Here is a 57671-nt window from a genome sequence, read left to right as displayed (position 1 = left end):
AATGGTGAGTTGTGATTAATTGTCAAATTTGCCATTCTTCACTCATTAACTCACTAATTCACAATTCATAACTATTTAAATATTAACATGAGTTTAGAAATAAAAGTTCCGCCGGTAGGCGAATCAATTACCGAAGTTACTTTGTCGCGCTGGATTAAAAAAAGCGGCGATACAGTGGAGATGGATGAAGTGATTGCCGAGTTAGAATCAGATAAAGCAACATTTGAGCTGACTGCCGAAAAAGCAGGGACTTTAAATACTATAGCCAACGAAGGCGATACTTTAGCTATCGGTGCTGTAGTTGCAAATATTGAAGAAGGTGGTGCCTCAGCTAATGCTGCACCTGCCGCACAGGAAGATAAAGCGCCTGCTGCTGCAACCCCTGCTCCGGCTGCTGCACCTGCAGAAGCAAAAAGCACTGTAGAAATAAAAGTTCCGGCTGTAGGTGAATCTATCACAGAAGTAACCCTTTCACGCTGGATTAAAAAAGATGGCGACGAAGTAGCAATGGACGAAGCCATTGCAGAACTGGAATCAGATAAAGCAACATTCGAGCTGACAGCCGAAAAGCCAGGTGTTTTAAAAACTATCGCTAAAGAAGGCGACGTTTTAGAAATTGGTGCTGTGGTTTGCCAGATCGAAGTTGGTGGTGCATCTGCTCCGGCAACTCCGGGCAGTGTCAGTACCCCGGCATTAGAAAATGCTGTTCCGCCATCACCTGAAACCATGAAACAAGGTGGCTATGCAGCTGGTACACCATCACCTGCTGCCGGTAAAATATTGGCAGAAAAAGGTGTTGATCCGCAATCTGTATCTGGTACAGGTGTGGGGGGGCGTATCACTAAAGAGGATGCACAAAATGCACAGGCTGGCGCGCCTAAAGCTGCTGCCCTTGCTGCAAAACCTGCCTCTGCACCAACTGCTCAGGCGGCTCCGTCGCAGCCATCGGGTGCCCGCGACGAACGCCGCGAGAAGATGACGCCGTTGCGTAAAACTATTGCTAAACGTTTAGTGGCAGTTAAAAATGAAACAGCGATGTTGACCACCTTTAACGAGGTTGATATGTCGCCGATTATGGAACTGCGTGCTAAATACAAAGATAAATTTAAAGAGAAACATGGCGTAGGCTTAGGCTTCATGTCGTTCTTTACCAAAGCAGTTTGCGAAGCATTAAGAGAGTGGCCTGCTGTAGGCGCACGTATCGAAGGCGAAGAAGTGGTATACAGCAACTTTGCTGATATCTCTATTGCTGTATCTGCACCGAAAGGATTGGTTGTTCCGGTTATCCGTAATGCTGAGCAATTAAGCCTTGCCGGTATCGAGAAAGCAGTTGCCGGACTTGCTGCCAAAGCACGCGAAAATAAACTGACCATCGAAGAAATGACCGGCGGTAACTTTACCATCACAAACGGTGGTGTATTTGGCTCAATGATGTCAACCCCGATCATTAATTCTCCGCAGTCTGCTATTTTAGGTATGCACAATATTGTAGAGCGCCCTGTGGCAGTAAACGGCCAGGTGGTTATCCGCCCGATGATGTACCTGGCGTTATCATATGATCACCGTATCATTGACGGCCGCGAATCGGTAAGCTTCCTGGTACGCGTTAAACAACTGCTGGAAGACCCTGCAAGATTGCTGTTAGGCGTGTAATCAGAATTACAAAATTCAAAAAATATAGAATGATGCCCTTCGAGAAATCGAAGGGCTTTTTTATTGGGTCTGAATTTGTTGGAAAGCCGAATTTTACACACCCCTTATTTAAGTTTTTGCTTGTTTCTCTATTCAGCGTTTTCCCTCTTGAGAGGGGAAGGCACAGCCACTGCTTGTTTTGGAAATGTTGATAAGGGGGTGTTTCATACATCAGAAAGCTATTGCCCAAATCTGAAACTTAGATTAAGGGTGCTTATATAAGGCAGATAACGCATTATAATTCCCTAACTTAGCAGTCTATGAAAAAGAATAAACCTACTATACTGGTAGTTAACGATGATGGGATCACTGCGCCGGGCATTAAAGCACTGATGGAAACCATGGCAGAGATTGGCCATGTAGTGGTTGTAGCGCCTGATAGTCCGCAGTCGGGTATGGGGCATGCCATAACCATTGGCAAACCGCTTCGTTTGGATAAGGTAGAAATTTACGATGGTTTTGAGACTTACCGTTGTTCGGGCACACCTGTAGATTGTGTGAAACTGGCGGTTAATATCGTTTTCAAAGGTAAAAAGCCTGATCTGTGTGTGTCAGGTATCAATCACGGTCTTAACAATTCTATCAACGTATTATATTCTGGAACTATGTCGGCAGCGGTTGAGGGGGCGATAGAAAGTATTCCGTCAATCGGTTATTCATTAGATGATTTTACCCTGCAGGCAAATTTTAAGCCCACGCTTAAATACGTGAAGCAAATTGCTTTGCAGGTATTAGAAAATGGATTGCCCCCTGCGACCTTACTCAATGTAAACTTCCCGAATGCAGGCGATATTAAAGGTATTAAAGTATGCCGCCAGGCCAGGGCTAAATGGGCAGAAGAATTTGACGAGCGCATGGACCCGCATAAGCGCCCTTATTATTGGCTTACTGGTGTGTTTCAGTTGAACGATCAGGGCGAAGACACCGACGTTTGGGCATTAGATCATCATTATGTATCTGTTGTTCCTGTGCAATTCGATATGACTGCACACCATGCCATCCCTGTATTAAACAGCTGGAAATTTAACGCCTGATCATGAAAAAAGTCCTAAGTGTCTTATTCGTTCTGTCTATAACAATTAGTGCATTTGCACAAACTGTTGTGAAAACTTCGGCTGGTTATATAAAGGGTATTACCGAAGATCAGGCTGTAGTTTTTAAAGGCATACCTTATGCAAAACCGCCCATTGACGCTTTAAGGTTTAAAGCCCCGCAGCCTGTAGATAAATGGAAAGACACTTTGTTATGTGATAGATTCGGCAGTTCCGCAGCGCAGTATTCAGGCAATACAAAAGGCTTACAGGGCGATGAAAATTCACTGTTCCTGAATGTATACACACCTTTGCAGAAACCAGCGCATAAAATGCCTGTGGTAGTATGGGTACATGGTGGCGGAATGACAGGCGGCAATGGTGCAACCATGAACGGCCATGCCTTTGCCGACAGGGATAGCATTATTACCGTGACGATCAATTACCGTTTAGGTGTTTTCGGATTTTTATACCTGGGCGATATCGATAAAGCCTATCAAACTTCGGGCAATAATGGGATGCTGGATATGCTGATGGCGCTGAAATGGGTAAAGCAAAATATTAAGTCTTTCGGTGGCGATGCGGATAATGTAACTGTAATGGGCGAATCGGCAGGGGCAAAGCTGGTGAGTACTTTGCTTACCTCAGATAAATCTAAAGGGTTATACAAGCAGCTGGTTTTAGAAAGTGGCGGTGTACAATGCATTCGTGATACTACCACTGCGAAAGCAATAAGGCAGCGTTTACTCAAAGAACTAAACCTGCAAAAACCGACAGACGTTTTGAATTTATCAACTGCTCAGTTAATTGAAGCGCAAAATAAAGTACTTAACGGTGCTGCCGGTACAAACTATTTTGGGCCGGTGCAGGATGGTGCAATTATTAAGGATGACCCTTACCACTATATGGAAACGCACAACTTTAAGGATAAACGATTCCTGATCGGTAGTAATAAACGCGAAAGTGTGTTGTTCATGAATGGGGATAAACGGCTTTATCATCCGGATAGTACGGTACTTAAAGATTGGTACGGCAATAATTATACGTTTGTACTTAATGCTTACAACAAGTATGCAAATGCTATAGAGCCAGATTCTGCCGCGGTTTTTATCCTTACTCAGTACATGTATCAAATGCATCAGTACCGCATGGCTAATGTCTTAACAAAAGGAAATAACAACGTATGGATGTACCGCTTTGATTATAGTAAGGATGGAAAGGGAGCAGTACATGCCGATGAGCTGGCTTACGTTTGGTATGTGCCGGGTAAACATAACAATGGTTTTAATGAACAGTTGGCAGAGCAAGTACATGCCTATTGGGTAAGTTATATAAAAGGAAGACAGCCTGCACCAAATTGGGAGCAGTATCAACCAGGCAATAAGGTAATGATCTTTAATAATGTATCGGGACAGGAAAGCCTGAAAGATATTTATAATGATCCGCAATATCCTGCAGCGGGTTTTGTGTTAAATTAGCGGTAAATGAATAGGAATAACTTTTATCTGGGGCTTGGTATTGGTGCGGTGTTGCCCTCAATAACCTGGATTGTGTTTAACTACGTGGCTAAAGATATGGTGATCATGAATAAGCCGGCCGTTCCTTATTTAATTGCTATCGCTATAAATTTAATTCTTGTACGCGTTTTTCACCGCAAACAGGCTGATCAAACCAGTCGCGGCATTATCGTAATCACCTTTGCTTTTATGATATTGGTCTTTCTTACAAGAATCAGGCTTTAAGCTTCGGTTGTAGGTACGGCTTCCAGTTTAGCAATGGCCCTAAGTGCTTCTTCCCAGTTATTGACGCGTTGGTGATGGGTAATACCCACATTGTGTGCCGCATGGAACAGTAATGTTTTGCCCTTAAATACATCTAAGTTTTTGCAATGGTCATCTATCAGGTAGTCGGCATCAATAATGCTTTTGCTTCCGCAGAATACAATGTTTTTCCATGAGATAAACGGAAAGTGTTCTTCAAGCCATTCTTTCTTTTCTATCAGTGAATTCGGGAACTCCATTGCGGCCGATACCACGTACACCTCATAATTATTCATCAATTGCTTTACAGCCGCTATGGCACCGGGCATTACAGGTATGGTCCTGAAAAACGCCGGTGTAAAAACCATTTTTCTGATCGCATCTTTTTCAGGGAAAAAATCCTCTTCTTTCTTACCAAATAAACTTTCATACGGAATGCGAACACCGTAATCACGCTCATACCAAATTACAAACTGCCTTTCTGTGTCGGCAAGTACGCTATCCATGTCGATAGCTATTATTTTCTTTTGTTTCATATTGCAAAATTATGCAATAAATGTAAATAATTGCAATATATTGCAATTTAAGTTTGCGTTATTTTGCAATTAAATTTTTGTTTACTTTTGAATATGCTTAAAGCAGAACGCCAGAATATCATTCTTGAACAGGTAGAAAAAAATAACAGGGTAGTGCTTGATGAACTGAGTACTTTGCTAAAAGTATCTACTGACACTGTTAGGCGCGATATTAAGGAACTTTCTGACCGTGGTATGCTGAAAGCAGTTAGAGGGGGAGCAATACATCAATCGCCTTTACCGCCTACTTTTAAGCAGCGTCAGCATATTGAAATCAAAGAAAAGCAGGTTATTGCAAATAAGCTGCTGGATATTATCAAGCCCGATCAGGTAATCTTAATTGATTCGGGTACTACAACAGTGATTGCTGCGCAAAGCTTGCCCAAAGATATCCCGCTTACGGTAGTTACCAACAGTATACCGGTAGCTTCTGTGCTGCAAGATTTTCAAAATATTAAAGTGATCTTTATCGGGGGCAGGGTCAGTCAGCGTACAGCATCAACTTACGGTTATGAAGCCATTGAAGCCATCAGGAAGATACGTGCCGATATTTGCCTGTTAGGTATTTGCAACATTGACCTGAAAGCCGGAATCACTGGCTTGGACTATGAAGATTGTGAAGTAAAAAAAGCCATGATCGAAACGTCAAGGTATATTGTTGCACTGTCTACTGCTGATAAGCTTGGTGTACTTAACCCGTTTTATATTGCAGCGGCTAACAGTATAGACCTGCTGATTACCGAAAAAGACCCAAGTTCATTTGATCTGGCTGCTTACAAAGAAGCCGGTATCTTAATCAAATAATATGAAGTATTACCTGGTAGCTGGCGAAGCGTCCGGCGATTTGCACGGCGCCAACTTAATGAAAGCCCTTAAAGGCCTTGATGAACAGGCTCAGTTCCGGTATTTCGGTGGCGACCTGATGCAGGCTGAAGGCGGTGAATTGGTGAAGCATTATGCCGATATGGCTTTTATGGGCTTTGTAGAAGTTGTAGCTAACCTGCGTACCATCTTTAAAAATCTCGCAGCCTGCAAAAAAGATATCTCTACCTGGCAGCCTGATGTTTTGATACTAATTGATTTTCCGGGCTTTAACCTTAAAATAGCCGAGTTTGCTAAAGAACAGGGCTTGCTGGTTTGCTACTATATATCACCAAAGGTATGGGCATGGAATCAAAAGCGGGTGCTGAAAATAAAGCGAATTGTTGATCACCTGTTTTGCATTTTACCTTTTGAGGTTGATTTTTATAAAGGCTGGGGAATGGATGTTGATTATGTGGGTAACCCATTGTTAGATGCGGTATCTGCCTTTAAACCCAATCCTGATTTTCTACAACAGCACCATTTAACAACCCAAAAGATAATTGCCCTTTTGCCCGGTAGCCGTAAACAGGAAATAAGCCGCTTGCTTCCTGATATGTTACAGGTGGCTAAACACTTAACTGATTATCAATTTGTAATAGCGGGTGCGCCATCGTTTAGTAAAGAATATTATAATCAATTTAACGTCGGCGACATACCGGTCATTTTTAATGCTACTTATGATTTGCTGAATGTAGCTCATGCAGCTATTGTAGCATCCGGAACGGCAACTTTAGAAACCGCATTGTTTCATGTACCGCAGGTTGTTGTATATAAGGGTAATAGTGTTACTATAGGTATAGCACGTATGCTGATCAAAATTAGGTTTATTTCCCTGGTTAACCTGATTATGGACCGCCTGGTAGTTAGGGAACTGATACAGCAGGAATGTAATCCGGATATAATGATCGTTGAATTGGGCAGATTACTTGAAGGCCCCGGCCGTGATAAAATGTTAGCCGATTACACCGAGCTTGATGTGAAAATGGGCGAGGCGGGCGCGTCTGCTAAAACTGCGCAGCTTATAGTAAACTACGCCGGGTCAGGAAAAAAATAAAGCCCGGACAAATGCCCGGGCTTTACGTTTTCATAGATTGATGTTATACGTTTTGTATAGGTAGATAGAAGATGCGGTATATTATGCTGCTGATAAACGGTTGCCGGCAGCAGTATTTGCTATTTTTTCTAAAATTTGATTCTTAGCTGTTTTCACAGCTCTTAGATCTTCCATTAACAAAGCTTTTAATTCGTTATCGAAACGAGCTACTAACTTGCTTACTTTTGAGGTTTTAGTTGAATTTTTCATAACTGTAAATCTTTTAGTCAAATTAATTTGTTAACTCTTTTTTTCTTTATCAATGTGATCTGTCTCTGTCAGATTATCATGTCTTCTTTTAGCCTCCTGATATTGACGCTCAACTTGTTCGTCGTCGCGGTGGTCAGCAGGCTTTTCAGGGTTAACCGGGTTTTCCCAAGTTTTTTCTTCGCCCTGATTTTCTTTATCTATTGCTAACATATCAGTGTTATTTGATAAGAGTTGTCCCAATACAATGCCAAAAAATGAAAATCAGGGCAAAATACCGGTAGACAAAATTTGGATCGGGTATATAAAATAGGATAGAAGCTTGTCTGCGAGTGATTTATTGACAGAAGATTTTTTTGTAAAAAGACTAATTTTTTTTGAATCCTTATTAAGCAACGCTTGCTGTAGTGTTTTGCTGCATCTTTTTACGATTAACTAAATGTACACAGAGTACGATAACAGACAGTATTGTTCCGATAGCGCACACGCCGCTCCATTGATATAACCCCCAGATCTGGCTGGCTAAAAAAGTACCCGCCGAGCCGCCGATAAAATAGGACACCATGTAAATTGTATTAATACGGTTGCGGGCTTCGGCGTTTAACGAAAATATAATTGCCTGGTTAGAGATGTGCGTAGACTGCACACCCATGTCCATGATGATCACACCTATAATAAGGCCTGCAATACTATGGCTGGAGAAATAGAAGATAATAAAGGAGATAATTACCAATAATATGGTAAAGGTAGACAGTTTAAACGCATCCATTTTATCGGTAAGCCTGCCCATGAAGCCTACAGCCAGGGCGCCGAATGCGCCTACTAATCCGAACGCACCGGCCACGTCGCTGCCTTCGTTAAACTGTGGCAGTTTAAGTAAAAATGCCAGGGTTGACCAAAACGCGCTAAAGCCTGCAAATAATAATGCACCCCTGAATGAAGCCAACCTTAACTTAGGCTCGCTCATGAATAAATGCACTAATGATTTCATCAAATGGCTGTATTTGCCTTTATAGGTAGGCTCAATTTCGGGCAGTAGCCAATAAACCAATCCCCACAAAATAAACATTACCGCAGCTGCTGCATAAAATATACTCCGCCAGCCAAAATGTGCGCCCACAAATCCGCTGATGGTACGCGACAGCAAGATACCAATGAGTAATCCGCTCATTACAAATCCGATCTTCTTACCACGCTCATGCGGGTTGGCCAGATGCGCAACCATAGGGATAAGCAACTGTGGGATTACTGATGTTAGCCCAACCAGGAAACTGGCGAAATAAAGTAAATGTATGCTTTTAGAGAGTGCTACGCCAAGTAATGAAATTATGATCAGCGCAAAATCAATGATCATTAACCGCTTGCGCTTCAGCATATCAGCAAGTGGCACTATAAACAGTAAACCGGCCGCATAACCAATCTGCGTAAACATGGAAACCTGACCTGCTTTGCTGTTGCTTACTTTAAAGTTTAACGCAATGTCGGTAAGCAGGGGCTGGTTATAATAGATATTGGCGACAACCAACCCGGTGGTAATTGTCATGAGCCATAATACAGGATTTGTTAAATGCGGTTTATTCACGGCAGCAAATTTGATGCATAGGTAGCAATAATGTTAACGATGGATTTAAATGAATTTTAAAATTTACAAACATTTAACATTATTTTTAGTTGTTAAATAAACATTTATTGATGTTATACTAATATATTTGCATCAACGTTTTGATAATTGTAACGGTTAACAGAAAAAAATAAAATATTTTTTAAAAAATATTTTGGAGTTACGAAACTTAGTGTTAATTTTACACCATCGGAAACGATTTAAAAAGTCTTCTCATAATTTAGGTTTATAATTGGTTAGTAAAGGCCTCCTGCCCATCAGGAGGCTTTACTGTTTTTAAGCCTTTTCGTATTTATTGATTTACCCGCTTAATTTTTAACAATTAGTTTTTAATTGTTGCCAATATAAATATATTTGCAACCCACACGGGGGTTTAGCTCAGCTGGCTAGAGCGCTTGCATGGCATGCAAGAGGTCATCGGTTCGAATCCGTTATCCTCCACTTACAATATCAGGCTGCTGCAAGGCAGCCTTTTTTATGCTTTATTACTGCTACATTATTTACTCACTAAAGGCGCTTGCATGTCCTGAAAGCATTTGGGAAAGAGGTCATCGGTTCGAATCCGTTATCTTTCACTACTAAGATTAGTTGTCAACTTTATTGACAATGTTTTTTAAACGCCTGAAAGAACATTCGCTTTTATACCATTAAAATATTGATTTTCTGAAATAGGTAAATAAGTAATTATTCTATATTTTTAGTTTTTCGATTAACACTTTATGTCTAATTATTTAGGTAATATTCTTAAGTCTCACAAGTTTTTATTTTATTCAAAATTAGGTGGATGTTTAATTGCTGGTAGTTCATTTGGTTTATTTATAATGAAAAATCAAATCGAATTCTATAAAGATCAAAATGCCGATCTGCAAAAAAAGTATGAGTTGATCGAAAAAACGGAACAGAAAAACTGTGAAAACGAAAAAAGTCAATTGAAAATTGATATAGAAGCATCAATGCTATTGCAGTATAGGAAATTTGACAAGAACTCTAAAGAATCTCAACTTTTTTTAGAAACAATAAATCTGCTTAACCAAAAAGGCAGCAAATGAAATATATATCGAAAGGATTATTAATCGGTTTCTTTTGCTTGTTAGCTTTTGTTATTTTATTGGGATTTGTGGCTTTAGACCGGAAGAAACAAGTAGAAGAGAAACAAGCTAATATTACTCGACTTGAGAATTTAATAAAATTGAATGATCAAATACTTAAAAATAAAGATAGCATCATTACATTAAAAGATAAGATGATTAATGCCTGCAACTCCAATGTTAAAAGTTTGATGTCAAAACCTAATCAAGCGATCACCGGTTTTATATTTGGAGATAAACATATATCAGTTGAGGAGCTGTTGAAAATTACTAATAATACACTAAAAGAGAATATAACATTAAAAAAGCAATTAGAACTTGCAAACTTTAAATTAAAAGTAATTAAAGATAAATTTGGTCTGTTTTACAAGGACACGACAGATAAAATAATTCTTGAAGATAATCCTAAATCTCTGTTAAATAAGTCAAGCACTTTAAATATTCAGATTGGTAAACTCAATAATCAAATAGACTCTTTAAAAACCGACTTGGCTATAAATAAAGCAATATTGCAGCTGATACAAAAAAACTACAATATTCCATACACCGTCAAAGGTGAAACTATTACTATTCATTACAATAAACTTGATACACTTATAGATATTTATCCATTAATAAAAAATAGAATAAGAATCAAGAATGGCAAAATTTGGCTAAATCGTTTTTAATTAAATTATGAGTGGAGCTCGTAATTACAATTACAAATTATCAGGCTGCTGTAATGCGGCCTTTTTTATGTGAGAGTAGAGAACCTTTTTTATAACAGCGACATATTTTAAAACCACTCCACACTCCTCATTATGGGGAAGCGATAGTACCATTATACCCAATAAACTAAGGTGCTTATCGCACGTCAAATAGCTGTTTGCTTGTAAATGGCTGTTAAAGCGATAAATTAATCAATAATTAAATTAAAGCAATCTGCTGGCAATGATTTTGCAAGTTGTAATGTGCAATTGTATTTTTGCAGCCCTAATTAAATTATTGATTAAACCCCAAACGGGCGTCCTTGTGGCGCGTTGTAAATGAATTTCAGACCTCAGGACACAGTAACCGATCGCGAGTTGCAGTCGGGCTTAAAGCTGGTTAATGCAGACGGCCTTTCGGCCGAAGCAATGGTGGTATTTACCAGCGGTACCTTTTTAACGGCAATGGCCATCCACATGGGGGCTACTAATTTCCAGTTAGGCGTGTTAGCTGCCCTGCCTACGTTTACCACCATCTTCCAGTTATTATCTATTTGGCTGGTACGTAAATTTAACAATCGCAAAATCATCAGCGTGATCTGTAATTTTATGGCGCGTATCCCGCTGTTGTTTATCGGTGTGCTTCCATTTTTATTTACCGCAGGTACCAGCATACAGGTGCTTATTGTGATGCTGTTCTTCCAGCATATTTTTGGTGACATTGCCGGAGCCAGCTGGAATGCCTGGATGAAGGACCTTATTCCTGGTGAAAGACTGGGCTCATTTTTCTCAAGCCGCAGCCGAATGGCACAAACGCTTAATGTTACTTTAAGTTTAGCTACTGCCATCGGTATCGATTATGTAAAGAAGCATTATCCCGCTCAGGAAATCGTTACTTATAATGTGCTGTTTTTAATTGGCGGAATATTAGGTATGATCAGCGTGTTCCTATTGTTACGCACACCAGAACCTAAGCCACGGGTAATCGAAGATAAATTATTCACGCTTTTTGGCAAGCCGCTCAAAAACAAGAACTTTAGAAACTTACTGGTCTTTAATTCTTTTTGGGCTTTTGCGCTCAATCTGGCTACACCGTTCTTTGGTGTATATATGATGAAAACTATCGGTTTACCCGTATCATATATTATCGGTTTGGGTATTATCAGCCAGTTAAGCAGTATTGTTTCTATAAAGATATGGGGCAAATATTCAGATCGGTTCAGTAATAAAAACATTATAGCTATTTGTGCCCCGGTGTACATTGCAGCTATTATTGCATTTGCATTTACGGCAATGCCGCATGGTATCAGGGCAAGTATGGCTTTGCTGATTGTTATTCACATGCTAAGCGGTATTGCTACGGCGGGTATCAATCTTGCACTTTCAAATATTGGTATTAAACTGGCGCCCAACAGCGAGGCCATTGCCTATATTTCTACAAAAAATATGTTCGTGGCTTTCTTTTCGACCATAGCACCAATGATTGGTGGTTTAGCTGCCGACTTCTTTGCTACCCATCAAACCGTGTTGCATCTTTCAGGACATGAAATTCTGAATCTGCAAGGCTGGAATTATTTCTTTGTGATTGGCGGAATACTGGCGCTGGTGTCATTAAGGCTGCTAAAAAATGTGGAAGAGCAGGGCGAGATACATAATAACCGGGTAGTGATTCATATGCGTGTGGGGCTGCGTAACAACCTGCGCAACAGGTTAGGGCGCGAGGTTACTAATCGCATCTATTATCCTTCTTCAGTTGTCAGGAAGAAAATTATCAGGCTAAAATATGCCGAGCCTAAGTTTTATAAAAGGTCTGCCTAAAAGCAGGCCTTTTTCTTTTTGTATTTAGATATTTTCATAATAGTATTAATTAGAGTCACTTAATTTAACAATATTATAATAATTAATAATTCTAATTAATTTTTTCAACTTTAATTAAACAAGCCACCTGTTCCATTGTAGTAGTATTACAAAAAATCAAAAAAATATTTACGGTAATACTTTATCACAATGTATGTATTAGGCATTAATGCTGTATTTCACGACTCGGCGGCGTGTATAATTAAAGATGGCCAGTTGCTTGCGGCAGCTGAAGAAGAGCGTTTCACGCACTTTAAACATGGCAAACGCCCTGTTCCCTTTTCAACATGGGAGCTGCCTTTTCATGCGATTGATTATTGCCTGCGCGTGGCAGGTATCCATATTAATGATGTGGACCATGTGGCGTACTCTTTTGATCCCTATTTGCTCATTGGCGAAAAATACCGTGGTAAATCAACTATTGAAATTCCTTTTGAGCCAATTGGCCAGCAGGTTAACCAAGATTGGCTAAACGTTTGGGATCCGCTGTTTTTGTCATCTATTCTTAATGCCCGCGACCAACTGAATGACGGCTATCCGCACCATTTACAAAAGAATTTTATTGGTGCCAACATTCGTCCCGAACAATGGCATTATGTAGAACACCATATCTCACACGCAGCAAGTGCATTTAACTGTTCGCCCTACAAAAATGCGGCAGTAATGACGGTTGATGGCAGGGGCGAGGTGGCAACCACTACTTACAGCATTGGTAATGGGCAGCAGCTTGATCGCATTGGCCAGGTAAATATGCCACATTCGTTAGGCTTACTTTATGAGCAGGTAACAACTTATTTAGGTTTCCTGCACTCGTCTGATGAGTATAAGGTGATGGCGCTGGCATCATACGGAAAGCCTGACTTTGTAAAGGATTTTCGTGAGATGATACAAGTCGCCGCTAACGGGCAGTATACTATAACCGATCAGCGTTTAATTGAACGTTTTGGTGCGCAGCGCCTGCGCCACGAAGAATTTACCAGTCACCACTTTAACATAGCGCATTCTATGCAATTGGTGCTGGAGGAAACTATGCTTGAACTGACGGATTGGTTGCACAAAGAGACCAAATCTGAAAACCTGTGCATGGCGGGTGGTGTAGCATTAAACTGTGTGGCTAATGCCCGCATACGTGATAAAGGGCCTTTCCAAAATATCTGGGTGCAGCCTGCATCTGGTGATGACGGTACCGCTTTAGGTGCAGCGCTGTGGGTTGATGCGCAGCAGCGTAAATCAAACGAGCGCGAATTTGTGATGAACCATGCCTATTGGGGACCTGAGTATAGCGATGCTGAAATTGAGAAGTTTATGAAATGGTGTAAAGTGCCATACCGTAAGCTGGAAAATGTTGCCGAAGAAACTGCCGACATCCTTGCGCAAAATAAGATCATTGGCTGGTACCAGGGCCGTATGGAATTTGGTCCGCGTGCTTTGGGCGGCCGCTCAATTTTGGCTTCGCCGATTAGCCCTGAAATGCAAGCGCGTTTAAACGAAGTGAAAGACCGTGAAGATTTTCGCCCGGTAGCACCTGTCGTGCTTGAAGAAGAAGCAGGCAACTGGTTTAAAAATGCCGAGTATTCACCGTTTATGTTATTTGTGTACGATGTTCAGGAAGACAAAGCAGACCAGATTCCGGCGGTGCGCCACACTGATGGTACTGCTCGTATCCAAACCATCAACAGGCAGCAAAATGAAAAGTATTATGATCTGCTGAAAGCTTTCCACCGCAAAACCGGTGTACCTGTACTGGTAAATACATCATTTAATACGCTGGGTAAACCGATTGTTTGTACACCTCGGGATGCTATCGAATGCTTTTGGACATCACCTTTTGACGCATTGATCATTGGTTCGTTCGTGATTGAAAAATGATTATAAAAGTATCTGTTGTAATACCAACGTACCGCCGTCCGCAGCTTTTAAAAAATTGCCTGGCCGCTTTGCTGGAGCAAACAATGACCGACTTTGAGATTATTGTGGTAAGCGATGGCCCGGACAGCGCTACTGCTGATTTAATTAATAACATGCAAGCGCAGGCGCCGGTGAGGTACCTGCCGCTTCCGCATAAAAAGGGGCCTGCCGCAGCACGTAATTATGGCTGGCAAAATGCAACGGCAGAAATTATTGCCTTTACAGACGATGACTGCCTGCCCGAAAGCAACTGGCTGATAGAAATTGTAAGGGCAATAGAAGGTAACGGCAATATTGCTATTACCGGAAAGGTGATCGTACCTGTAAGCTATCCGCCCACTGACTATGAAAAGAATACAGCAGGTTTAGAAACAGCAGATTTTATTACAGCTAATTGTGCCTGTACCAAAACCGTGTTGCAAAAGGCAGGTGGTTTTGACGAGCAATTCAGCATGGCTTGGCGCGAAGACAGCGACCTGCACTTTAAACTGTTACAAAACGAAATTCCTATCAGGCGTTTAAACAGTGCTGAGGTAATACACCCGGTGCGCAAGTCAAAATGGGGTGTAAGTGTGAAGGAGCAAAAGAAAACTATGTTTGACGCGCTGCTTTACAAAAAATATCCAAAGCTTTTCAGAAAGAAGATCAGGCCGGTATCGCCTGTATTGTATTATGCCATCATTGTTTCTTTTTTAATCATGCTGGCGGGCATTATCATTCACAAGCAATTGTTAACCATAACCGGGTCAATTACCTGGTTAACTTTTACGGTTTACTTTATCTGTAAACGCCTTGCCACAACCAGCTTAGCACTGGATCATATTACCGAAATGGTTGCTACATCATTTGTAATACCTTTTGTATCGGTGTTTTGGCAATGGTATGGCGCGCTAAAATATAAGACATGGTTTGTTTAAAACAAAGGCAAACCGGTAGGGTTTAATACTATAAATATTAGCATTATGGCAACCGAGAAGAACAGCAAAGAAGAGTTGAATGAAGATCAGCCGATAAAAGGATCAAACACTATAAAAGACCCTGATGATTGGACAACGGGAGATGAACCTATGACCGGCGCACAGGAATCGTACCTTAAAACACTTTCTGCTGAGGCAGGAGAAACATTTGATGAAAAGTTGAGCAAAGCCGAAGCGTCTAAACGCATTGACGAGCTGCAGCACAAAACCGGACGCGGTTTAAACGATCAGGAATAAATGAAACTACCAGCTAACGAAATTAAAAAGATAGGCATATTCCGTGTATTGCAATTAGGCGATATGCTTTGCACCATACCAGCAATAAGAGCATTAAAACATGCTTACCCCAATGCATCTATCACGCTGATAGGTTTGCCCTGGGCAAAATCCTTTACAGAACGGTTCGATGTCTATTTTGATAATTTCATCCATTTTCCCGGTTTCCCTGGGCTACCCGAACAAGCATTTGATGCCACCCAATTTGCCGAGTTTTTGCCATCGATACAAAATGAGCAATTTGACCTTGTAATACAGATGCAGGGTAACGGTACATTAGTTAACCCGATGATGGAACTGTTTGGAGCCAGGCATGTAGCTGGTTTTTCTACAGAGGGGCATTATAAGCCGGATAATGGTTTGTTTATGCTATATCCGGATTACGGCTCTGAAATTGAACGGCATATTTTATTAATGGAACACCTGGGCATACCTGCACAAGGCACTGAACTGGAGTTTCCGTTGACAGATCAGGATATGAATGATCTTGATAATGCAGGCTTGGAAATTGATCCGGGTAATTATGTTTGCGTTCACCCGGGTTCACGTGGTGCCTGGAGACAATGGCCGGTAAATTACTTTGCTACCCTGGCCGACTATTGTATTGAGCAGGGTTATAAAGCTGTAATTACCGGAACTAAAGATGAAGCCGAAATTGTGGATGCTGTAATTAGCCATATGCGTTACGAACCCATTAATGCCTGCGGTAAGACCACAATGGGCGCAATGGGCGTATTAATCAAAAATGCAGCTATGCTGATATCTAACTGTACCGGTGTATCTCATATTGCAGCTGCGTTTAAAACGCCAAGCGTGGTGATCAGTATGGATGGTGAACCGCAACGCTGGGGGCCAATGGATAAACGCATGCACCGTACAATCAACTGGCTGGAAACGCCTGATTTTCATTCAGTGTTCCGTGAAACGGTTGAGATGGTGAGTATGGCGCATTCATAATTTCTGTTATTGCACATACTATTTGTGCCGGAGCAGGCATACCTGCAGGGTGGGCATAAATCGTTTTATTCAAATACGCAATTACCTCATTTTTACTGCGCATTTCTTCCGGTACACTAAAAGGCAATACCTTATTTACCACTTTCCATGGTGTATGCTGCGGATTGGTTTCTGCGTAAAGCACCACAACAGGAGTATTCACCGCTGCAGCAATATGTATAGTGCCGGTATTTACAGAAACAAGACAGGGGGCTTGTTTAACCAGGTAAATAAATTCGCTCAGATCAAATAAACCGGCAACTGAAAAGCTAGGTTCGCCAATACGCTGCTGTAATTTATCAGTCAATACTTTTTCAGATGCTGCACCTGTAAGCAATACCTGGTAGCCTAATTGTGTAATAATTTTTTTCGCTGCTATTACCCAATTATTAAATGGATATTCCCGCTTGGGTTCACTAACGCCTGCATGCAGCAATAACCAGGGTTGATCTAAATTTATACCTGTTATCATTAGCTTTTCCTGCATGCTTTGGCCGCAATCCTTTATTAGCAGATCAAGTTTATCATCATTAATGTATGCACCCACCGAAGCTACCAGATCAAGGTCGCGCTGTACCTGATGTTTGATAATATTGTATGGTTCTTTATCCGGAATCCAATCTGTAAGTAATCCGTAAGGGTTTTCACGGCAATAGGCCAATATTTTAGGTATTCCGGCCATATAAGCCAGCATGGCCGTAGGTAAGGGATTTTGGCTGAAAACGGTAAAGATCACCGCTGCATCAAAGCTGCCTTTTTTAAGCCTTTCTACTACTTCGTAAATCTGTTCTTTAGGCGCTTGCTGATTAGTTTTTACCCAGGGAAGATCAAATATGATTGCATCGTCAATCATGGGCATGTGTTTAATAATGCCTTTGGCCATTGATGATGTTAAGACGGTAATATGCGCATTAAAAGATTGCTTAAGCGCTTTAATGGCTGGCCCGCTCATAATAAGATCGCCCATATTATCGGGGCGGATAACAAGTATTCGCTTGCAATCAGACCAGTTGCTCATCTTTTATACCAGGTGCTGTTGAAGTATGCCTAAAGCAGCATCATTAATTGTTTTATATACTAAGGTTGGCGTTCGATATTCGCCTTTTACCCATTCTGTTTCACCGCCGTTATCAATTAATATAGTTTGGCATCCGGCACGGTTACCGGCTTCCACGTCATTTAAGATATCACCTATCATCCAAGATTGTGATAGATCTACATCATGATCTTTTGCTGCCTGCAATAGCAGGCCAGGCTGTGGTTTACGGCATGCACATTCCATGTCATAGCCCTCTACGGTTCCGTCCGGATGGTGGGGGCAATAATAAAAGCCATGAAGTTTAATTCCGTTTACAGCTAAAAGGGATTTTATTGCAAGTTCTACATCTGCTAATTGCTCTTCTTTAAACATCCCTCTTGCTACGCCAGACTGGTTAGAGATAACGATAAGCAAGTAGCCATTGTCTTGCAAAGCCTTTAAACCTTCTATGGCATGCGTTGAAATAGTAATCAATGCCGGATTAACATTATAAGGTATGTCCGGAATCAATGTTCCATCCTTGTCAATAAAAATTGCCTTAGCCATATTATGCAGCCTGCTCTTTTCTGCCTTCCAGTTGCTTAATCAATCTTGATTTTGAAGTACTAAGCATGTTTACAAATAGCTTATCCATTTGCATGGCCACTTTCTTCCAGGTAAAATGCGTGTTAACACGTTTTATGGCATTCAGGCCCATTTGTTTAAGCAAAGCTTTATCGCTGATGAGGCTATCAATTTTTTCTGCTAATTCTTTAGGCTGCTCAGGTGTTACAAGTGCCCCGGTATGGCCATCGGCTACGCTGTATTTAATACCGCCAACATTTGATCCAATAACCGGCGTTCCGCAAGCCATAGCCTCCAATGGTGTAATACCGAATGGTTCATACCATGGTGTGGTAATAAAAATATCAGCCGCGGCGTAATAATATTTCAGTTGGTCGCGGGTCTTTTTACCGGCGAAGATTACATGATCGGTCACCGCATGTTCATCTGCGATATTTAATAACCTTTTATATTCGGGGCAATCAGATTTTTGCAGATCATGGTGGTTACCACCAACCACAACCAGTTTAATCGGCTTTTCAGATGCCCTTTTTAGGTGGCCCAACGCCCTTATCACATTATCAATTCCCTTGCGCGGCACCATGCGGCCTAATTGCAATATGATATGCTCATTGGCAGGTAGGCCCAGCATCCGGCGTGCTTCTGACTTATCTATCGGGTGAAACTCTTTCTCACTAAATCCGCATGGTACAATGGTGATCTTTTTCGGATCTGCATGGTAATGGTTGATCAGGTCGTCACGATCCTGAGGGCATTCTGCTACGATGTGATCGGCATGTTTAACTGCCTCTGCTTCTATAATTAACCTTTCAATCGGAAATTTATCTTGCTCTGCCTGATGTACTCGCCTTACATGCCCCAAAGCATGAAAGGTAACTGCAAAAGGAATATCCAGTTCTTTTTTGATGCCCGAAGCTACCAATGCCGACATGAAAAAGTTAGCATGAATAAGGCTGTAATGCAAATGATTGTTGATGATAAATGCAACCATGTTATCCTTAAACTCCTGCATGTGCTGTAGCATGTCTTCTTTGATAATCACGGCTTCGGGCCCTGCCTTCACATTGATAACCCGTACGCCCGGCTGCCAGTTAACCACTTCATCAATAGTGCCGCTATCGCGGCGGGTGTAAACATCTACAAGGTAGCCTTGTGTGGCTAAATGTAATGCCAGCTGTGCTACATACACATTTTGGCCACCAGTATCAACGCCGCCTAAATCTGCCAGGGGAGAGGCGTGTTCACTTATCAGCGCAATATTTTTACTTCGGTTCTTCATATAAATTAAATTGAATGGAGCACCGTTTTATTACGGGCAGTTACCTCGGCAAATAATTGCTCCCAGTCGTCTGTAAATCGATTGATGTTAAAACGTTTTAATGCTATCTCACGGCCATTGTTACCAATTTCACGAGCCAGTTCAGCATCTTCCATCAGCAATTGCATTTTATCGATCAGGTAATTAACATCGGTATGTATAAAGCCAGAGTAGCCGTTGTCTATAACGGTAGATAACTCTGTTGTGGCAAGGCCTACAACAGGTATCCCCATCATCATAGCTTCGCATATTGCTAAACCAAGGCTGGTATATCTTATCGGGTTAAAGAAAAAGCGGTACTGGCTTTGAAAAGCCGGTAACTGCGGATGAAGCACCTCGCCCAAACCTAAATCACCTGTGCCCATACCTACAAGGTCAACCGGAATTTGCTTACGTACTTCCATAAATACATCCAGCCCTAATAAACGCCCACGCAAAGGCAGATTATTAATCACAACTATACCTTTATTAATATGACCTGAGTAGTTAACCTGAGGAATAGTTACGCCGTGCTCAATTACACGTGTAGGCGTTTCGTTGCTGTCCCACATTAAGCGGTTAAAGTGGGTAACATGTACAAGAGTTACATCCTGCGTATTTAAAATATGTTTAGTATCTGTAGGATGCTGGCGCGGAGGGTCATGCTCAATATAAACCTTTGGCAAGCTTCGCTGCTCTTCTGTAAGGACTTCGTATTGGTCTTTTAAATAGTTTTGATTAGTTTGATAAAGAATAACATCAAAGCTTTTGTTCTTAACCTCTTCGGCGGGTACCTCAATTACATTTTCGCCAAACGGAAATGTTTCTCCCCGGCCATAATAACCTTCGGTTTTTTCAGATTTGGTTGGTATATAAATATCGTAGTTGCCTTGTGATAAATAGAAAAGGTAACTACCATGGATATGCCAGGTGAAAATTTTTAATCGAGGTGTGGTTCCGTTGTTCATCAATCGATTAACAACGTATGTGTAAAGGTGTTTACATAAAAGTAAAATAAATAAATTATTATTACTTATTTAAATATCTTAATCACTATATATGATAATTTTATTTTAATATATTTTAATTATAATTAAATTACACAAAGTGAACATTGCGCGGCCATTTATGTTTATAATGGTTTAGCTATTACAGATGCCTCAGAATTCCGCACTACTTTCATTTCTCGATAACGATTTCTATAAGTTTACTATGCAGCAGGCTGTAACAAGGCTGTTTCCGGTAGCACGTGCACGGTATCACTTTATTAACCGGGGAAAACATCAATTTCCTGACGGCTTTGCTGCGGCGCTTAGAAATGCAGTTGACCGCATGGCTGAATTAAAACTTACAAAATCTGAAAGGAGATTTTTAGAAAATAACTGCCCATATTTAGATCCGGTATATCTTGATTTTCTGGAAGGTTACCGCTATGATCCGCAAGAGGTAAGTATTGACCAGAAGGGCGGAGAACTGCATGTAGGCATTGAAGGTAACTGGCACAGGGCAATTTTATGGGAAGTGCCTGTAATGTCACTCATATGTGAACTGTATTATCAGCTTACCAATGCTTCGCGCATATCTGATGAGGAGGTGCTGTTGCGTACCAAACAAAAAATTGAAGCATATGCAAAGCTGGGTGTTAAGGTGGCCGAGTTTGGCACCAGGCGCCGGTATAGCTATGATGTGCACAGATTGGTTATGCAATCGTTAAAAGCATACGGAGAAGGTGCCTTTGTTGGATCAAGCAATGTGCATATGGCTATGCTGAATCAAACCAAACCTATAGGAACACATGCGCACGAGTGGTTTATGTTTCATGCAGCGCGGTATGGTTTTAAAATGGCTAACTCACTTGGCCTGGAAAACTGGGTACAGGTTTATCGCGGGGATTTGGGTATTGCTTTATCTGATACTTATACAACAGAAGTGTTTTTCTCCCAGTTTGATAAAATGTATTCAAAGTTGTTTGATGGGGTAAGGCATGATAGCGGCGACCCGCTCATATTTGCCGACCGTGTAATTGCGCATTACCAGTCAATGGGTATAGACCCGCTTAGCAAAACCATCATTTTTTCTGACGCGCTTGATTATGAAAAGGTAGCCCGCATTGCTGCCCATTGCGAGAACAGGATAAGTATATCTTTTGGCATTGGCACCAGCCTGACCAATGATGTTGGTCCTAAAGCCATGAATATTGTAATTAAAATGACAGAGGCCATGCCCGAGCAAGGCAACTGGATACCTGTTGTGAAACTATCAGACGAACATGGAAAGTATACCGGAGATGAAGCCGCCATTCGGCTTGCAAAGCTTGATTTAAGTATAGAATAGTTGAAGTATTTTTTAAGTTAAAAAACTTATTTTAAAATATAGTGTTTAGAAAAAACAAATCAATTAAAACATTACCATGAAAAAAGTAAGTTATGTATTTATGATTGCCGCTGCCTCACTTGCGTTTCAAGCTTGTAACAGTGGCCAAAAGGACGCTAAAGAAACAGCAGACAGTTTAAACAAAACAAAAGACACCACATCAAGCGTTGCTTCAACTGGTGGTATTGCTGTTGATAATGACGATGCAAAATTTGCGACTGATGCAGCAAATGGTGGCATGGCCGAAGTTGCTTTAGGTAAACTGGCAATTACAAAAACAGCCAATGCTCAGGTTAAACAATTTGCAGACATGATGGTATCTGACCACGGTAAAGCAAACGAAGAATTAATGTCAATTGCTAAAGCAAAAAACATCACTTTACCTTCAACAGTTGATGCTGATCATCAGGCTAAAATGGATAAATTAAGCAAAGAGACTGGCAAAGATTTCGACAAAGATTATGTTGATGCAATGGTTGACGGTCACCAAAAAACACTTGACCTGATGCAAAAAGAGGCTAAAGACGGTAAAGATGCTGAATTAAAAGCTTTCGCAGCTAAAACTGCTCCTATCGTTCAAACTCACCTTGATGCGATCAAAAAAATTCAGGACTCAATGAAATAATAATTCTGTATTAATAAATACAGAGCACACAAACAGGCCTGCCTTAACTAAGCAGGCCTGTTCGCGTTTAAAGACTTGAGATTATATTCATTAAAATATCATTAAAGCTGATTACTTTTGCAGGCTGATTAGATTAACTCTTGAATAAGATTTTCAATATCAAGTATTTGCTGATAAAAGCCGGATGTTTATTAATAGCACTTGTTTTAACATGCAGCCATGTTTTTGCTCAGGCTAATAAAAATGTGCCTATCCCGCGTTTAAAGCCCAAATCAAAGGCAGATTCTGCAAAGCTTGTTACTGACACAGTTTCTAAAGACGCTACCCGGCAAAAGGATATCTCTGATGTGATCAGAAGCATATTTCATCGCGAGCCTTCGCTAAATCCCCAGCCAGATTCTGTAACTACAAAACCCGAAATTTCGGTTGTACCGGCCATCGGTTATACGCTGGTGTCTAAACTGGCCGTGGTACTGTCGGGTAATATGGTATTTCGTACAGGCCCGCAATCAAAAATATCCACCGTTGTTGCCAGTGCATCTTACACACAAAACAAACAGTTTATTATTCCTATACAAAGCAGTATCTGGACCAAGAACAATGCTTTAAATTTTGTAGGCGACTATCGTTTCTATAAATATCCGCAAGATACTTATGGCCTTGGGAGTGGTGCCAGTGCAAATGACCGCGACCCGATGGATTTTTCTTTCGGGCGTTTTTATGAAACGGTTTACCATCGTGTGGCTTACAATTGGTATGGTGGTATCGGTTACGCTATGGATGCTTACTGGAACATCACCCACCAAGGGCCTGTTAACGGTGCCCCATCAGATTATGAGCGTTATGGTACCAGCAGCCATTCGCTGGCATCTGGGTTTACACTCGATATGCTTCATGATTCACGTGATAACCCGATCAACCCGGTTAAAGGCTGGTTCGGGTTAGTACAATACCGTAACAACCCCGAGTGGTTGGGCAGCAGCAGTGCGTGGCAATCGCTGATACTTGATTTTCGTAAGTATTTTCGTTTTCCTCAATCATCAAATAACGTGCTTGCCTTCTGGACATATGATTGGTTTATATTACATGGCACTGCGCCCTATCTTAACTTGCCAAGCACGTCATGGGATCCCAATACAGCTACAGGCCGCGGTTACATACAGGGCCGTTTTAGGGGGGCGCAAATGGTTTATTTAGAAAGCGAATACCGTTTCAGGATAACCAGCAACGGGCTATTAGGCGGTGTGGTATTTGCCAATGCCGAAAGCCTGTCGGCACAACAGGGCACACGTTTGCAAGCTATTCAGCCGGCTATTGGCCCGGGACTGCGTATTAAGCTTAATAAAACATCTAACACCAATATTGCCATTGACTATGGCTTTGGCCGAAATCACTCGCGTGGTTTATTTATTGATGTAGGCGAAATATTTTAAAGGTATACAGCGCCGCATCAGAGCATGAGCGCTTTTAATGCTGATTTACCGTAATTGCCCCAATCGGCCATAGCTCCTAAAATTGTTTCCTTTAGTTTTTTATTGTCCATTGGCTTGCCCTTTACAGGTGGCTTTATGTTATTGGCCGGTATAGGCTGATCGGTGACTTTAGTAGCAAACCAGGTAATGTTTTCATGCGGCATGGCAAGGCCTAATATCATACCTGGTAATCCGGTGAATGATTCCGGCCCACCGGATGTAGGTATTTCATCAGTATAAAATGCAACTACATATATAGAATCCATCACCAAAGCATTTGCCCGTCGGCATGGATATCCTGCTATATCGCGGCGTTCGTCGGTGATCTTCCATTTAATGCGGCGTACGGTATCTTTCACTAAAAATAAGTTCTCGTACACTTTCTTTTGCGTAACACTCATTCCTGTGGTCAGGTCGGTATAAGTAGTATTATTCTGTGAAACCATAGGGCTGCCAAACGTATTGTCGTTATCTTCATCTTCAGTTGGGGTAAATAAAGTTTGCCCTTTGCCGAATGTGAGTGTGCTTTTTAGTTTTTTAAATTGAGGCTTCTGCTTTTTGTATTGATCAAACAAGGGGGCATAAAACGATTCATTGTCTTTGTCAATCATTTTTTGGATAAGGGCATACATGTTCACGGTTTTTTCAAACTCAATAGTTCCGCTTGGTGTAAACCTTTTCCCCTGGGCAAATATGCCTTGTGTAAATGCGATGATGAACGCTATAGTGATGCTTAGATATTTCATAGCTGTGTTATTTTTTCTCGTTTTTGCCGCCAAGTCCCATTTTGCTGAAATCCCAGCTTACTGACAGCATAAAGTATCTTCTGATGTTGGTATAAGTTGTTTGTGTAAGGGTATTTCCAAATGCCGTTCTGTCAAAACCTCTGTTTTGATTAAGCAGGTCATATCCGGCAAGTGTTATCTTTAATTGATCCTGCTTGGTAAATGATTTTGAGATACGTGCGTTCCAGGTAAAACGTGAAAAGTCCTGATTGAAAGATTCTGTTTTGGCGCGGTACTGGTAATCGCCGTCTGTACCAATCTGGAATTTAAGCGGCAGGTAAATATTAAAGCTGCCATTAGTGTTAAAACCCGCGCCGTTGTTATTGGTGCTTTGTAAAGATGATGAGCTGACCGTATATGTTGGCCCGGTATTTATCCAGAAATCATACTTCTTTTCTTTGTATTTCGAGATCTGTAATGACGCGTTGTAGTTGGCCGATTTTGTATAGTTGGTAACGCCGTTGATAAGGTTATACGAAGTGTTTCCGTTAGCACCACCATTAATGCCAATGTTTATCCCGCCTAAAGATTTAAACTTCCTCCCGGTGTATAAGTAGACGTTGAAATTGCTGGAAGGCTTGTTAAAATTGACTGACTGGTAAACGCTTCGGCCTGCAGAGTCAACAGTAGTATTATTTACTATCGGGTTGTTAATTAGCGCATAATTGCCGTAAAAGCCTATGTATTGTTCAGTTAGTACTTTATAAGAATTATAGTTTAAACTAAAATTGTTATTGAATGAAGGTTTAAGTAATGGATTACCAACTGTAATATTAAGCGGATCGGTATTAACCAAAACCGGTTGTAACTGGTTAATGGTTGGTTGGTTAGTCATTCCACTGTAGTTTAAATTGATAGATGACTGCGACGAGAATTTATAGGTGTATCGGGCCTGTGGGTTCCAGTTTACAAAATCGCGCCTGAATACGCTGCCGTTGTATAAATTATCCTGATGGTAATTAACAGCCGCAGCTTTTACACCAAAGTTCCAGATATGTTTCTTGCCGCTATAATTCAGGATAAGCCCGCCCTGGTTAAAATACTGGTTAAACTTATAGTTGTTGCTTAGCGCGCTGTCAAGCAAAGTATATGCTCCACCCGATGGATTATATGACCGGCGATCTGAGGTGGCGTTGTTTAATGAGAAGCCATAATTGATGGCAAGTGAAAGTTTAGGAGTGAAAGGCTCGGTATAAACAGCGTTAGTGCTAAGCACCGAACTTTTTACATTATTGATCTTGTTTTGATCTATTACCTGTGTACTGTCAAGCGCACCGGTACTACCGTAATAATTGATCTTTGAGTTAAGGAAGCCGTGCGAATCATTTTGATTGTATGCCTCATCGGCTGTAACAGAAATGGTACGGCCTTTTTTCTTGAATTTTTTATTCCAGAAAACATTAGCATGCAAGATCTTGGTATCTGTGTTGTTATCTATAGAACGCGTGCTGTTATTTAATAATACCTCGTTGCCTCTTACACTCGTGGCATCATAGCGGTCTACTGTTTTGCTGTTTTTCACAGTTGCATCTGCCACCACCTTTAAGTTTGATGAAGTGTCTATCTTTAATTGATAGGTAGCGTCCAGCTTTTGCCTGAACATACTTTTATCAAAGCTTTGATTATTGGTATTATTAAATGTTCCGGTTGGCAGGTTGTTTTGCGAAAGGATATTTTTGGTTCCGTTAATATCCAGTGAACCTATTTTATAATTTGTATTTAAAGATGATTTATCATTATTCCACTTGGTATCGTAGTGTAAGCCACCGGTACGTGCTGTAGGGATACCTTCGCCATTGTAACGGCCGTCGAACGAGTCCAGGTCATCACCATTACCATCAAAATAAATAGAGACGCCTCCGCCATCCATCAGCTCCATATTGGCGCTCGAACTGCCATATTTCTGGCTGTCCTGCCAGCCTAAGCCGGTTTTACCGGTATTGGCCAATGTGCCATATAATGAAAGCTTCTGCTTGCCCTGGAACAGGTTAAACATGGCTTGCGTCTGGTAATATTTATCAGTACCCAAGCCGCCATCAAGCTTGCCAAAGTAGCCGCTCTTTTTATCGTCTTTAAGTTTAATGTTTATGGTTTTATCTTTTTTGCCGTCATCTATACCCGTAAAAGCAGCCTGGTCGCTTTTCTTATCATAAAGCTGCACTTTATCCACCATATCGGCACGTATGTTTTTGGTCACCAGGGTAGGGTCATCACCAAAAAATTCTTCCCCGTCAACCAGTACCTTATTTACGGTTTGCCCTTGTGCCGTTATCTTACCGTCTTTATCAACCTGTATACCCGGGAGCTGCTTTAATAAGTCTTCTACTTTAGCATTGGGCTGTACTTTAAAACTGCTAGCATTGTATTCGGTGGTATCGCCTTTAATTTTCATTGAGGCTTTTTCAGCCTTTACAATAACTTCAGCAAGTAGCTTTGATTTAAGCACCATGTTAACGCGGTTCATGTTAAAGCTGGTTTTAACCGAATCAAGCGTAAAATGCTCCGAGTAATCGGCATAATCAGGGTAACTGATCAGTACGATAAATTTTCCTTTGTTCAGATTATTAATGGCAAAGCTGCCATCGGCATTGGCTCTTGTAAAGCTTTGTAAAATAGAATCTTTAGCATTCAGCACACAGATTGTCGCGTTCTCAAGTTTTAGTTTGGAGCTTGAGTCGGCAACCATGCCTTTAACAGAATATTTAGTTTGTGAGTATGAAAGAAGCGTACATGAGCATACGAATAGGAAGAGTAAAATTGTGAATCTCATACGGAGGTTTGATTGAGCCACAAAATACTCATTTCCTCGATAAATAAAAGCGATTTAACAATTTTTAACGAAAAATTTAGTTGATGTTAAAACAGACTTAACTGATCGGGGGATTGTTTGGAAGTCAATGTATTAAGCTCGCTAAAATTTGAAAGTGAAATGCCCAATAATCTTACAGGTTTGCGGGGCTCTGTAGCAGCCAATAATTGCTTTGCCGCATTAACAATGTTTTCAAAATCGCCGGTAGGTGTAAGGAACGACTGGTTACGTGTAATCTGTTTAAAATCGCTGTACTTTACCTTTAAGGTTACCGTACGGCCTTTTAAATTATAACGCTGCAGGCGTTCAACAACCTTTTTAGCCAGTTTGTCTAATTCGGCGTGCATTTCATCTGTCTCGGTGAGGTCGTAGGCAAAAGTATCTTCGGCACCCATTGATTTTGTTTCGCGGTGGGGTTGCACAGGCCGATTGTCAATTCCACGGACAATCTGGTAATAAAATTTACCGGGCTTGCCAAAATGCCTTTGCATATCTTCTTCGCTAAGCTGTTTAAGATCGGCCCCAGTGTGCAGCCCCAGGCTTTTCATTTTCTGGGCAGTTACCTTACCCACGCCATGAAACTTTTCTACAGGTAGCTGCTCCATAAACTTGTTGATAGACGATGGGCCGATAAACGTTAGCCCGTTGGGTTTATTAATATCAGATGCAATCTTGGCAACAAACTTATTGATGGAAACCCCTGCCGAGGCTGTTAGGTTCAGCTCGTCTTTAATGGCTTGTTTGATCTCCTTTGCAATGTCAATGGCCGAGCCTATGCCTAACTTGTCTTCTGTTACATCGAGGTAAGCCTCATCTAAAGATAATGGTTCGATGAGGTCAGTATAACGTGCAAATATAGCCCGGATGCTTTGCGAAACCTCTTTGTAAACCGCAAACCTCGGCCTGATAAAAATAGCCTGCGGACAAAGCTTTTGTGCTTGCTTGGCTGGCATGGCAGACCGTATTCCGAATTTACGAGCCTCGTAACTTGCCGTAGCTACCACACCACCACGCCCTTCGGGTAAACCGCCAACCACCAGCGCTTTGTCACGATATTCCGGGTGGTCGCGCTGCTCAACCGATGCATAAAAGGCATCCATATCTATATGGATGATCTTACGTAGGGCGTTATTTACGGTTGTTTCTGTCATGCAAATAGCTGGGCAAGCAATAAACATACAATTGCACCCGTAAGCGTGTTTAAAAAGTTTACGGTATTGTTGCCGATAAGGTGCTTTCGTTCGAGTTTAGCACCTAAAACAGAATCTGTTAAGTTACCTATAGTACCGGCAACTACGATGTAAGCAAACCTGAAATCAACGCCATTTTTGCAGCAATAAACAACGCCAATAAGTGCAGAACCCCAGATGCCAATATGTGTGCCTTCAAAGCTGATAACTCCATCAAGTCCGCGCTGGTCTGGCTTTAAGGTGAGTATATTATAAAACGTCTGGCCATAAATGGTGCCGAGTTCTGAAGACAAGGTATCTGCAATGGCAGAGGCAAGGCTGCCAGCTATCATCAATTGCATTATTGACGATTGTTCCGGATAAAGCCATGCGCCTAATCCTAAAATTGCAGCTACACCACCATTGGCAAAAACCTGCCCCGCAGTACGCTGGCTGCTTTCAGGTTTGATCGTTTGTTTTTGCCTGCGCCCGAAGCTGGTAGCCAACGTTCCGGCAATGAAAAAGATAGCCAGCATAGACACGCCGTTGTAACCGGCTCCAAGATATATTAAAGCGCCAACAATAAAACCGGTAATACCGCCGGTTAACGTAAGCTTGCGTGTTATAACACTAAGCAGTGCGGCAATAAACAGAAAGATGTATATTAGGTAATGAGTATCAGGCATTGCAATTGTTATTCAAATATAGCAGCCGCAGCAATAATGTTATCTATACCTTTGTATCAATTATGACCGACGTTTTAGGACAAGCACTTTACAGCTATTATCACAACCAAACCAGACACAAGCTTTGGATACATAATAAATACGGGCCTAAAGAAGAAATGCCTATTGACACCTACTTTAGGAAAGACGAGGACATGCCCGATATTGAATGGCTGGCCCTTAACGAGTGCCGCGGTAAAGTATTGGACATTGGTGCAGGTGCAGGCAGCCACGCCTTGTTATTGCAGCAAAGACCTGAAATTGATGTGCTGGCTATTGATATTTCGCCATTATCAGTACATGTGATGAAAGACCGTGGCGTTAAGCAGGTTTTAGAAGCAGATATTTATCGCTTTAACCAGGGGAAGTTTGATACCTTATTGCTACTGATGAACGGTATTGGCCTTGCCGGTACAGTTGAAGGATTGAAAAATTTATTGATTCATTTGAAAACCTTATTAACCGATGGCGGACAAATATTATTTGATTCGTCAGACGTGGCGTATCTGTATGAAGACCATATCCCAACGCACGAATATTATGGAGAGATCTGGTACCAGTATGAATATCAGCAGCAAAAAACCGATTGGTTTAAATGGCTTTATATTGATGAAAAAGAGCTACAGCAAATAGTGGAAGAATGCGGTTTTAAAATGGAAGTGCTGCTTGAAGATGAATACGGGCAATATCTTACACGCCTTACGGTTACTGGTTAAAAATATCCGTTTTAATTCTTTCTGATAAGGGCAACTGCATAAATTCTTTATAGCACTTGTTCAGGTAATTGGCCAGGTTAAATTCGGCACTGGTGTAGGTATCAACGTTTGGCGAATAGCGGACAATAAAACCACTAAGTTCCTGCCCCTTTAAGGGGATGTATTTTTGCAGATTTTCTTCGCTGAAAGCTTGTGCAATTTCTTTACTCACCTTATCATTTTCCAGCATTTCTTTTTCTTTTTTTCGGTCACGCTCGCCTTTTTTAGAACTCCATACCCGCAGGTTTACACCACCTTTGTAGCTACCGTTTTGGTTCATCTGGTACTGCATGGTCTGGTTATGGAAGTCGACATCCTTTGGTATAATGGTAGCCTTTGAGTTAGCCTGCGCCTGCCCCTTAATTGTTACTTCGGCTAATTGGGTAGAAACAGGAGTTAAGTAAACCTCCTTAAATCTCAGATCGGTTAATAGCAGGGTATCTGGTTTAAAGCCTACACCTGTAAACACCAGCATATCATTTACACGTGCGCCTATTACAAAAGCGCCGTATTTTAAAGTTTGAGTTTGCTGCCCGCTGCGGGTATTGGTAACCGTAATACTTGACAGGCCATTATGTGTTTTTTCCTCATAAACCCTTCCCTCTATATTTTGTGCAAAGCTAAACTTTGCAGCTACGCATAATATTAACACGATGAGATACTTATACATCCTGCAAAAGTAAAAAGAATAAAACAAGCGAGGTGTTAAATTTTGTGAAGAGGCTTCAATAGAGATAAGATTCAAGAACCAAGATACAAGAAACAAAATTGCTCTTTTAACTTAATGGTTAGGCTTATTACGACTCCATAAAGGTTGTTTATGTGATGCCGAAACAAGTTCGGCATGACGGAACAGGAAGAATATTAATTGATAGAAGTTGTACGCACTACCTTGTCATAACCGTACTATGCCGCATCAGCGCGGACGGTAACTTGCGAGTTGATACAGCAATGCCATTCAAAGGCCGCGGTGCCAGCGGCGACTTTTTCTTTGGTGTCTTTCTTTTTGAGAGAAAAAGAAAGACACGTCCACAAGCTTTCATCGCAGCATCTGCTTATGCGAAAGGTTAAAAATCAGGTATAAGCCTCACTTCAATCCCCCGCCAGAAGGAGAGGGCGCAAAAAAAGGGTTGTCATGTTGAGGCTCTCGAAACATGAGTGTAGTAGGTAAGAATGCCGCACTTCGACGGGCTCAGTGGGACATGCTTCTCAACAAAAACTAAAAAAGCCCACCGTAAAGGTGAGCTTATCTTGTTTCTTGGCTCTTGCTTCTAAACTCTTACTATACTGCGTCAGACAATGAAGTGAACGTAAAGTCGCGGATTTTCATTGGCGGGATCAGGTAGCTGCGGTAGCTTTCAACACTGATGGTACGCTCCGGTTTTCCCAAAGCTTCCACGTTATTCAGCATAATGACAGGGCTTTCGTTAAAGCGGAAGTTTTTAACCGGGAACATGATCTTGCCGTTTTCAATGTAATAAGTACCGTCGCGGGTAAGGCCGGTTAACAATAGCGATTGTGGGTCAACCATACGGATATACCACAAACGCGAAACCAATATACCACGCTCGGTGCTTTTGATCATTTCTTCAAGGCTGGTATTACCGCCTTCCATAATGATATTGCTTGGCCCGGGTACAGGTGTAACGCCTTTCTTTTGCGCCCAATAACGCGAATAGCTCAGGTTTTTAACCTCTCCATTTTGTATCCAGTAAGTTTTATCCAGTGGTAAACCTTCACCATTCCAGGTTGAACCTGGTAGCTCAGTATTAAAAGGATCGGAGTAAATGGTTACTTTATCGTCCATCAGCTTTTCGCCCAAGCGGGTGCCACCACCTCTTTTGCTCAGGAAACTACGACCTTCTTCGGCGCTGCGTGCATCAAAACGGAACATGTTTTCCATCATGTACGCACCTGCCACAGGTTCTAATATTACGGTGTATTTACCCGGCTCAATTGCTTTTGCATTGGCAGAGCTTAACGCTTTCTGGCTGGCCACTTTAGTAGCACTTGCCGTATCCAATTTGCTTACATCAGTAAAGCCACGTGCTGCATAACCTGATATAGTGCCTGCCGCATTACGTGTGGTAACGGTAAAGGTAACATCGCTTGTTTTTTCATAAGCAAACAAACCTTTCGAATTAGCTATAGCAGTAAAAGTGGTTGTATTCTCAAGGAAACCCGCTGCCTGTAAATTAGCAGCTTTGGTTACTTCAAGACTTTTAGCCACCATTTCGGCACGCGATTCTGGTGTTATGGCAGCTGTTTTTTCGTTGTATTGAATAGAATCTTTAAAAGTTTGCGGGCCAAGCATTGGCATACGCTCAGGGTTCTCTGGCGCTAATTGTGCCAGCTCCTCTGCGCGGCGCACTACCTTTTCAAGCGATGCATCATCAAACTCGTTAATGGTTGCACTGCCTGCTTTTTTGCCATAAACAGATGTTACGGCTAAGCCAACAGTACTGATATCACCGGCGGTTGAAACAGCATTAAGGGCCGTACGGATATTACCACCGTCATTACCCCTTAAGCTAACTTCACACTCGTCGGCTTTTGAATAACTAAGCACTTTCTTTAATAAAGCCTGTGCTTCTTGTTTGCTAAGTATAGGCATATTAATTATCCGATCTTTCTTTTAGTGTTGATAACATTAACTCCATTAAAACGTGCGGTAGACGAACCATGCGAAACCGCGTTTGATTGGCTTGGCTGACCTTTACCGTCATTAAACGCACCACCTAAGCGGTAGTCGCGCTCATCGCAAACTGCTACCAGCGAGTTCCAGAATTCCTGGTTGGTTGCCTGGTAAGCCACGTCATTTAGCATGCCTACAATTTTGCCGTTTTTGATCTCATAGAACAGCTGGCCGCCAAACTGGAAGTTATAGCGTTGCTGGTCAATAGAGAACGAGCCGTTACCTACAATGTAAATGCCTTTTTCTACACCTTTGATCATATCGTCAACACTCAGCGGCGTTTTGCCCGGCTGAAGCGATACGTTAGGCATACGCTGAAACTGCACATCGTCCCAGCTTTGTGCATAGCAGCACCCTTGCGAATGATCGAGGCCGATTATATGCGCCTGATCGCGTATCGCCTGGAAGTTAGTCAGTACACCTTCCTTAACAATATCAAACCTGCTTGGCTTAACACCCTCATCATCATAACCCACAAAGCCCAATGAGCCCGGCTGGTCTTTATCAGCAACGATGTTCATATTCTTACTGCCGAAATGGAAGTTGCCTGATTTCAGTTTCTCCAGTGAAAGGAAACTGGTACCTGCGTAATTGGCTTCATAGCCCAACACACGGTCAAGCTCGGTAGGGTGGGCTACAGACTCGTGGATGGTTAACCAAAGGTGCGAAGGGTCGAGCACCAGGTCATATTTGCCCGGCTCAACAGATTTTGAAGCAACCTTTTCAGAAGCGTTTTTAGTAGCATTACGGATATCTTCGATCATATCGTAACGTTTTTTATAACGGGTTACTACGCCCTGTACCTTTTCAGATTCAGACGGGGTAAGGTATTCATAACCCATACCGCATGGCATGCTTAAAGCTGCGCGGGTTTCAAAGGCACCCTTGCTTGCATCTATTTTAGTTACCTGGAAGTTAGGGTAAATGCGATGGATGTCCTGATCAATATAAGAACCATCAGTTGATGCAAAGTATTTTTGCTCGTTTATGGAGAATAAGGTCGAGTTAACAAAGTTTGCTCCGCCTTTCATGGCTTCGCCGTTGGCGGTTAGTAAAAGATCAACCTTTTCTTTAATAGGCACCTCGAACGGATTTTTTTCAATAGGTGTTTTCCAGCTTACTTCGCCGTAACCCTTTTGTGGGGCTAATTGTACCGGGGTGCCGCCAATTTTAGCAGCTGCGTTGGCTTTAGCAACAGCAACAGCGCGTTCTGCAATTTTAGCTACACCTTCTTTGGTAACCGTGTTGCCTGCGGCAAATCCCCAGCAACCATTGGCAAGCACGCGTACGCCTACACCAAATGATTCGGCATTGGCTACGTTAAGCACGCGGTTTTCGCGGGTAATAATTGCCTGGTTAAGATACCGGCCTATGCGTATATCGGCATAGCTGGCACCTTTGGCTTTTGCTACAGTAAGAGCAGCATCCGCCAGTTCTTTTTTCACACGAACATCGACGGTTTCCAGCGCTATCTCCTGGTCAATGGATCTGCCCATTGCCGAAAGGTCTGGAAGCATCATTGCCCCTGCGCCTACTCCTGATAAGTAAATAAAGTTTCTGCGTTTCAAGGTTTAATCCTCCTTTGTTTATAGTAGTTTAATTAAGTTATTGCTTATGATAGAAATTTGGCTTCGATCCATAAAAAGAGCAGCGAAGCCATCAGCAGCACATAAAAATAGATTTTAGGCACTTCAATCTGCACTTTTTGATGTATTTGTTTTGTTACAGTTAATTGATTGTTAAATCTGGCGGCATAAGCTTTAGTATCATTAATCTGTTTTGATTGTCGAAGCGCAAGCCATTCATTGGCGGGATAAACAAACCACCATTTTTCGGCGCCATTAACCTGTTGTGCATGCTGCCAGCCGGCATGTTGCGGCCAGTAATCTACCTGTGTTGCATATGGTAACGAAGGTACAGCGGCGGTAGCAGCAGTAGATTGATTTACTTTAACTGAAGAATTGGGGGCAGCGCTTTCCAGTTGAAGTTTTACATGGTCATTAACAGTTGGTACAGGCGTTTTAACCACCCATTGACCGTTGGTTATGTTGCTTTTGGCAGCCTTTGAGATCATTAACGACCATAGCAAAGTATAATCGGTTTCATCGCCGCCAAGCATAAGGCTATGGGTATTGTTTAAGGTGGTGAACACAACCTTGCCGCTTCCTGCAAGACCTATAGCGGTTACTGCATGGTTCTGTGTGTCGGTAATTAATGGCTGAGTAAGGTTCTGCGTGCTAATGTAAACAGGGTCAATCATTAACTTGGCAGTTGGTGCATTGTGCCCCTGTACTTTTAAAGCGGTGATCAGCTGGCCTTGCGATGCTGTTTTTACAGCCGGGAAACTACGCTGCAACCAAAAGCTCGAGCTTGCGGTGCTATCGGCACGAACAATAATGCCTAATCCTTTTTGCTCAACTTCCTGCTTTAAAGCAAAGGCTTCATTTGGCGCCATTGTTTTCAGCAGGTCGAGGTCGCTAAGCAGCACATCAAATTTACTTAGAATAGCAGGGGTTAAATGTTGCAGTGATTGCTGTTCGACGTTTACAAAGTCCTGGCTGAACTTGTCTTTACTGATCATGTTTCGCACGGCAACGCCATAACCATGTGTGCTTAGCCAGTTCTTCAGAAAGTTGTTTTCAAAATCCGGAGCCGATGCCAGTATTAATACTTTTAAAGGCTTTACTGTATTTAATTCTATAGGAAGGCTTTCGTTTTCCAATGTGTCTGCATCACGGATGGCTAATAACCTGAACACCGACCGGCCAGTATTTTTTGGTGTAGCCGACAGATCAAAAAGATTTTTGCCTTTATTGATAACGGTGGAATCAAGCGTGGTACCCAATCCTTTTAATATTAACTTAACTGGTTGCCCTGCATTATTGTAGGTTCCCTGCACGTGCAGCTGGTCGCCGGAGTTTAAATTGGTGCTCCAGCTTACAGAAATAATCCCATTGGGCGGATCTACTGTATGGAATGACAAAGGGAGATTGTTTAATTGCTTAAGCTGATATTCGTTTAAGCCATAGCCAAAAACATGCAGTTTGTTAATGGAAGGTCTAACTGTGGATATCTCCGATAAATCGCTGATCAGTGTTGCTTTCGGATAAGTTTTTTTTACAGACTTATCTAACGTAAATACGCGCAAGTTTTTATAATCGGCAATGCTATCTGCGTTAAATCCATTGGTTAATAAAACAGCCGATTTTTTATCATTTACGTCGATTTTGCCATTGTAACTTACAGGCAGTATAATGCAGGCCAAAGCGAGTATTGCTACTAATATAGCGATTACACGCAGCCATAAGTGTGCTTTGTTTTCGCGATGAACCTCTCGCCAGATACTGATAACCGCAACGAGCACACAAACAATGTATATGATATATTGCTGTTTCATGTTACCTGTTGCTACGGTTTAAGTTTTTAAAATAGCTTTGCGCCAGGCCAATATCTGCGCTTGTTGAAGGGCTTGGCATCGGCTTGTTTTGAGGCAAAGCACGTTGTATGGCTTTTTCAACGAGACTGATGTTTTTATCCCCTGCATTGCCGCCTTTTTCAATTATTTTTCGAAGCGCCGCCACGGCTGGCAGATAAGCATTAGGTTGTGCTGATGCTTTTGCGCTCAGTTGCTGCCCTGCCAGTTGAAGGATATGCTGGTCGGCAGTAGCAAGTTTTGAGTCAGTCTTTAACTGCTCTAAAATCACCACTGCTTTTTTCAGATTTATAAACTGATCATCAGGGCGTTTAACATCCTGCTTGTTCACAGTTTCGGTGATCTTGGTCAAGTCGCCGCTCAGGCGTTTTTCCATTTTCAATGGCGGCGGGTTATAACCTGTTTTAGCAACATAAGACCGTGATTTTTGCTGCAAATCTTTAAGCAAGCGTAGCGCCTTATACTCAAAAGGCAAAGCATCTTCCGGCTTGTACATGCGCAGATGCAGCTCTGCCTTCCACATTTCTGTTAAGGTCGCTTTTAGCTGTGCCTTTACAGTCGGCTCTAAAAATGTGGCATCCTCGGCGTTGTCATGCTTGTCGGTATAGGCATCCATTACCATAGCGGCGTTTCCAAAGTTTTCGGCTTTACCAAGCTCGTCATTCTTGCTTTCACCAATGTCTGATTCGTCCTCTTCTCCTAAAAATTTACCGTAACGTAATCGAAGTAGTTTCTGGTCGGATCCCAATTCATTACTACGGCGGTTAAATTCTTCCTTGCTGATGCTGTCGCGATCGTGCAAAAGTTTTTGCGAATCGATGATGATCTGCCTTTCACTGCGGAAAAATTCGGGTTTTACATTCGCCGCCGAAACAATGCCATCCATGCTGAGCAATTGTGCCGTATCTTGGATCGAAACAATATATACATCGGTACGGCTCGGCTGATTGTGCGTATCGTTGGCAGAAACGTAGAAATATAATTCATCACCAGGCTCCATTTTTAATGAGGGTAGGTCGATCTGTTTTTTGACTTCGTATTGTTTGCTATGCGTTGCAAACGATTCATTAAAGTTGATCTTGTATTCTTTAAACTTTACAGCTTCGCCCTGGCCTTTGGCAACTGTAGCATTGATAATAGCATTCTCGATACCATAGTCGTCGGTTAATGAGACCGTAACATTTATCATCGGTTTCTCGCCTGCATCAATATGCGTATACTGCTTTGGGGTTTTAATTTTGATAACCGGGGGGGCATCTTTAATCACCTGTACAGGGTAAAGGTCTGATAACTTGCCATCGATATTTACCTGATAAAAGCCGGGTTTGCTGATTGTTTTTTGCACCTGCCACTTTGAATGGCTGCCAGATGGCCGCATGGCAAGCGATTCGTGCTCGTTAAAAATGAGCGTTACCTTTTTAACATCAATATTGGTTTTGATGTTCCAGCTTACAAATGCGCCTTCCTCCACATCAAGTGTAAAGCGGTCCTGCTTACGCGGAGATTTACGTGTATAAGCGGGTGGGGTAATCGTTAATTCGGCAGCGCTTATAGCTGGCAGTATTTTTTCAGGAGGCAAATGTTTAGCATTTACTGCTGAGTTGCCTTTCACTAAGTTTGTTAATGAGTGATTGAAGCTTTGGGGAAGCCGTGTAATGATAAAGCTTAATACCAATGCCGCTAAGATCCATATGACAGCTGCTTTTAAACGCTTACTGAACTGGCTTGGTGTTGATGGCACTTGCTGAAGTGCGCTTTCTACCTTGCTGAGTTGTAATTGCTCAAGCAGGTTGAGGCTGCCGGTAGGTTTAGTTACCAGATCGCTGCTTTCCTGAAGTTCGGGGTAGGTTTGGTTTAAAAAATTAATTACAGATTGTGATGTAACCTGCCACGGGCGGCGTATTGAGCTAATAGCAATGAACAACGCGACAAAGATCAGTATTGCCCATAAAGCAGAGGCATTGCCCACAAAATGAAGAATGCTGCCTGCAATAAGGGCAACCGCTAAAGCAAATAATGCATCTGCCGCAACTTGGTAGCCAATCCATCTTTGCTGTAAAGATTTGATCTTATGTATGCCTTGTTGTTCAGCCATTGCCTGCTATTTTATTTTTTGTTGCCAGCCACCTTTCGGCTATAAATGTTACCGCCAATAGTAGCCATAAGTAAATGCTCAGATCTTTCTGAACGCTGACTTTGCTGCCCACAGTATGATTTTCAGCTATTCTAACGGGCTGCATTTGTTCAGGACTCATACTGCGACGGTCATGCTTGTCTGGTAAAGATCCTGCTTTGTTGGTCAGTAGCTCAAGCATCCATTTAGGGAAACTGCCATTCCACACCAGGTCGTTCCAGGTAGGGTTAAAATGAGTGAAGAAGCGATAAACTTCGGCGTTGTCCTGTTGCTCTTTGCTTAGCACGGGGCGCCCAAAGCCATCGCGCCACAACACTTCGCCTTTTGTTTGATTGTTATTGATGCGTTTAAATATTGATAACTGATCAGAGCCATTAGGTAGCGATAAATTATTTATTGCACTGATAGTTGTATTTGTTGATTCTGTTTTACCTGTTTGATAGGCAAATACCCTTGTTGGCTTTTTTATTAAACGCGCCGCATACGGACGATCAGAGAGCCAGAATACCCAGCTTAGACCAACTGGTATGGCATTAGGGCTATTATACTGCTTAACTATAGCTTTGCGATGGCTGAACTGAACAAAAGCATCAAGCGATGCTTTTAGGTAATTGGCATCGGCTACATATTTGTCGTTATAAATGGCAATGCGTAACGTGGAAGTGTCCACATTAACAGCTTTTGACTGACTGTCTTTTAATGAAACCTTTGGTTGCCCATCATTAACAGAAATGTTGAATTGCGAATCTCCTTTGTCAGCTTGAATATCATTGTATGTAAAATTGGTACTGTTGGTAGTGCTTTTGCCCGTTACGATCCGAATGGTATTATTATTGGTGAACCAGGCACTTTGTATCCAGTTGTCAGTTGAATCGATAGGTGTGTAAGTTTTCCAACTAAGGTTGTAGCCAATTTGCGGCCGCTCTCCACCAAAATGATTGATGGTGTTTTCGGTAAAGAGGTAAATTGGCATGTCGCTGGCAATCCGGTTATCTAACTGATTTAGCAACCCCCAATATTGTGAAGGCTGTTGTAAGGTGGTATCAATACTTTTTAGGTTTTTAGTTTCGGTCAGAAGTTTTTTTAAGTCAGCTTTTGCAAATCCGTTGTTAAAGTAATGAAATTCGTAACCGGCTTTAATCAGTGAATCTACCGTTGGTTTATAATGCAGATAAGTTTGGCTGAACTGCTCTTTAGGGATAAGTACCCAGCCATTTGTTTTAGCAGCCTGAATGCGCTTTTGTAAAAAAGGCAGGGCTAAAATAAGTGCAAGTAAGATCAATAACAAGCAGCGTAGCAATAGCAAGGGGATGTCAAGCAGTTTAAAGCTGCGGCTGTTTCTGCACGATGCTGCTTGTATCAGTGCTGTACTGCCTACTTTAAGCACCTTACCCGGCCGGATATTCCACAGGTGTATCACCACCGGAATGATAACGGCGGCAGCTGCGAATAGCCATATGGGATTTAGAAATTGCATATAGCCCCCTCTAAATCTCCCCCGGTAGGGAAGACTGCATTAATGCTTATATGTAAATTTTTTATGTTCACTCTTATTTTAAAGCCCTCCCTGCCAGGGAGGGTTCGGGAGGGCTACCCCTTCTTTCTCCTTAGTAAAAATTCGCGCAAAGCTTCATCAAGCGGATGCGATGTGTTTATTAACTTGTAAACAATGTGCTTACCAAGCAATTGCATCCTGATATCCTCCAGGTATTGTTCTAACTTTTCTTTATATATTTTTTTTGCTTGTAACGTATCTATTTCAATGGTTTCGCCGGTTTCCAAATCTTCAAGTGCCGTATAGCCTTTAAAATCGAAGTCAAGCTCGTTTTGTCCCATCAGGTGAAAGACGATCACTTCGTGGCGTAAGGCAGCTAACGAATCAAGCAGTTTATAGATCTCGTCGCGGCTTTGGTACATGTCGGTAATAAAGACCAATAACTCCCTGCGGCTTGATCCAAACAACTCTTTATAATGCGCTGGCTGCGTAAATTTTCCTTCCGGCTGAATATGATCTAACTGATGGTAAATGCGCTGTAAATGCTGAGGGTCTGCTTTTGAAGCAAGCGAGAACAGTCCGCCATCTTTAAATACATATAACCCCGCTGCATCGCCCTGAATGTTTACGAGATAAGCAAGCGATGCCGCCAGCCATTTGGCATAATCGATCTTTTTTATTGCGCCATCCATGTGGTTCATGGATGCGCTGGCATCAACCAGGAAACGGACCGCAATACTGGTTTCTATTTCAGATTCGCGGATGTAGTATCTGTCAGACCGTGCAAACATGCGCCAGTCGAGCGACCGCAGGTCATCACCCGGCTGGTAGCTGCGGTATTGGCTAAACTCCATTCCCGGGCCTTTGATCGTACTTTTGTTGAACCCGTTCATAAAGCCATCAATAACCGTTTTCGCCAGTAAAGGCAAATTCTTAATGGTCATTAATACTTTCGGATCGAGTTGCATTTATTTGTTTTCTGTTGCGGGTTATCTGCGTTCTGTTTTCAGTTGTAAATCGGGGGATTGCTTCGTGCCTCGCAATGACGGTTTTTAGATTTTGTCTCTGTTAATATGCCTCACCCCACCCTCTCCAAAGGAGAGGGCTTCAAAAGATTTTTAATTTTCTTGTATCTTGATTCTATTTACAAGGCTTTAGGGCGTTCAACTAATTTCAGCAATTCTAAAGTGGCATGGTCTGATGTTAACCCTTCGGCTTCTGCTTTAAAGTTCATTAATATGCGGTGACGCAGTACTGGCACAGCCATGGCGTGGATGTCTTCCATAATTACAGCGTATCGGCCTTTCAGCAAAGCGCGTGCTTTAGCGGTAAGAATTAGCGCTTGACCGGCACGCGGACCTGCTCCCCAGCGCACCCATTCTTTCACATAATCATGCTGCGTAGTATCAGGGCGTGTAGCACGGATCAGCTGACTCACATAACGCACCAGTTCTTCACTTATAGTAACCTGGCGTACCAATGCCTGGGCTTGTTTAATGTCTTCGGCGGTTACAACGGGCTGCACCTCGGCTTTTTTAGTACCGGTTGTACGGTTTAAAACTTCAAATTCTTCCTGCTCAGTTGGGTAGCCAATTTTTACCAGCAGCAGAAAACGGTCTAGCTGTGCTTCGGGAAGGGGATAGGTGCCCGCCTGCTCAATAGGGTTTTGTGTAGCAAGTATAAAGAAAGGCTTCTCAAGCGGATAGGTCTGCCCGCCGTAGGTTACCTCAAACTCCTGCATGGCTTCGAGCAATGCTGACTGTGTTTTGGGTGGCGTACGGTTAATCTCGTCGGCAAGAATAATATTTGCAAAGAGTGGCCCTTTGTTAAACTTAAAAAAGCGTTTGCCTGTAGCATGGTCTTCTTCCAGTATTTCGGTACCGATAATGTCTGTAGGCATCAGGTCTGGGGTAAACTGTATACGCCTGAAGGCTAAGTGCAGCGCCTGCGACATGGTTCTTACCATTAATGTTTTAGCTAGTCCCGGCACGCCCTCAAGCAGGCAATGGCCGCCAGCTAAAAAAGCTACCAGCAATTCGTCTAATATGGCATCCTGCCCAACAATAACCTTTTGTATCTCGCTTTTAAGCTGTGGCAATTTAGCCAGCAGTGTTTTTACGTCGCTTTCGGTAAGTTCCAAAACCTTATGAAGTTTAAATGTAACAGGTATTAATTTTTCACAAGATATTGTGCTTTTAATGTATTTACAACCTGTGGTTAACAAAAATTAAATAAAGTATCCAAAAAATTACAACCCACATAAGGTATTGTATGCTTTTCAAGAAATATTGTAGTTAATTTAGAGTTTTATACATAAATGTCTTTCGGTCGTAAGTTCACTTTTACAAGGTTAAGCTATCATTCTGGAGATTGGGATACTGATCAGCGCATGCCGGCTAATATCCTTAATTCGCTGCTGGAATATACCACCATTCCTATTGATACTAAGGAGAAGGTGGTGGCATTAAGCAGCCCCGATGTTTTTAACTATCCCTTTTGTTACCTGAGTGGCCATAAGTTGGTGCAATTTGATGAACAGGAACGCGCTAACTTTAAAAAGTACGTACAAAATGGCGGGTTTGTATTCGTTGACGACTGCAATCATGACATAGACGGGCTATTTGCGAAATCTTTTGAAGCGCAGATGACACAGCTGTTTGGGTCTAATGCTTTAAAGAAGATACCTAATAACCACCCTATATACAAAGCCTTCTTTACGTTTGAAAAGGGCCCTCCTAACACCTCTTTCGAGCTTAATGGCTGGGGCGATGACCTGGTGCATGACTACCTGAAGTCCATTGAAATTAACGGGCGCATTGCCGTTTTATATAGCAATAAGGATTATGGCTGCGAGTGGGATTACGATTTCCGCAACAAACGCTTCCTGGCTGAAGACAATACCAAGTTTGGCGTGAACATTGTAGTTTATGCTATGAGTTCATAGCAGCTCAAACTGATTTAGTATTCAACATAAAAGGAGGGCGGCAAAGCCGCTGATATATGAATTTACAAAAAGCAACTTTTGCAAGCGGATGTTTCTGGTGTACAGAAGCAATATATCAAACAGTTAACGGTGTTCATTCTGTAAAATCGGGGTATACCGGTGGTGAGCTGGAAAATCCAACTTATATGGAAATATGCAACGGTGATACGGGCCATGCGGAAGCTATTGAGTTAGAGTATGATGCCGATGTGATTAGTTATGAAGAATTGCTTTTAATCTTCTTTAAAACCCATAATCCTACTACACTTAACCGTCAGGGGAATGATGTGGGTACACAATACCGTTCAGCCATATTTTACCATAACGATGAGCAAAAACAAAAGGCAGAAGCGATGATCAAACAGCTTACCGACGAGCAAGTATTTGATAAACCTATCGTTACGCATATTGTACCCGCTGATACTTTTTATACTGCCGAAGATTATCACCAGAATTACTTTGTAGATAATACTTCAAAACCATATTGTGCATTCGTGATACAACCGAAGCTGAACAAGTTTGCAAAGGATTTTACGGATAAAATTAAGCCGGAGTTATTGCAATGATTTCAATGTTACTTTTCTTTGGTCGTCAAAGAAAAGTAACCAAAAGAAACTCGCCGCTGGTACCGCGGTCTTTGAATGTTTATGGTGTTTCAAGTTCTGTGTTGCCGCCCGCGCTAAGGCGGCATTTTAAGCTTACGTTCAGTTTCTGCGATCACTATAACATCTGATCATATTTATACACCATTTAACAAGGCCAAAGTCACGACTTTTTCTTTGGATACTTTCTTTTGGGAAGAAAAAGGAAGTATCATTGGTTTCTTCATTATTATTAAGGATGGTCAAAAAGATTTTAGCAATTTTGAACCGCTTTTAAGCTGTTCAAAATATGAAAAAACTTACGGCTCCTTTTATTATTTGTATCGCTGTTATATCGGCTTGTAGCACCAGGCATCAGGTTGCAACTCATATTTCTGCGAATGCTTCTATAGCGAACAATGGCAAGGTTTTAACTTCCTTATGGCAGCAGCGTGCGGCAGAATATAAGGCATTGTGTTTTCAGGCTTATAACATGGCTAAGTTTCGTATCGACGAAGCCGTTAAACAACAAGCCGGTAAGCCTTTAGCTGTAGTAACCGACATTGATGAAACCCTGTTAGATAACAGCCCGGAGGATGCCCGCGCTGCCATCAATAACGAAGACTTCAGCACCGCTAAATGGAAACACTGGACGGCACAATCGGCGGCTGATACGGTGCCTGGAGCGCCTGATTTTTTTAAGTATGCGGCCAGTAAAGGGGTAACGGTGTTTTACATCACCAACCGTGATGAAGATGAGCGCATCGGTACTTTAAAAAATCTGCAAAAATTTAACTTGCCTAATGCCGATGATGCGCACCTTTTATTAAAAGGGCAATCGTCAAGTAAAGAGGACCGCCGCCAACAGGTTTTAGCTAATTACAATATTGTATTGCTTTGCGGCGATAACCTGGCCGATTTTGATGCATTATATGATAATCGACCTGCTGAAGATAAACGCGAAGCAACAACAGAGCTGTTAAAACAAAAGTTTGGCAGCAAATACATTGTATTACCAAATCCGACATACGGTGATTGGGAAGGCGCTTTGTATAACTTCAATTACAAACTTACCCCTGCGCAAAAAGACTCAGTTATAAAAGCGAAGCTAAAGGTAAATTAAGAAAAGAGTTTTTGTCATTTCGAACGCATGTGAGAAATCTGTAGTTCAAGAAGATTTCTCGTTGCCACTCGAAATGAACTGTGAAACTACTTCCCTTTAGGGAAACGCATCATATACTCATCAATACGTGTTATTTTTCCGTTGCTTAAAATATTGTTGTCAGTATATCTTACAGAATCGGCATGGCCGTTTTTGTCAACCCAGTACTGAGTATACCAGGTAGTAACCACTTCCTGCGTTTTAGCCTTGTTAATGAGCGACTGCCAGTAGTTTACCGTAATTTTAACAGATTTGTTGGTACCTAACTGCTGTTGTATGTTTTTCTGCAACTGATCTACAGAACCGGCAATATGCACACCGTCTTTATTGATCACGATATTTTTGGCAAAGTATTTCCTGAAAGCAGCAGTATCTAACTTTTCTTCGGCTTTAAGGGCGCTAAGGGCTACAAGCGCATTTTCCGGCTTAGGGTTTACCTCCCAATTATAAGTACTGTCAACCACGTAAGGGTATTTTACAGTGTCGGGTAAAGCCAGGTTTATTTTTTTTACTTCAGATTTACAGGCTACTAATAAAAGCGGCAACGCTAACAGTATGAGGGCTTTTTTCATTTCGGGTAAATTGATTATTTGCTTACGCAAGGTATTAATGTTATCCATAACAACTGTCAGGGGCGTCTAATATTAAGCGTTCTGCTTATATTTACAAATCCGAATTGTATTTAAGAATGAGTGAAGATTTGACCCCGGAAGATTTCCCTGTCTCTGGTAATGAAGATACTAATATGCATAATGCCATTTCGCTGGATGGTTTGTACGAGAACTGGTTTCTGGATTATGCATCATACGTAATATTAGACCGTGCCGTTCCGCATATCAATGATGGATTAAAGCCCGTTCAGCGACGCATTTTGCACTCGTTGAAAGAGATGGACGACGGACGCTTTAATAAAGCAGCAAACGTTATTGGTAATACCATGAAGTATCACCCGCATGGTGATGCCTCCATTGGAGATGCTATGGTGCAGATAGGGCAAAAGAACCTGCTGATTGACTGCCAGGGTAACTGGGGTGACCCGGTTACGGGCGACTCGGCTGCTGCGCCGCGTTATATCGAAGCGCGCTTATCTAAGTTTGCCAGTGAGGTGGTTTTCAATCCGGACACCACAGAGTGGCAGGCCAGTTATGATGGGCGTAATAAAGAGCCGATCACTCTACCTGTTAAGTTTCCGCTACTGCTTGCCCAGGGTGCCGATGGTATTGCGGTAGGCCTGGCCACTAAGATTATGCCGCATAACTTTATTGAGCTGATTGATGCATCGATAGAAGTTTTACGTGGTAATCGCTCTAATCTGATGCCCGATTTCCCGACCGGTGGTATGGCTGATACTTCTGCCTATAACGAAGGGCAGCGTGGCGGTAAGGTACGCGTGCGTGCCAAGATACTTGAGCGCGATAAAAAAACGCTGGCTATAACAGAAATTCCGTTCACTACCACAACCGGCGGATTGATTGATAGCGTAATATCAGCAAATGATAAGGGTAAGATCAAGATCAAGAAAATTGAGGATAATACCGCTCAAAACGTAGAGATTGTGGTGCATCTTGCTCCGGGTATCTCTCCGGATGTTACCATTGATGCCCTTTACGCCTTTACGGATTGTGAGGTTTCCATATCACCCAATACCTGTGTAATTAAGGATGATAAGCCACACTTTATGAGTGTGAACGACATCCTGACTGAAAGTACGCTGTTTACCAAAGATTTGTTAAAACAGGAGCTGGAGATCAGGCTGAAAGAATTACAGGAAAAAATATTCTTCAGCTCGCTGCTTAAGATTTTCATCCAGGAAGGCATGTACAAAAATCCTGATTATGAAAATTCAGGAAATTTTGATGCTGTGGTTGAGGTATTGAATAAATTGTTCGAGCCGTTCTTTGATCAATTTTATCGTGCGATCTTGCCTGAAGATTACAAGCGACTGATAGATAAGCCAATGAGTAGTATCACCCGCTTTGATGTTAAAAAAGCGGATGAGCAGATGAAGGCGCTTGAAGATGAAATAAAAGTAGTAAGAAATCATTTAAAACATCTTACTGATTATGCCATTGCCTGGTTTGAAAAGCTGAGAGAGAAATATGGCAAAGGCCGCGAACGTAAGACTGAACTACGCACATTTGACAGGGTAGAGGCAGCCCAGGTTGCCTTAGCTAACGTAAAACTGTACGTTAATCGTGAGGATGGATTTATTGGTACAGGCCTGCGTAAAGATGAATTTGTATGTGATTGCTCCGACATTGACGAGATCATTGTTTTCCGCAGTGATGGCCGTTGTATTATTACCAAGGTACAGGATAAGGTATTTGTGGGTAAGGATATTATCCATGCTGCGGTGTTTAAGAAGAACGATGAGCGCACCATCTACAACATGATCTATAAAGATGGCCAAAGTGGTGTGTCATACATTAAGCGCTTTGCCGTAGCCGGTGTAACCAGGGATAAAGAATATGACCTTACCAAAGGCAGCAAGGGATCAAAAGTGCTTTACTTTAGTGCAAATCCTAATGGTGAGGCCGAAGTAGTCAACATCCAGTTAAAACCGCATTCTAAATTAAAGAAGCTGCAATTTGACGAGGACTTTGCCGAGATCGCGATTAAAGGCCGTGGTAGTATGGGTAATATCGTTACTAAATACCCGGTTAAAAAGATCGTGCTGAAAAGCAAAGGTGTATCAACATTGGCAGGACGTAAAATATGGTACGATGATGTATTACGCAGGTTGAATGCTGATGGGCGTGGGACTTACCTGGGTGAGTTTGATGGCGAAGACCGGATACTTACCGTAATGTCGAACGGTATTTACGAGTTAACCAGTTTTGATCTCAATAACCACTTTGATGATAAGATGATCCTGATCGAAAAGTACAATGCTGAAAAGGTTTATTCGGTTGTGCATTTCGATGGTAAGTCTAAAAATTACATGGTTAAGCGCTTCATGTTTGAAAACACCGCCATTGGCCGTCAGACCTCAATTATCAGCGAAGAAAGTGGCTCTAAACTGATACTGATTTCTGGAGCAGCACAACCAGTTGTAAAAGTAGAACAGCTTAAAGGTAAGTCGGAAGTTAAAGAATTGGTAGAGCTTAACCTTGCTGATCTGATTGACGTGAAAGGCATGAAAGCCATGGGGAACCGCTTGTCTGCCCATACAGTGCAAACAGTTGAACTGATTGCGGAACATGATGATCCGGAAGACGTACCTGACCCGGCACCAGATTCAGTTGAAGATACCGAACCAACTGTTACATCAGTAGAAGCAAAACCAGAAGGTGATGTCCCTCCTGAAAAACAGGATGAAACAACAGACGAAAAGCCGGCAAAGAAGGTGGATTTAGAAATCACCAATCCTGATGATATACAGTTAGGGTTGTTTTAAGGATTATTCGCCCTTGTCATTCTGAACGAAGTGAAGAATCTGAAGTAAAATAACAAATTCTTTGTTTTATCAACATTTTAGATTCCTCACATACGTTCGGAATGACAAATTAATTGGCTATCGCAACTAAAAAATGCTTACACCCTGCCCGTATACACCATCGTATTATAGTGCAACGTAACCGTACTCTCAACCTGATATTGGTGAAACAGATCTTTTAAATCATTGGTGAAGCGGTTGCCATCGAGAGTATAAGGCAGGGGTGCATTAGATGATGAAAACGACCGCCCGATTAGTCCGGCCTGGTCGAAAACCTGTTGGTTAGGATAACTGGTGGTTTTATATTCTCCGTTAGCAAAGAAATCTTTCAGGCGTTGGCCGTTTAAAAGCCCGGCTTTTTCATCAGCGTCAATGGTATATTGGTCAACCAAATTCTTGTAAGCCACAGAAAATTCATCAGCATCAGGGTTCTTTACATTCCATAATAAGGCTACTGCGCCGTCAGGCTTCAGGATACGCTTAAATTCATCACGGGCTTGTTCAACATCAAACCAATGAAAAGCTGTTGCGCTGGTGATCAGATCAATACTGCCTGCAGGTAAATTAGTGTGTTCTGCCGTGCCTGCAACAGATGTTACGTTTGTGTATTGGCTCAGATGTTCCTCTGCTGCCATGCGCATCGGCTCGTTGGGTTCAACGGCAAATACACGATACACATGATTTAGCAGATACTTGGTAAAAATGCCCGTGCCTGATCCGATATCGGCAACTACAGATAATGAGGAAAGATTAAACTCGTCTATTAAAAAATCGATAGCCTGCTGCGGATAACCAGGACGATATTGTACATAATTTTCAACCCGATCAGAGAAGCGCTCTGTTGGTGCTGTGTTCATAAAGGCAAGTTTTAGTAATGAGTTAAGTTTAAACTTAAATTAAAGCTAATTATTGCCTTTAGGGTTATATACTTATATAGTAAGCTGCTTCAAAAACATGCCCGTAAACCAGCTTTTGTATCGCCTCTTTTTCTTTGATATCTACAGGTTTTCCTTCTGTATCGGCGCATCCCAGCCAGGGTTCTATACAAACAAAATCGGCACCGGGTTTAGCCCAAATACCCAGGTAATTAAAATGCGGAAATTCAACCGATAGGGTAGCAGGGTGCTTGTCGCTTTTGATGGTAACCATGCGCGACTTTAGATCTTTAAACACCAGTGCATCATCTTTAAAAAGATCATGGTTTAAATGCAGTTTGTTGCCATCCAAAGCAACCGGGCGGGTTTCGCCTGTAAAAAAGCCATCTGCCGATAGCATGTGTGTATGCAGATTTTCTGTGGTTTCAAACTCCAGGTAATAATCCTGGTAGTTACCCTCGCCATTAAAAGGGACATTGAATGCCGGATGACCGCCAACAGAAAAATAAATAGGCTGCTGATCATGATTGATGACCTTGTAAGTAACGCGCAATGCGTTATCAATCAAATCGTAAATGATCTGGAAGTTGAATTTATAAGGATAGGCGGATAATGTGTTTTCAGAGTACGGCAACGAAAATAAAGCATGTGTACGCGTCGCTTCCGAAAGTTTAAACTCCGAAGGGCGTGTAAAGCCATGACGTTGCATGGGATAGCTTTTACCATCAACGTGCAGTTGGTTATCTATCAGCCCGCCAACTACAGGGAATAGGTTGGGCGCATGCCAGCCCCATATTTTAGGATCGGCTTGCCATAAATGTTCAATGCCAGCCTGTTTGTTGTAAACAGAAACCATCTCGGCACCTTGGGAGCGGATACTAACCTTTAAAAATTCGTTTTCAATAACAGTCATGGCTAAGCTTGATTTATTGCTAAGATAACAATCACAACAATTTTGTTTACTGCAATATGTGGTTTTTAGTTTTAAATATGGATATGCTCCAGCTTATCGCAAAGTAAATTCATAGTTTTTTCATCCAATTTCCCGGTGTCTTTGCATACATGCAAAAATTTATGCTGATCAGGCTCAAAGCTGGCTACAAATTCATTGTTGTGATAAACTTCAAACTTGCAGTGTTCGCCGTTGTGGTGCAGGTAATCTGCTACTTCAAATTGCAGGGTATCTTTATTACGCTTAATCTCTATGCTGAATCGTTCCATTATTAGCATAACTTTTAAGCTGTTAAAAAGTTGCGGCTATATAAAAAATATAGCCGGTTAATTGCTAACCGGCTACAAAACTAAACGTAAACGCTGTAATAGCGCAAAAGGGGTGTTGATATCGTTATGCTAAATAACGTCATATCAACAGTTATTAGCAATACTCACTTGTGGGTAATTTAATAGCTACAGGTTTTATTTCAGGCAGCAGAAGATATTTCATCATGTGGTTTTGACCGGCGCGGATCATAATGAAGGCCAGGTGTTAACCAGTATAAAAGCACTACCCTTGAGTACCTGAAATTTATAGGCGATAATATAAATGCTACGCTTAACAATATAGCTGCATATAACCATGGCGATTCGCTGCCTGATAATATATAGGTGGCAACGGCCAGTGTAACCATTTCGGCTACATTTAACGCATAACTTACAAACATGGCCACATAAAAGTACCCCGGCTCAATTTCAAAGTGAAAACCACAATGCGGGCAGTCGGTATTCATTTTTTGTCCGCTAAAGCTGTACAAGCCGTTTGCAAACATGTTACCAACCCGGCATTTAGGGCATTTAGCGTGTAATGCTGCAGTAGATGCCGGAATTGTTGGGGCTGATTTGTCTAAACTTAGCGTTTTCATGTTATATGTTGTTTAATGCTTTTTTTCTGAATTCTTCCGGAGTAAGGCCAGCCTGCTTTTTGAAAAACTTGGTAAAATAGGAGTTGTCGGCAAAGTTCAGCTTGTCTGCAATCTCAGCTATGGTCAGGCTCATGTTTACCAGCAGGCGTTTGGCCTCAAGCGCTATACGGTTACGTATCATTTCCCCGGCTGGCATGCCCATTACATCATTACAAAGTGCATTTAAATGATTCGGAGTGATGTAAAGCAGTTCTGCATAATTTTTTGGCAGTTTCAGGTGAGTGAAATTTTGCTCAATCAGTTTCTGAAAATTGCGCAGCAAAGTATAGTTATAAGGAGTTACATGCTGGGGCTGGTTATCAAGGCACAACCTGCCTGTAGTAATAAACACCTGTAGCATCAATGCTTTAACCATGTCTATCGCCATGCGCTGTGGTGTTTCATTTTCTGCTATGATTTGCTCAAATAAATTGGTAAAATAATCATGCAGTTCTGCCGGTACCTCAATCACCCCTTGTTCTGCCAGGCCGCTAAAAAACGGAAACTGATCCAGGTAATCGGGTTTTAAAAGTAACGATTGGAAAAACGACACAGAGAAATTAATGACATAACCATCTACACTGCCTTTGAAAGCCCAGCTATGCACCTGCCCGGGTATCATAAAATAGATCTGAAAAGGGTTTACCTTAAATGTATGAAAGTCGATGGCATGTGAGCCGCTGCCTTCGGTAAAAAGGACAAGATGGTAAAAGTTATGCTTATGCGGTAAATAAAGATTTTTGTGTGTATCCAGGTATGGCGCAAACCTGCTGATCAGGATGTCGTCCTGTTTAAATTCAGAAAGCGTGCAAATATCATATACCGGAAAATCTTTTTTCATGATATACAAATATACCATGATTACCACTTACAGTTGTGGTGCTAAAACGTGTATGTATGGTACTATTTACTGATTAGGGTATTTAGTTGCAGAATTTGCGAATGGCGTCATAGGCTTCTTTCAGGCCCAGTTCCCCTGATTTACTCAGGTCATAGCAGCCATTATTTTTATCATTGAGGTACTTGATGCGTAATAACCCCCGCGATAGATAAACCGCCCGGTCCTTAGGGTCAATGGTAAGCGCCTGGGTATAATCAGTAAAGGCACCTTTAAAATCTTTGGTGGTAACTTTTAAATCGCCGCGCTTAATATAACCTGCCTTGGCATCGGGTTCAAGTTGTATGGTCATGTTAAAATCCAGCATGGCACCGCGGTAATCTTTAAGATAGTATTTTACCATGCCGCGATTGTAATAGGCATCGCCATTGCGTGGGTTAAAGTATAGCGCCGTATTATAGTCTTGCTCCGAGTTGATGGTATCTTTGAGGTTCATACGGGCCATGCCGCGTTTTACATAAATGTCCTCGTTGTTGGGTTCCAGTTCTATCGCCCTCGAAAAATCATCAAAAACGCCTGTTGAGTCGGGCATAATACTGCGTGCAAGTCCGCGCGCCATATAAATTTTAGCACTTTTCGGAAACTCATCAATGGCCTTGTCAAAGCTTTCCATTGCACCGCCAAAATCTTTATTAGCCACTTTAGCATTGGCGTAAAAGATCATATTATCTTCCGTTGTGCGTAATGACATGGCCTTGTTAAGGTCGGCAAAGGCTCCTTCAAAATCTTTATTATGCACGCGGGCATTGCCACGCCAGGTATAAGCTTCAAACGAGTTACTGTCAATCAAAATAGCACGGTCAAAATCAAGCAAGGCCTCGCGGGTATTTTGCATGGCATCGCGCAGTATACCGCGCCTCACATATAGATCGGCATTTTTAGGGTTTATCTTTAGCCCGGTATTAATCAGCTTAATAGCATCTGTATAATCCTTTGCAAGGGTAAGGGCAGTAGTTAGTTTTACATAGGCATCCATATTTTTCGGATCCATTTGTAGCACCTTTTCATAATCGGCAATGGCGCCGTTATAGTCCCTCAGCTTAACCTTGGCCATTGCCAGGTTAATATACACTTCAGAGTTTTGTGGCTTTAATGAAATGGCCTTGTTAAAGTCAGCAATGGCGCCACGATAATCCTGTAGGTCGCGTTTGGCTTTGCCACGCTCAAGGTAGGCATAATCGCTTGTGGGGTTAAGGTTTATGGCTGCTGTAAAATCAGCTAAAGAGCCTACCGTATCTTTAAGTGAATACTTGGCAGAGCCACGGATGATATAAGCCCTTTCAGACCTCGGATTAAATTTTATGATCGTATCGGCATCAGCAAAAGCACCATCGTAATCTTTGTTGCCAATGCGTAAGCCTGCGCGGTTTTGATAAGCCTCGATTAGCCTGGGATTAAGTTCAATGGCCTTATCAAAATCGGCCATTGCGCCGGTTTTGTCATTCACATTATTTTTAGCAATACCCCTGTATAAATAAAGTTCGGGGTTGTTGGGATTTAACTCCAGCGCTTTCGTAAAATCAGCTATGGCCCCTCTGTTATCTGCGGCATTGGTACGGGCGTTGCCCATGTAATGGTAGATCTCTGCAATATTGGGGTTTAAAACGGCGGCACGTTTATAATCTTCTATAGCTCCTGCATTATCATGAATGTTCATCTTGGCATTGGCTCTGTAAAGGAATGCTTCTGCCCGGTTAGGGTTTAACTGTATTGAACGCGTAAAGTCGGCTATTGCTGCTGTGTAGCGTTGTAATGTAGCTTCTGAATTTGCACGATAGTATAACAGGTCGGCATTATTAGGATTTAATTTAACTGCTATGTTGTAATCGGCTACAGCACCTATATTATCTTTAATGTTGGCTTTAGCCAAACCGCGATACATATACAATTCGTAATTCTTTGGTGTCAGTACGATAGCGTGGGTGAAATCAGCTATTGCACCTGCATTATCACCAATATTGGTTTTGGCATTTGCGCGGTAATGATACAGGTCGGCATTTTGCGGTTTCATGCTGATTGCCCTAGTATAGTCTTCAATGGCATTTACATAAGCCCTGTTATTGGCATGGGCGTTAGCACGGTAATAATAAGCATCGGCCATTTTAGGATTAAGTTCAAGCGCCTTAGTAAAATCCTCAACCGCAGCTTCATTCTCCTGTATGGCGGCATGCGCATTTGCGCGGTAAAAATAGATATCAGCTAAGTTCTTTGGGTTTAATGCAATAGCCTGCGTAAAGTCTTCAATGGCGCCTTTGTAATCTTTTTGGTTTACACGGGCATTGGCGCTCTGCACCAGCTGATCTGCTGTTTGGGTTTGTGCTAAAACATTTTGAGGTTTAAATATGGCAAGCATTAATATAATGCTTGTAAAAAACAAGAAGCGGCCACCTTTATATAAGAGCGTATGATGATAAACAAATGGCGTCATTAATAAATTATTTCTTGCATTTAATACGGGCAATTATTCAGGGCATTAAAATAATTATAAATGCATACATTATCTATTATCCCTGTAATTATTCGGGTTACTTGTTTAAGTAATACTAAAATGTGTATGCATTTTACAAATAGCAAAAATACGAGTAATAGCTTAAAAAAGGCGTTTGTTACACATACATTTTAAAAGCATCCTGTTATTATGAAGGGCTGGTGAAAAGAAGTAAATATTACTGTTATAAATTAAACCTTTTTAAGTTATAACCTTCTATAGGTTTTTACGTATATCACCATGCTGATATTTAACAGGTATCAGACATTTGATTATATATTAAAAATATTATCCGGTTATACGATTGTTCATCATCAATAATAGTAATGTAAATTATATACTATATTAGTGAGCATAATGTATTAACCTGTACCTTTGAGCAACCCTGATTAATGAAAGCTATTATTAGACAATCAAAACTTATTGTTGTCATAGTTGCTGCGCTGCTATGTCATCATCTGTCGTATGGGCAGATGAGATTTGTTCAAGTAAGCAAGCAATCAAGAGATTTCAACCGCACCGCGTCTGACGCCAGCGTTACCTTTACCCTTCCTGAAGGCTTTAAAGAAACAGTACCCGTTAACAGCGAAGAATTAACATATGATTATGCTATTGCCCTGCCAGATCATTCGGTTGAAATATGGTTTGCTGTTAAACCCTACAAAAGCATTACCCGTATTTACACCAACCCAGATTCGGCATACATCAGCCTTGGTAAAGAGCAGGTGAGCGCTTTTAGTGCCGATAACGCTTATTTTGTTCGTAATCTTACAGACCGCATACTTAACCAGTATAATGCCGATGTGGGTAAATCATATCTGTTAAACCTGAATGATTCGCCTGCTACAAAGCATTATAAATATGCTTTGATCATTACCCTGCAAAAAAATAAGGCAGGTGCCTTAATGGCTGTTTGCTTAACAAATGATAAAGGCCCCGATTTTTTCAAGGAGATTGACAAGGCTCGCAATTGCATTAAGTTTAAGTAAGCCTTACCCAATCCGGGTATACGTCATTTAATATTGTTAACTTTGTATATCAAGCGCCTGCACCCGCAGGCATGTTAATATCTTGATAAGTTAAATTGCAAGAAGACTTGCGTATGGCGTTATTTGCTTAACGTACTACGTATAACCCGATTTTATGGAAGTTAATTATAGTGAAGACAGTATACGCTCGCTCGACTGGAAAGAGCACATCCGCCTGCGCCCGGGTATGTATATCGGTAAGCTTGGTGATGGTTCTGCTTATGACGACGGTGTGTATGTATTGCTGAAAGAGATCGTAGATAACTCTATTGATGAGTTTGTAATGGGTGCCGGAAAGACCATCGATATTAATATGAGCGACCATAAGGTATCTGTACGCGATTATGGCCGCGGTATACCTTTAGGTAAGGTAATTGATTGCGTTTCAAAGATCAATACCGGTGGTAAGTACGATAGCAAGGCGTTTCAAAAGTCGGTAGGCTTAAACGGTGTGGGTACAAAAGCAGTAAATGCACTTTCCAGTGCATTTATCGTACAATCTTACCGTGACGGACGTACTAAAATAGCTGAGTTTACCAAAGGCGAGCTTGTACGTGATGAGCCTGAAAAGGAAACCACGCAGCGTAATGGTACTGCTATCAATTTTATCCCCGACGATTCCATTTTCCGCAACTACCGCTTTATACCCGAGTTTGTAGAAAACATGATCTGGAATTATGTTTTTCTGAATGCCGGGCTTACTGTAAACTTTAACGGACAAAAATATTTTTCGGAAAAAGGTTTGCATGACCTTTTGCTGCGTAATACCGATGCGGAAACCTTGCGTTACCCCATCATCCACCTTAAGGGTACGGATATAGAAATAGCCATGACCCACGGGCAGCAATACGGAGAGGAGTATTATTCATTTGTTAACGGCCAGCACACTACGCAGGGCGGTACGCACCAGGCAGCTTTCCGCGAAGCTGTTGTTAAAACCGTGCGGGAGTTTTATAAAAAGGAATTTGATGCGTCAGATGTTCGTGCTTCAATTGTAGGCGCCATTGCCATAAAAGTGCAGGAACCTGTTTTTGAGTCGCAGACCAAAACCAAGCTTGGCTCGCAAAATGTGGGGCCGGATGGGCCAACTGTACGCGGCTTTATTAATGATTTTGTTAAAACAGAACTTGATAATTACCTGCATAAGAACCAGGCAACTGCCGATGCGCTGTTAAAACGTATTTTACAATCAGAACGTGAGCGTAAAGATATAGCAGGTATAAAAAAACTGGCAAACGAACGTGCCAAAAAAGCATCATTACATAATCGTAAACTGCGCGATTGCAAGTTGCATTTCGAAGAAAACCACGAACGCCGCCGCGATACCACTTTGTTTATTACAGAAGGTGATTCGGCCAGCGGATCTATCACCAAATCGCGCGATGTAATGACACAGGCCGTTTTCAGCCTTAAAGGTAAACCGCTTAACTGCTTTGGGCTTACCAAAAAAGTGGTTTATGAAAACGAAGAGTTTAACCTGTTGCAGCACGCGCTGAACATTGAGGATGGATTAGATGGTTTGCGCTATAACAACATAGTAATAGCTACCGATGCCGATGTGGACGGTATGCACATCAGATTGCTGATGATGACCTTCTTCCTGCAGTTTTTCCCGGATCTTGTAAAGGCAGGGCATGTTTTTATTCTGCAAACACCGCTGTTCCGGGTGCGTAATAAGAAGGAAACCATTTATTGTTACAGTGACGAAGAGCGTCGTAATGCCATAGCCAAGTTAGGAAACAAACCAGAGATTACCCGTTTCAAAGGTTTGGGTGAGATATCGCCTGAGGAATTTGGTTTATTCATTGGTAAAGACATGCGCCTTGATCCGGTGATTTTAAAAGACGCCAACATTAAAGGATTGCTCGAATACTTTATGGGTAAAAATACCCCGACCCGTCAGCAGCATATCGTTCAAAACCTGCGTGTAGAAAAGGATGACGAAAACGTAAATCCGCTGATTGCACAAGAAGAAGTTGCTGCATAGTTAGAAGCAAGAGACGAGAATAACAGACAAGATAAGCTCACCTTTTTGGTGGGCTTTTTTTATTCATTCGTCATGCCGAACTTGTTTCGGCATCTCACATATAATAATGTAAGTGCTTATTATTGATTCTGTCTGAGTTTTCTTAACCCTTCCAAGGGAGGTAACTCTTTGTAGGCATCTATAAATGTCTTAAAATAACCGTGCTGTAATGTGACCTCGGGCTTGTTGCGGCATTTACAGGTATTGCTAACTTACGGGGGGGGCAAAGCAACAAGTGGTTACGAAATTTATAAGATTATTTAAAGGCCTGTTTTCGAATAAATCATTTTAAACG

General features: G+C 41.8%; 51 protein-coding genes and 1 tRNA gene (1 of these 52 running past the window's edge). 24 read left to right on the top strand and 28 right to left on the bottom strand.

The features are described from left to right. Positions 1-87: 87 nt before the first annotated feature. The 4 genes from odhB to PQ461_RS16945 all read left to right on the top strand — a co-directional run bounded on the left by odhB (position 88) and on the right by PQ461_RS16945 (position 4465). Positions 88-1653: a 2-oxoglutarate dehydrogenase complex dihydrolipoyllysine-residue succinyltransferase gene (gene odhB, locus PQ461_RS16960; RefSeq protein ID WP_274206725.1), complete on the top strand. Its 1566-nt coding sequence runs from the start codon at positions 88-90 to the stop codon at positions 1651-1653. 299 nt (positions 1654-1952) lie between these two features. Continuing rightward, positions 1953-2726: a 5'/3'-nucleotidase SurE gene (gene surE, locus PQ461_RS16955; RefSeq protein ID WP_274206724.1), complete on the top strand. Its 774-nt coding sequence runs from the start codon at positions 1953-1955 to the stop codon at positions 2724-2726. 2 nt (positions 2727-2728) lie between these two features. Next, positions 2729-4201 carry a carboxylesterase/lipase family protein gene (locus PQ461_RS16950; protein ID WP_274206723.1) on the top strand — a complete coding sequence of 491 codons (1473 nt, stop codon included), beginning with the start codon at positions 2729-2731 and terminating at the stop codon, positions 4199-4201. 6 nt (positions 4202-4207) lie between these two features. After that, entirely contained in the window at positions 4208-4465 is a 258-nt protein-coding gene (locus PQ461_RS16945; RefSeq protein ID WP_274206722.1) for a hypothetical protein, read from the top strand. On the opposite strand, the gene PQ461_RS16940 is transcribed toward PQ461_RS16945, so the two are convergent. Further along, a complete protein-coding gene (locus PQ461_RS16940) occupies positions 4462-5019 on the bottom strand; it encodes a 5' nucleotidase, NT5C type (protein WP_274206721.1) in 558 nt (185 codons plus the stop codon). The genes PQ461_RS16945 and PQ461_RS16940 overlap by 4 nt on opposite strands. A gap of 93 nt (positions 5020-5112) precedes the next feature. On the opposite strand from PQ461_RS16940, the gene PQ461_RS16935 reads away from it, so the two are divergent. Together PQ461_RS16935 and lpxB are read left to right on the top strand one after the other, a co-directional pair. Then, a complete protein-coding gene (locus tag PQ461_RS16935) occupies positions 5113-5862 on the top strand; it encodes a DeoR/GlpR family DNA-binding transcription regulator (RefSeq protein ID WP_274206720.1) in 750 nt (249 codons plus the stop codon). A 1-nt stretch (position 5863) separates the two neighbouring features. Beyond that, a complete protein-coding gene (gene lpxB / locus PQ461_RS16930) occupies positions 5864-6976 on the top strand; it encodes a lipid-A-disaccharide synthase (RefSeq protein WP_274206719.1) in 1113 nt (370 codons plus the stop codon). 81 nt (positions 6977-7057) lie between these two features. Here lpxB and PQ461_RS16925 read toward each other — a convergent pair whose 3' ends face one another. From PQ461_RS16925 to PQ461_RS16915, 3 genes are all read right to left on the bottom strand, one after another. Continuing rightward, positions 7058-7225, bottom strand: a complete 168-nt coding sequence (locus PQ461_RS16925) for a hypothetical protein (RefSeq protein WP_274206718.1) — start codon at positions 7223-7225, stop codon at positions 7058-7060. A gap of 30 nt (positions 7226-7255) precedes the next feature. Further along, the gene (locus PQ461_RS16920; RefSeq protein ID WP_274206717.1) at positions 7256-7435 is read right to left on the bottom strand and encodes a hypothetical protein; all 180 of its coding nucleotides are present in this window, start codon (positions 7433-7435) and stop codon (positions 7256-7258) included. A 175-nt stretch (positions 7436-7610) separates the two neighbouring features. Then, entirely contained in the window at positions 7611-8765 is a 1155-nt protein-coding gene (locus tag PQ461_RS16915) for an MFS transporter (protein ID WP_274206716.1), read from the bottom strand. A 445-nt stretch (positions 8766-9210) separates the two neighbouring features. Between PQ461_RS16915 and PQ461_RS16910 the strand changes: the two genes are divergently transcribed. From PQ461_RS16910 to PQ461_RS16875, 8 genes are all read left to right on the top strand, one after another. After that, positions 9211-9284: transfer RNA gene (locus PQ461_RS16910), tRNA-Ala, on the top strand. Positions 9285-9562: 278 nt separating this feature from the next. Next, positions 9563-9892 carry a hypothetical protein gene (locus PQ461_RS16905; protein WP_274206715.1) on the top strand — a complete coding sequence of 110 codons (330 nt, stop codon included), beginning with the start codon at positions 9563-9565 and terminating at the stop codon, positions 9890-9892. After that, the gene (locus PQ461_RS16900; protein ID WP_274206714.1) at positions 9889-10599 is read left to right on the top strand and encodes a hypothetical protein; all 711 of its coding nucleotides are present in this window, start codon (positions 9889-9891) and stop codon (positions 10597-10599) included. The genes PQ461_RS16905 and PQ461_RS16900 overlap by 4 nt, the downstream gene beginning before the upstream one ends. Before the next feature lie 357 nt (positions 10600-10956). Beyond that, the gene (locus PQ461_RS16895) at positions 10957-12435 is read left to right on the top strand and encodes an MFS transporter (protein ID WP_274206713.1); all 1479 of its coding nucleotides are present in this window, start codon (positions 10957-10959) and stop codon (positions 12433-12435) included. A gap of 189 nt (positions 12436-12624) precedes the next feature. Beyond that, positions 12625-14343: a carbamoyltransferase family protein gene (locus PQ461_RS16890; RefSeq protein WP_274206712.1), complete on the top strand. Its 1719-nt coding sequence runs from the start codon at positions 12625-12627 to the stop codon at positions 14341-14343. Continuing rightward, positions 14340-15299, top strand: coding sequence for a glycosyltransferase family 2 protein (locus PQ461_RS16885; RefSeq protein WP_274206711.1), 960 nt, complete (start codon positions 14340-14342; stop codon positions 15297-15299). The genes PQ461_RS16890 and PQ461_RS16885 overlap by 4 nt, the downstream gene beginning before the upstream one ends. Before the next feature lie 45 nt (positions 15300-15344). Continuing rightward, entirely contained in the window at positions 15345-15596 is a 252-nt protein-coding gene (locus PQ461_RS16880; RefSeq protein WP_274206710.1) for a DUF3072 domain-containing protein, read from the top strand. Then, positions 15597-16592 (top strand): glycosyltransferase family 9 protein, encoded by a 996-nt coding sequence (locus PQ461_RS16875; RefSeq protein ID WP_274206709.1) that lies wholly within the window; start codon positions 15597-15599, stop codon positions 16590-16592. It begins immediately after the preceding gene. Here PQ461_RS16875 and PQ461_RS16870 read toward each other — a convergent pair. The 4 genes from PQ461_RS16870 to PQ461_RS16855 are packed head-to-tail and all read right to left on the bottom strand — an operon-like array spanning position 16516 to position 20499. After that, positions 16516-17649 carry a glycosyltransferase family 9 protein gene (locus tag PQ461_RS16870; RefSeq protein ID WP_274206708.1) on the bottom strand — a complete coding sequence of 378 codons (1134 nt, stop codon included), beginning with the start codon at positions 17647-17649 and terminating at the stop codon, positions 16516-16518. The two genes, PQ461_RS16875 and PQ461_RS16870, sit on opposite strands and share 77 nt — an antisense overlap. A gap of 3 nt (positions 17650-17652) precedes the next feature. Continuing rightward, entirely contained in the window at positions 17653-18216 is a 564-nt protein-coding gene (locus PQ461_RS16865; protein ID WP_274206707.1) for a D-glycero-alpha-D-manno-heptose-1,7-bisphosphate 7-phosphatase, read from the bottom strand. Position 18217: 1 nt separating this feature from the next. Next, a complete protein-coding gene (locus PQ461_RS16860) occupies positions 18218-19513 on the bottom strand; it encodes a glycosyltransferase family 4 protein (protein WP_274206706.1) in 1296 nt (431 codons plus the stop codon). Between the two features lie 5 nt (positions 19514-19518). Then, positions 19519-20499: a glycosyltransferase gene (locus PQ461_RS16855; protein ID WP_274206705.1), complete on the bottom strand. Its 981-nt coding sequence runs from the start codon at positions 20497-20499 to the stop codon at positions 19519-19521. A gap of 187 nt (positions 20500-20686) precedes the next feature. On the opposite strand from PQ461_RS16855, the gene pncB reads away from it, so the two are divergent. From pncB to PQ461_RS16840, 3 genes are all read left to right on the top strand, one after another. Then, a complete protein-coding gene (pncB, locus tag PQ461_RS16850; RefSeq protein WP_274206704.1) occupies positions 20687-21865 on the top strand; it encodes a nicotinate phosphoribosyltransferase in 1179 nt (392 codons plus the stop codon). Between the two features lie 76 nt (positions 21866-21941). Continuing rightward, a complete protein-coding gene (locus PQ461_RS16845) occupies positions 21942-22529 on the top strand; it encodes a DUF4142 domain-containing protein (RefSeq protein WP_274206703.1) in 588 nt (195 codons plus the stop codon). A 140-nt stretch (positions 22530-22669) separates the two neighbouring features. Beyond that, the gene (locus PQ461_RS16840) at positions 22670-23962 is read left to right on the top strand and encodes a BamA/TamA family outer membrane protein (RefSeq protein ID WP_274206702.1); all 1293 of its coding nucleotides are present in this window, start codon (positions 22670-22672) and stop codon (positions 23960-23962) included. Positions 23963-23979: 17 nt separating this feature from the next. Here the strand turns inward: PQ461_RS16840 and PQ461_RS16835 are convergent, their stop codons facing one another. From PQ461_RS16835 to PQ461_RS16820, 4 genes are all read right to left on the bottom strand, one after another. Further along, the gene (locus PQ461_RS16835) at positions 23980-24747 is read right to left on the bottom strand and encodes a GLPGLI family protein (RefSeq protein ID WP_274206701.1); all 768 of its coding nucleotides are present in this window, start codon (positions 24745-24747) and stop codon (positions 23980-23982) included. Positions 24748-24754: 7 nt separating this feature from the next. Further along, positions 24755-27556 (bottom strand): outer membrane beta-barrel family protein, encoded by a 2802-nt coding sequence (locus PQ461_RS16830; RefSeq protein WP_274206700.1) that lies wholly within the window; start codon positions 27554-27556, stop codon positions 24755-24757. A gap of 86 nt (positions 27557-27642) precedes the next feature. Next, complete coding sequence (gene dinB / locus PQ461_RS16825) at positions 27643-28746, bottom strand: DNA polymerase IV (protein ID WP_274206699.1); 1104 nt, start codon at positions 28744-28746, stop codon at positions 27643-27645. Then, positions 28743-29450: a DUF92 domain-containing protein gene (locus tag PQ461_RS16820; RefSeq protein ID WP_274206698.1), complete on the bottom strand. Its 708-nt coding sequence runs from the start codon at positions 29448-29450 to the stop codon at positions 28743-28745. The genes dinB and PQ461_RS16820 overlap by 4 nt, the downstream gene beginning before the upstream one ends. A gap of 62 nt (positions 29451-29512) precedes the next feature. Between PQ461_RS16820 and PQ461_RS16815 the strand changes: the two genes are divergently transcribed. Next, on the top strand, positions 29513-30205 hold the full coding sequence (locus PQ461_RS16815; RefSeq protein WP_274206697.1) for a class I SAM-dependent methyltransferase: 693 nt from the start codon (positions 29513-29515) through the stop codon (positions 30203-30205). Here PQ461_RS16815 and PQ461_RS16810 read toward each other — a convergent pair. The 8 genes from PQ461_RS16810 to PQ461_RS16775 form a co-directional block, all read right to left on the bottom strand. Then, complete coding sequence (locus PQ461_RS16810; protein WP_274206696.1) at positions 30195-30914, bottom strand: hypothetical protein; 720 nt, start codon at positions 30912-30914, stop codon at positions 30195-30197. The two genes, PQ461_RS16815 and PQ461_RS16810, sit on opposite strands and share 11 nt — an antisense overlap. A gap of 612 nt (positions 30915-31526) precedes the next feature. Then, positions 31527-32858 carry a TldD/PmbA family protein gene (locus PQ461_RS16805; RefSeq protein ID WP_274206695.1) on the bottom strand — a complete coding sequence of 444 codons (1332 nt, stop codon included), beginning with the start codon at positions 32856-32858 and terminating at the stop codon, positions 31527-31529. A 5-nt stretch (positions 32859-32863) separates the two neighbouring features. Next, positions 32864-34507: a TldD/PmbA family protein gene (locus PQ461_RS16800; RefSeq protein WP_274206694.1), complete on the bottom strand. Its 1644-nt coding sequence runs from the start codon at positions 34505-34507 to the stop codon at positions 32864-32866. Between the two features lie 44 nt (positions 34508-34551). Further along, positions 34552-36336 carry a hypothetical protein gene (locus tag PQ461_RS16795; protein ID WP_274206693.1) on the bottom strand — a complete coding sequence of 595 codons (1785 nt, stop codon included), beginning with the start codon at positions 36334-36336 and terminating at the stop codon, positions 34552-34554. 1 nt (position 36337) lies between these two features. After that, positions 36338-38467, bottom strand: coding sequence for a DUF4175 family protein (locus PQ461_RS16790; RefSeq protein ID WP_274206692.1), 2130 nt, complete (start codon positions 38465-38467; stop codon positions 36338-36340). Continuing rightward, the gene (locus PQ461_RS16785; RefSeq protein ID WP_274206691.1) at positions 38460-39983 is read right to left on the bottom strand and encodes a BatA domain-containing protein; all 1524 of its coding nucleotides are present in this window, start codon (positions 39981-39983) and stop codon (positions 38460-38462) included. Before PQ461_RS16785 ends, PQ461_RS16790 begins: the two co-directional genes overlap by 8 nt. 113 nt (positions 39984-40096) lie before the next feature. Then, a complete protein-coding gene (locus PQ461_RS16780; RefSeq protein ID WP_274206690.1) occupies positions 40097-40969 on the bottom strand; it encodes a DUF58 domain-containing protein in 873 nt (290 codons plus the stop codon). A 176-nt stretch (positions 40970-41145) separates the two neighbouring features. Further along, positions 41146-42141 (bottom strand): AAA family ATPase, encoded by a 996-nt coding sequence (locus PQ461_RS16775; RefSeq protein ID WP_274206689.1) that lies wholly within the window; start codon positions 42139-42141, stop codon positions 41146-41148. 177 nt (positions 42142-42318) lie between these two features. Here PQ461_RS16775 and PQ461_RS16770 point away from each other — a divergent pair, with 177 nt between their 5' ends. The 3 genes from PQ461_RS16770 to PQ461_RS16760 all read left to right on the top strand — a co-directional run bounded on the left by PQ461_RS16770 (position 42319) and on the right by PQ461_RS16760 (position 44688). Next, the gene (locus PQ461_RS16770) at positions 42319-42945 is read left to right on the top strand and encodes a DUF4159 domain-containing protein (RefSeq protein ID WP_274206688.1); all 627 of its coding nucleotides are present in this window, start codon (positions 42319-42321) and stop codon (positions 42943-42945) included. Between the two features lie 56 nt (positions 42946-43001). Then, positions 43002-43550 (top strand): peptide-methionine (S)-S-oxide reductase MsrA, encoded by a 549-nt coding sequence (msrA, locus tag PQ461_RS16765; RefSeq protein ID WP_274206687.1) that lies wholly within the window; start codon positions 43002-43004, stop codon positions 43548-43550. 325 nt (positions 43551-43875) lie between these two features. Next, complete coding sequence (locus PQ461_RS16760; protein WP_274206686.1) at positions 43876-44688, top strand: 5'-nucleotidase, lipoprotein e(P4) family; 813 nt, start codon at positions 43876-43878, stop codon at positions 44686-44688. A gap of 86 nt (positions 44689-44774) precedes the next feature. Here PQ461_RS16760 and PQ461_RS16755 read toward each other — a convergent pair whose 3' ends face one another. Then, positions 44775-45299 carry a hypothetical protein gene (locus tag PQ461_RS16755; protein ID WP_274206685.1) on the bottom strand — a complete coding sequence of 175 codons (525 nt, stop codon included), beginning with the start codon at positions 45297-45299 and terminating at the stop codon, positions 44775-44777. 116 nt (positions 45300-45415) lie between these two features. Between PQ461_RS16755 and PQ461_RS16750 the strand changes: the two genes are divergently transcribed. After that, positions 45416-48124 carry a DNA gyrase/topoisomerase IV subunit A gene (locus tag PQ461_RS16750; RefSeq protein WP_274206684.1) on the top strand — a complete coding sequence of 903 codons (2709 nt, stop codon included), beginning with the start codon at positions 45416-45418 and terminating at the stop codon, positions 48122-48124. 137 nt (positions 48125-48261) lie between these two features. Here PQ461_RS16750 and PQ461_RS16745 read toward each other — a convergent pair whose 3' ends face one another. The 6 genes from PQ461_RS16745 to PQ461_RS16720 all read right to left on the bottom strand — a co-directional run bounded on the left by PQ461_RS16745 (position 48262) and on the right by PQ461_RS16720 (position 54262). Continuing rightward, positions 48262-49020, bottom strand: a complete 759-nt coding sequence (locus PQ461_RS16745; protein ID WP_274206683.1) for a class I SAM-dependent methyltransferase — start codon at positions 49018-49020, stop codon at positions 48262-48264. 64 nt (positions 49021-49084) lie between these two features. Continuing rightward, positions 49085-49951 carry an aldose 1-epimerase family protein gene (locus PQ461_RS16740; RefSeq protein ID WP_274206682.1) on the bottom strand — a complete coding sequence of 289 codons (867 nt, stop codon included), beginning with the start codon at positions 49949-49951 and terminating at the stop codon, positions 49085-49087. Between the two features lie 71 nt (positions 49952-50022). Continuing rightward, the gene (locus tag PQ461_RS16735; protein ID WP_274206681.1) at positions 50023-50259 is read right to left on the bottom strand and encodes a hypothetical protein; all 237 of its coding nucleotides are present in this window, start codon (positions 50257-50259) and stop codon (positions 50023-50025) included. Between the two features lie 200 nt (positions 50260-50459). Continuing rightward, entirely contained in the window at positions 50460-50897 is a 438-nt protein-coding gene (locus tag PQ461_RS16730) for a DUF983 domain-containing protein (protein WP_274206680.1), read from the bottom strand. Between the two features lies 1 nt (position 50898). Then, positions 50899-51777 carry an AraC family transcriptional regulator gene (locus PQ461_RS16725; RefSeq protein ID WP_274206679.1) on the bottom strand — a complete coding sequence of 293 codons (879 nt, stop codon included), beginning with the start codon at positions 51775-51777 and terminating at the stop codon, positions 50899-50901. An 82-nt stretch (positions 51778-51859) separates the two neighbouring features. Further along, positions 51860-54262, bottom strand: coding sequence for a tetratricopeptide repeat protein (locus PQ461_RS16720; RefSeq protein WP_274206678.1), 2403 nt, complete (start codon positions 54260-54262; stop codon positions 51860-51862). A gap of 533 nt (positions 54263-54795) precedes the next feature. On the opposite strand from PQ461_RS16720, the gene PQ461_RS16715 reads away from it, so the two are divergent. Beyond that, positions 54796-55311 (top strand): hypothetical protein, encoded by a 516-nt coding sequence (locus PQ461_RS16715; protein ID WP_274206677.1) that lies wholly within the window; start codon positions 54796-54798, stop codon positions 55309-55311. A gap of 154 nt (positions 55312-55465) precedes the next feature. Beyond that, a complete protein-coding gene (locus PQ461_RS16710; protein WP_274206676.1) occupies positions 55466-57337 on the top strand; it encodes a DNA topoisomerase IV subunit B in 1872 nt (623 codons plus the stop codon). 299 nt (positions 57338-57636) lie between these two features. On the opposite strand, the gene PQ461_RS16705 is transcribed toward PQ461_RS16710, so the two are convergent. Continuing rightward, positions 57637-57671 carry the 3' portion of an alpha/beta hydrolase gene (locus PQ461_RS16705; RefSeq protein WP_274206675.1) on the bottom strand. Its footprint extends 829 nt past the window's final position, so 35 of the gene's 864 nt are visible here — the last part of the coding sequence; its start codon lies off the right edge, out of view; its stop codon occupies positions 57637-57639.

The organism is Mucilaginibacter sp. KACC 22063 (assembly GCF_028736115.1).
GTDB lineage: Bacteria > Bacteroidota > Bacteroidia > Sphingobacteriales > Sphingobacteriaceae > Mucilaginibacter.
The sequence above is the reverse complement of the archived record's forward strand: the minus strand, read 5'-3'. Positions and strand labels throughout refer to the sequence as shown.

Bases quoted from the DNA above. Each gene is read 5' to 3' on its own strand.
- PQ461_RS16845 (WP_274206703.1), top strand. From the start codon at position 21,942: ATGAAAAAAGTAAGTTATGTATTTATGATTGCCGCTGCCTCACTTGCG.
- odhB (WP_274206725.1), top strand. From the start codon at position 88: ATGAGTTTAGAAATAAAAGTTCCGCCGGTAGGCGAATCAATTACCGAA.
- PQ461_RS16870 (WP_274206708.1), bottom strand. From the start codon at position 17,649: ATGAGCAACTGGTCTGATTGCAAGCGAATACTTGTTATCCGCCCCGAT.
- PQ461_RS16720 (WP_274206678.1), bottom strand. From the start codon at position 54,262: ATGACGCCATTTGTTTATCATCATACGCTCTTATATAAAGGTGGCCGC.
- PQ461_RS16760 (WP_274206686.1), top strand. From the start codon at position 43,876: ATGAAAAAACTTACGGCTCCTTTTATTATTTGTATCGCTGTTATATCG.
- PQ461_RS16710 (WP_274206676.1), top strand. From the start codon at position 55,466: ATGGAAGTTAATTATAGTGAAGACAGTATACGCTCGCTCGACTGGAAA.
- PQ461_RS16915 (WP_274206716.1), bottom strand. From the start codon at position 8,765: ATGACAATTACCACCGGGTTGGTTGTCGCCAATATCTATTATAACCAG.
- pncB (WP_274206704.1), top strand. From the start codon at position 20,687: ATGCCTCAGAATTCCGCACTACTTTCATTTCTCGATAACGATTTCTAT.
- PQ461_RS16730 (WP_274206680.1), bottom strand. From the start codon at position 50,897: ATGAAAACGCTAAGTTTAGACAAATCAGCCCCAACAATTCCGGCATCT.
- PQ461_RS16795 (WP_274206693.1), bottom strand. From the start codon at position 36,336: ATGAAACAGCAATATATCATATACATTGTTTGTGTGCTCGTTGCGGTT.
- PQ461_RS16820 (WP_274206698.1), bottom strand. From the start codon at position 29,450: ATGCCTGATACTCATTACCTAATATACATCTTTCTGTTTATTGCCGCA.
- PQ461_RS16790 (WP_274206692.1), bottom strand. From the start codon at position 38,467: ATGGCTGAACAACAAGGCATACATAAGATCAAATCTTTACAGCAAAGA.
- PQ461_RS16715 (WP_274206677.1), top strand. From the start codon at position 54,796: ATGAGATTTGTTCAAGTAAGCAAGCAATCAAGAGATTTCAACCGCACC.
- surE (WP_274206724.1), top strand. From the start codon at position 1,953: ATGAAAAAGAATAAACCTACTATACTGGTAGTTAACGATGATGGGATC.
- PQ461_RS16805 (WP_274206695.1), bottom strand. From the start codon at position 32,858: ATGCCTATACTTAGCAAACAAGAAGCACAGGCTTTATTAAAGAAAGTG.
- PQ461_RS16815 (WP_274206697.1), top strand. From the start codon at position 29,513: ATGACCGACGTTTTAGGACAAGCACTTTACAGCTATTATCACAACCAA.
- PQ461_RS16785 (WP_274206691.1), bottom strand. From the start codon at position 39,983: ATGCAATTTCTAAATCCCATATGGCTATTCGCAGCTGCCGCCGTTATC.
- msrA (WP_274206687.1), top strand. From the start codon at position 43,002: ATGAATTTACAAAAAGCAACTTTTGCAAGCGGATGTTTCTGGTGTACA.
- dinB (WP_274206699.1), bottom strand. From the start codon at position 28,746: ATGACAGAAACAACCGTAAATAACGCCCTACGTAAGATCATCCATATA.
- PQ461_RS16780 (WP_274206690.1), bottom strand. From the start codon at position 40,969: ATGCAACTCGATCCGAAAGTATTAATGACCATTAAGAATTTGCCTTTA.
- PQ461_RS16945 (WP_274206722.1), top strand. From the start codon at position 4,208: ATGAATAGGAATAACTTTTATCTGGGGCTTGGTATTGGTGCGGTGTTG.
- PQ461_RS16935 (WP_274206720.1), top strand. From the start codon at position 5,113: ATGCTTAAAGCAGAACGCCAGAATATCATTCTTGAACAGGTAGAAAAA.
- PQ461_RS16950 (WP_274206723.1), top strand. From the start codon at position 2,729: ATGAAAAAAGTCCTAAGTGTCTTATTCGTTCTGTCTATAACAATTAGT.
- PQ461_RS16770 (WP_274206688.1), top strand. From the start codon at position 42,319: ATGTCTTTCGGTCGTAAGTTCACTTTTACAAGGTTAAGCTATCATTCT.
- PQ461_RS16735 (WP_274206681.1), bottom strand. From the start codon at position 50,259: ATGGAACGATTCAGCATAGAGATTAAGCGTAATAAAGATACCCTGCAA.
- PQ461_RS16835 (WP_274206701.1), bottom strand. From the start codon at position 24,747: ATGAAATATCTAAGCATCACTATAGCGTTCATCATCGCATTTACACAA.
- PQ461_RS16925 (WP_274206718.1), bottom strand. From the start codon at position 7,225: ATGAAAAATTCAACTAAAACCTCAAAAGTAAGCAAGTTAGTAGCTCGT.
- PQ461_RS16830 (WP_274206700.1), bottom strand. From the start codon at position 27,556: ATGAGATTCACAATTTTACTCTTCCTATTCGTATGCTCATGTACGCTT.
- PQ461_RS16865 (WP_274206707.1), bottom strand. From the start codon at position 18,216: ATGGCTAAGGCAATTTTTATTGACAAGGATGGAACATTGATTCCGGAC.
- PQ461_RS16920 (WP_274206717.1), bottom strand. From the start codon at position 7,435: ATGTTAGCAATAGATAAAGAAAATCAGGGCGAAGAAAAAACTTGGGAA.
- PQ461_RS16890 (WP_274206712.1), top strand. From the start codon at position 12,625: ATGTATGTATTAGGCATTAATGCTGTATTTCACGACTCGGCGGCGTGT.
- PQ461_RS16940 (WP_274206721.1), bottom strand. From the start codon at position 5,019: ATGAAACAAAAGAAAATAATAGCTATCGACATGGATAGCGTACTTGCC.
- PQ461_RS16810 (WP_274206696.1), bottom strand. From the start codon at position 30,914: ATGTATAAGTATCTCATCGTGTTAATATTATGCGTAGCTGCAAAGTTT.
- lpxB (WP_274206719.1), top strand. From the start codon at position 5,864: ATGAAGTATTACCTGGTAGCTGGCGAAGCGTCCGGCGATTTGCACGGC.
- PQ461_RS16740 (WP_274206682.1), bottom strand. From the start codon at position 49,951: ATGACTGTTATTGAAAACGAATTTTTAAAGGTTAGTATCCGCTCCCAA.
- PQ461_RS16725 (WP_274206679.1), bottom strand. From the start codon at position 51,777: ATGAAAAAAGATTTTCCGGTATATGATATTTGCACGCTTTCTGAATTT.
- PQ461_RS16895 (WP_274206713.1), top strand. From the start codon at position 10,957: ATGAATTTCAGACCTCAGGACACAGTAACCGATCGCGAGTTGCAGTCG.
- PQ461_RS16750 (WP_274206684.1), top strand. From the start codon at position 45,416: ATGAGTGAAGATTTGACCCCGGAAGATTTCCCTGTCTCTGGTAATGAA.
- PQ461_RS16905 (WP_274206715.1), top strand. From the start codon at position 9,563: ATGTCTAATTATTTAGGTAATATTCTTAAGTCTCACAAGTTTTTATTT.
- PQ461_RS16880 (WP_274206710.1), top strand. From the start codon at position 15,345: ATGGCAACCGAGAAGAACAGCAAAGAAGAGTTGAATGAAGATCAGCCG.
- PQ461_RS16755 (WP_274206685.1), bottom strand. From the start codon at position 45,299: ATGAAAAAAGCCCTCATACTGTTAGCGTTGCCGCTTTTATTAGTAGCC.
- PQ461_RS16745 (WP_274206683.1), bottom strand. From the start codon at position 49,020: ATGAACACAGCACCAACAGAGCGCTTCTCTGATCGGGTTGAAAATTAT.
- PQ461_RS16885 (WP_274206711.1), top strand. From the start codon at position 14,340: ATGATTATAAAAGTATCTGTTGTAATACCAACGTACCGCCGTCCGCAG.
- PQ461_RS16860 (WP_274206706.1), bottom strand. From the start codon at position 19,513: ATGAAGAACCGAAGTAAAAATATTGCGCTGATAAGTGAACACGCCTCT.
- PQ461_RS16875 (WP_274206709.1), top strand. From the start codon at position 15,597: ATGAAACTACCAGCTAACGAAATTAAAAAGATAGGCATATTCCGTGTA.
- PQ461_RS16900 (WP_274206714.1), top strand. From the start codon at position 9,889: ATGAAATATATATCGAAAGGATTATTAATCGGTTTCTTTTGCTTGTTA.
- PQ461_RS16855 (WP_274206705.1), bottom strand. From the start codon at position 20,499: ATGAACAACGGAACCACACCTCGATTAAAAATTTTCACCTGGCATATC.